Source organism: Ochrobactrum soli, assembly GCF_003664555.1.
In the GTDB taxonomy this organism is placed as follows: Bacteria; Pseudomonadota; Alphaproteobacteria; order Rhizobiales; family Rhizobiaceae; genus Brucella; species Brucella teleogrylli.
Genome location: NZ_RCHH01000010.1, coordinates 57,672 through 115,342, shown reverse-complemented (window position 1 = coordinate 115,342; position 57,671 = coordinate 57,672). Strand labels below are relative to the sequence as shown.

Below are 57,671 nucleotides of genomic sequence, written 5' to 3'. Positions count from 1 at the left end.
CGCCCGGGAGAAGCTCGACGTTGACGCAAGCGCGATGAAGTCTTCCAGCCATTTCAGTTCCATAGGCGCTCCTTAGGGGAGTAGGGGAATAAGGGAGTAAGGGAATAGGGCAGTAAGGCAGTATGTTTGCGTCTCGGACAGGCGATAACAACAGCTATCCACCTATTCCCTTACTCCCTTATTCCCCTACTCTCTTCCCCTTATGCAATTTCTGCATAGTGATTGCAAAACATAGCATTGGCCAGCCAAATTCTTTTTTCCTACCGTCCTTTCAATCGAGAAATGCAGATGCCGAGGACGTATTTTGGCCAGAGTAATTTATGTGAACGGAGCCTTCGTCGACGAAAGCGACGCAAAGGTTTCGGTTTTTGATCGCGGCTTTCTGTTTGGCGACGGAATCTACGAAGTGAGCGCTGTGATCGATGGACGTCTGGTCGATAATGATCTTCATCTCGCCCGGCTGGAACGCTCGGTCAAAGAAATCGACATCGCCCTGCCCGTCTCGCTTGACGATATTCGCAAGGCGCAGATTGAACTCATCCGCCGCAACACGCTGCGCGAAGGCGTGGTCTATATGCAGGTGACGCGTGGCGAAGCTGATCGCGATTTTGTCTATGCAGACGATATCAAGCCCAATCTGGTGATGTTCACGCAGGCCAAAAATCTGGCCAATGCACCGTCGGTGCTGCATGGGGTTCGTGTCGATGTCACACCGGATACGCGCTGGGCACGCCGCGATATCAAGACCGTCATGCTGCTGGCGCAGGTGATGGCCAAGAAACAGGCCAAGAGCAAAGGCTTTCATGAAGTCTGGCTGGTTGAAGACGGCTTTGTCACCGAAGGCGCTTCATCGACCGCCTTCATCATTTCGCATGACAATGTGCTGGTGACCCGTCCCAATTCGCATTCCATCCTGCCCGGCTGCACGCGCCGGGCCGTTCTGAAAATCGCCGAAGAACAGAACCTCACCATCGAGGAGCGGCTGTTCACGGTCGATGAAGCCAAGGCCGCCAAAGAGGCCTTTCTCACGAGCGCATCGAGCTTCGTGACGCCGATTATCGGCATTCAGGACCACACCATCGGCGATGGCAAGCCGGGTCCGCATACGCGTCGTCTGCAGGAAATCTACATGGATCTGGCCCGCACGGGTGCAGAAGCCGTTCTCTAACCCAAAAGAAAGCAAGAGGGGAATATGACAATAAAAAACCTATTTAAGTCAGCAGCTTATGGCGCATTGTTCGCAAGCGTCGCCACAGCGGCAGGAGTAAGCAGTGCGTCTGCCGCCACCGAAGGTTACGGCGATTGCCCGCTGATCGGAGATAAGGGATCGGCATCGATCACCCCGGCTGTGCCCGGTCAGTTCACCGTCATCATCAACCTGCCTGCCATCGGCCAGTTCAATGGCGATACGCCGGACACGATCAAGGACGGCTATGAATTCTGCATGGCCGTTAATATTGCGCATCGCCTTGGCCTTGAGAAAGTAAAGCTGGTCAACGCCTCGTTTGACTCCATCGTTGCAGGCCAGAACAAGGATTATGACATCGCGCTGGCGCTGATCTCCGTCACCGAACCGCGCAAGAAGGTCGTTGATTTCTCCACGCCTTACATGAACTCCGATTATGGTGTAGCGGCCCGCGCCGACAAGCCGGTGACGGAAGCTGAAATGAAGACGGTGAAGGTCGGCACGCAGGCTGGCACGACGCTGGTTCCTTTCGCGCAGGAAACGCTGAAAGTTGCAAGCCTCGATGTCTTCGACGACACCGCGTCGATGTTCACCGCGCTTGCCGCTGGCAAGGTCAATGCCGTGATGACCGATCTGTCGATCATTCTCGGTCAGGTGAAGAATTCCAACGGCAAGCTGGCAGTGGTCGGCAAGTATGAATCCAGCGGCGAAACCGCCGGTATTTATCCGAAGGGCACGGAAAACAAGAAAGTCATCGATCAGCTGATCGCCGACATGGGAAAAGACGGAAGCCTGAAGAAGCTGGAAGCAGCCTATTTGCTGCCGTCATGGGGCATGTCTCCGTCCGACGTTCCACTTTGGAAGCCTTGATCTGACGGTTGGCCGGGCCGCGCCTGCGATGGCAGCCGCGGCCCGGTCTTCCGATTTTGACACCGTGGCAGCACGTTTCCAAAACGGCGCGCGACCACCTTGCCTCAGCGAGAATATCTATGTCCCATCCGGCACCGGAAGCCAGCGCAGAGCGCGCGCGGCAATGGCGCAGCCGAAACAAAGTCCGCACCCATAGCGGTCGGTCCTTGTTGGCTTTCGCCTTTTCGTTCATCACCCTTCTGGCTTCGGCGCAGACCGTCCACAGTGTGACCAGCTATACGATCTCGCAGGGCTGGCCTGCGACGCCCGTTCTGACCATCGGCTGGTTGCTGCTTTTGGCTCCGCTCGCCGTATTGTGGTTCGCCTGGCGGGCTGTACAGCTTTCAATGCAGGCCGGGAAAAGCGCCGATATCTACGCGGGCCGGGAACTGGGTGCACGTGCTTCGGATATGTCCTGGCAGGTCATCTCCTATGCCGTTGCCGTGCTGATCCTCTGCGCTGGCGCATGGTTCATGATCGTCAATGATGCTGCGGTCAGCCGCACTTTCTTCGATGTCAGCCTGATTGCCAAGTCGGCGGGTACCGTACTCAAGGCCTTCGGCACCAACATCGTCATCTTCTTCGTTTCAGCCATTCTGATCCTGGTCTGGGCGCTGGTCATTGCGATTGCCCGCACGCTTCCCGGAATGGCTGGCAGGCCGATCCGCCTGCTCGCCACCTTCTACAGCGATCTGTTTCGCGGCCTGCCCGCCATCATCACGATCTATCTCATCGGTTTCGGGCTGCCCCTGACGGGCCTGCCGATCCTGAAAGACCTGTCGTCCAATGCCTATGCGATCATCGCGCTGACGCTGACCTATGGTGCCTACACGTCCGAAGTCTATCGCGCCGGCATTGAAAGCGTGCATCCAAGCCAGATTGCAGCAGCGCGCTCGCTCGGTCTCTCTTATGTCCGCACCATGCGCTATGTCGTGGTTCCGCTGGCCGTGCGCGGCATCATTCCGCCGCTGATGAACAACTGCATCAGCTTGCAGAAAGATACGGCGCTGGTCGCGATCATCGGCACCATCGACGCCTTCAACCAGTCGAAAATCATCGCCAGCAATTATTTCAACCTGTCGGCTGTCACCACCGTCGCCATTCTGTTCATCCTGATCACCATTCCGCAGGCCCGTTTTGTCGATCGTCTGATCGAACGGGATCGCCGGAAAATGCGTTCGAGTATGTGAGGAATACGGATATGGCACTCGTTGAAATCGACAAGGCAATCAAGCGTTATGGATCGCTGGAGGTTCTGTCCGGCATCAGCCTCGACATCGAAGAGCATCAGGTCGTTTGTCTGATCGGCCCTTCGGGCTGCGGCAAGTCCACGCTTCTGCGCTGCATCAACCGGCTCGAGACCATTGATGAAGGCGAAATCCGCCTGCATGGTGACCGTGTGACCGGACCGGGCGTTGACCTCGATGTCCTGCGCCGCGAAATCGGCATCGTGTTTCAGGGCTATAACCTGTTTCCGCATATGACCGTGATGGAAAACGTCACGCTCGGCCCGACAAAGGTGCTGGGCATGCCGGTCAAACAGGCGCAGGAAAAAGGGCTTGCCCTCCTTGCCCGTATCGGCCTTGACCACAAGGCGAAGGAATATCCGGACCGGCTTTCCGGCGGACAACAGCAGCGCGTCGCCATCGTTCGGGCGCTGATGATGGACCCGACATTGCTGCTTCTGGATGAGATCACCTCGGCGCTCGATCCAGAACTGGTATCGGAAGTGCTTGATATCGTGCGCGATCTGGCGACCAAGGGCATGACCATGGTGCTGGCCACCCATGAAATGGGTTTTGCACGTGAGGTTGCAGACAAGGTCTGTTTCCTGCAAAACGGTAAGGTCTATGAAGAAGGTCCGCCGTCGCAAATCTTCGGCAATCCGCAGGGCGAGCGCACACAAGCCTTTCTCAAGCGTATTATCGAAGCCGGGCGTCTCTGACCCACAGGTCTTTTAAAAACGGAACTATGACATGACTGCAACCGCACGTGACTTCGGCATCATCTGTGGCACCATGCCAACCGGCGCAAAAAATGCCATCACTGATGTGCCGGGTGTGCGGGTCGGCCACCACACTCTGCGCTATGGCGATATCAATACCGGCGTGACGGCCATTTTGCCTCATGATGGCAATCTGTATCGGCGTAAGGTTCTGGCTGCCTGCGATATCATCAACGGGTTCGGCAAGAGTACGGGGCTGGTTCAGATTGAGGAACTCGGCACGCTGGAAACGCCGATCCTGCTGACCAACACTTTTGGCGTCGGCACCTGCGCCAACGCCCTTATCCGCGACGCAATTGCCGCCAATCCCGATATCGGACGCACCACCGCCACCGTCAATCCGGTGGTTTTGGAATGCAATGACGGTCCGCTCAGCGACATTCAGGCCATGGCCGTAACCGAGGAACACGCGCGCCTTGCCTTGCAAGCAGCAAGCGACGACGTGGCCCAGGGTAATGTCGGAGCTGGAACCGGCATGAGCTGCTTTGGCTTTAAAGGCGGTATTGGTTCATCGTCCCGGCAATTCGTGCTGGATGGCTCGACCCATCATCTTGGTATTCTAGCGCTAACCAATTTCGGACGCGCTGGGGACCTCGTGCTTCCCGATGGACGCCGCCCCTCGCCCAAGGCCGAAGCGCAACCAGAAAAAGGCTCGGTCATTCTCGTGCTCGCAACCGATGTGCCCATGGAACACCGACAGCTGAAACGCGTCACGCGTCGTTGTGGTGCGGGTCTGGCGCGGCTCGGCGCATTCTGGGGCCACGGCAGTGGTGATATTGCTGTCGGCTTTTCAACCGCCGTGACTTTCGATCACGACGAGCCGAGTGACTTCACCCGGATATCGGTCCTCAATGAAAACCGGATCGACACGCTGTTTCGCGCCGCGGCGGAGGCAACGCAGGAAGCGGTGTTGAATTCCATGTGCGCGGCGGAAGCCATGCGCGGACGTGCCGCAAACCGCCGTTCATTGGCCGACTGGCTTGCCGCAAACGCCGCATAGGCCACTGCCCCCCAATATTTCAGTCCCCGTTCCGGCAACTGAACGGGGGCACATAGTTGGCGTTATAACCACAACGCGAATATCATATTCCTCGCGCATCCGTCACTGTAATCGGAAGTCTGATCGCAGCTCTTTCAAGCATTATAAATAGTATAGCCAATTTTATTGCTAGCAATTTAAAAATATGTTGCCTCGATGTACATACTCTCCAATCCATATTAAAAACAATGCGAATTTTTTATTGATTACTTTGAGGAAATATCAAAATTTCGAAAGTCCCCCTTTGCGCGATTTTGTTGTTTTTTCCGTTCAGCGCGGGCTGTGTTGCAGTTGGGCCGGATTATCGCGCCCCTGTCATCAATACGCCCCCCGCGTGGAACAGTAAGGCCAGCACCGTTGCTCCCAATCTCGCAGACTGGTGGAAAAACCTGCGCGATCCAATTCTGGACCAGCTCATTGCTGACGGCATTGAGGGCAGTCCTAACGTTGCGATAGCAAAAGCAAAAGTACGCCAGGCGCGCGCCAGCTACGCGTCGGCGGGTGGCACACTTTATCCGTCCGTGGATGGAAAAGGCAGTTTCACGCGTTCTGGTGGTGGTGGCAGCGCCGCCACTAGCACGTCGAGTTTCGGGTTAGATCCTGCATGGGATATCGATTTGTTCGGCGCGAACCGGCGCGGTGTCGAAGCGGCGTATTACGCAAAAGAGTCGGCGAGCGAACAGTTGCGTGCGGCGCTCGTCAGTCTGATCGGTGATATCGCAACCAATTATGTCCAGTTGCGCGGCGCGCAGGCGCAGATCGCAATCGCCGGGCGCAATGCTGCTTCACAGCGCCGAACTGTTGCCCTCACCCGCACGCAACTGGAAGCCGGCAACATATCACAGGTTGATCTGCTGAGCGCACAAACGCAGGCCGATACCACAGAGGCCGAAATTCCTTCACTGCGCATCAGCTATGCCAGTTCTCTGAACAAGCTATCCACGCTGACGGGGCGTTCGTCGCTTGCGCTGGCCGCGATATTGGACAAGCCCCGGCCCTTGCCTTCCGCACCGCGCAGAATAGCTGCCGGATTACCTGCAAATCTCTTACTAAGCCGCCCCGACATCCGCGCTGCAGAACGAGATTATGCTGCCGCAACAGCCAAGATTGGCCAGAGTCAGGCGACACTTTATCCAAGCGTCTCCCTTATTGGCAAAATCGATACCGGCGGTGCAAACTTTGGCGATCTTGCCCGTTTGTCGACCATAGGCTGGTCATTCGGTCCCAACCTCACGATACCTGTTTTCCAGGGCGGCAAGCTGCTTGCTGATGTTGATGCGGCCCGGGCAACGCGGGACGAGGCTTTCATCAAATACCGCCAAACTATTCTGGACAGTTTGAGCGAAGTGGAAAACGCCAGTGTCCAATTCAACCAGAACCGTCTGCGCATCGCTCAGCTCGAGAAGATTGTGGGTAACAACCGTAAGATCACTGCGTTGACGCTCGACCAGTTCAAGGCCGGATCCAAAAATTTCCTCGACGTCCTCAACGCCCAACGCAGTTTGCTCGATCAGGAAAACGCGTTGGCGCAAGCACGCGTGGAGATCATCACCAACTACGTCGCTTTGCAGAAGGCACTCGGCGGAGGTTGGAACGGTCGGATCGACATCGACAGATCTGAAGTCGTGGACGGCTATACTGGTCCGCATCTCATGAAACCTCCCATGGCGACCGCGCCTGATCATCCTGCGAGGCCGCAATGAATTCCGCCAACTCTGTATCGAAGCGACGTTTTCGCAAACGTTGGGGCGCGGCCCTCCTTGTCTTGATGCTGGCCGCTGGTCTGTCGTTCGAACAGTGGTCCGCTCACGAGCCGCTGCCCGAGATGACAACCGTAGAACGCGGTGACCTTGAAAGCTCTGTGGTTGCGTCGGGCACATTGCGCCCTAAAAATCTGGTTGCCATTGGCACTCAGGCCACGGGGCGGATACTTTCGCTCAAAGTGAAAACCGGACAGCATGTGAAACAGGGCGAAGTCGTCGCGCTCATCGATGCCGCGAGCCAGCAGAACGATCTGGACAAAGCCCAGGCAACACTGCGTCAGAACGAGGCCACTCGTCAGCAGAACCTCGCCGATCTGGAACTGGCGAAGCTGGATCTTGCCCGCAATCAGGCGATGATCGGAAAAAATGCTGTCGCGCGATCTGAATATGACAAAGCAGTAGCCGGATTGAAAAAGCAAAAAGCGGCCTTGGCCAATACGGAAGCCTTGATCGCGGCGTCGAAGGTTGAAGTCCGTATCGCGGAAACCAAGCTTGCCTACACTCGGATCACGGCTCCCATTGATGGCACCATACTTTCAACGGTGGCGCAGGAGGGCCAGAACGTCAACGCGCAGCAAACCGTCCCGACAATCGCGATCCTCGGTCAGCTCGACACGATGACGGTGGAAGCCGATATTTCGGAAGCGGATATTACGCAGGTGCACGATGGCCTGCCGATCTACTTCACCATTTCCGGAAGAAATTCAAAACGTTACGATGCAAAGCTCGAAACAATCGAGCCTGCGCCGGATTCCGTTGTGAGCGACAAGAGCTTCGGCACCAGCAACGGCCTGTCGGCTTCAAGCGGCGTGACGGCCTCTGCCGTTTATTACAAAGGCAAGTTCAGCATTCCCAACACCGATGGTCTGCTTCGCACCTATATGACGGCGGAGATCCATATCGTTCTGGCGAAGGTCAAAAATGTCCTGCTCGCTCCTGTGTCGGCGCTGAAACCGCTCGGTAATGACGACCCGGATAGTCCGGGTAAAGCAACCGTCCGCGTGCTGAATGCCTATGGAACGCTGGAGGAGCGCACCGTGGAAACCGGAATCACCGACAAGATCAACACGGAAATCCGCTCAGGCTTGCAGGAAGGTGACAAGATCGTCACCGACAATCAGGAAACCACTGTAACGACTGACGGTGCCTGACATGAGCGATATGCCGTTGATTTTGTTGAAGGCTGTTTCGCGCCATTACCCATCCGGCGACGGTTTCACCACGGTCCTGCGCGATATCGACCTCACCATCCAGTGCGGCGAGATGGTGGCGATTGTCGGTGCGTCCGGTTCTGGAAAATCCACGCTGATGAATATTCTGGGCTGTCTGGATCGTCCCTCGGAAGGGCAATATCTGATTTCAGGACGTTCAACGGCGAAACTGGAGCCGGATGAACTGGCTCAGCTGCGGCGGGAGCATTTTGGTTTTATCTTTCAGCGCTATCACCTGCTGAATGAGCTGGACGCAGTCGGCAATGTCGAAATACCCGCGATTTATGCGGGACAGGCGCGTGAAGCGCGGCGCGAACGCGCCCATGAAATCCTGCGGCGGCTTGGCATGAGCGGTCGGACGCACCACCGGCCCAACCAGCTTTCCGGCGGCCAGCAACAGCGTGTGTCGATAGCCCGCGCGCTCATCAACAACGCTGATGTCATACTCGCAGACGAACCGACCGGCGCGCTCGATAGCCGGAGCGGCGAAGAAGTACTCGGCATTCTTCAGGAACTGAACCGTGAAGGCCGCACGATCATCATTGTCACGCATGACAGGGCTGTCGCGGCGCGCGCAAACCGCATCATCGAAATCCACGACGGAGAAATCACAGCCGATACGCTGAAGGCTGTCGATTGCCGCAGCATTCGGACCAATGATCCCCTTGCTGCATCGGAGTCGGAAAAACATAATCTTTTCAGCGGTATGCGTGATCGCTTTAAAGAAGCCTTTGCGATGGCCTTGCGCTCCATGAACGCGCACCGCATGCGAACATTCCTCACCATGCTGGGGATCATTATCGGAACGGCCTCCGTCGTCTGCGTCACGGCACTAGGGCAAGGTTCACAACAGCGCATCCTCGAACAGATCAGCAGCCTCGGCACCAACACGCTCTATATCGGCCCCGGAACCGGCTATGGCGATCTGAAAGCGGCGCTTGTCACCACATTGAACGTTGACGACGCAAACGAACTGGCCAAGCTGCCCTATGTCGTCGCGGCAACACCTGAAAGTTCCACGATGGGAACGGTCCGCGTTGGCAACAAGGAAGTCAGCATCACGGTCAATGGTGTCAGCGAACGTTATTTTGCGACCCGTAAAAGCAAGCTGGTTGAGGGGCGTTTCTTCGACAAAAGAAGTCTCGATAATCTCGCGCAGGACGCGGTGATCGACACGAACACCAAAAAGGAATTGTTCCCCAACGAGCAGGGCACCGTGGTCGGCAGGGTCGTTTTTCTGAAACAGATTCCTGTACGGATCGTCGGAGTTACCAAAGCCGATGAACAAGGCATGTCCGGATCGAGCAAGTTGGAATTGTTTCTGCCCTATACAACTGTTCAGACGCGCATGACCGGCTCGCGCGCTTTGCAGTCGATAGCCGTTCGCATTCGCGACACTATGGACCCGGCGATCGCCGAAAAGATGGTGACGGCGTTTCTGCAAAGGCGTCATGGCAAAAAGGACTTTTTCATCTTCAACAGCGACACATTGCAGAAAACCATTCAGGCCACGACGGCAATGCTGGCCCTCCTTGTGGCGAGCATCGCGGGCATTTCGCTCTTTGTTGGGGGAATCGGCGTGATGAACATCATGCTGGTCGCAGTTTCGGAAAGAATCAACGAGATCGGCGTGCGCATGGCAGTTGGGGCGCGGCAAAGCGATATCCTGCAACAATTCCTCATCGAATCTATCTTGGTCTGTCTGATCGGCGGCATTGTCGGGGTGCTTGTCGCTGGCGGTTTCGGTCTGCTGTTCGCGCAGTTCAGCACAATGTTCAAACTGATCTACTCGCCGACATCCATTGTAGCGGCGCTGCTGTGTTCCAGCCTTATCGGAATCGGATTCGGTTTCATGCCCGCCCGCAATGCCTCCCGACTCGATCCCGTCGTAGCGCTTGCCCGTGACTGAGCCGCGCACCGGCAGCGTTTCGGGTAACGCGCTTTAAGGGAGTAATTTATATTCACAACCCATGCGGGTTTTCATATTTCTAATAAAATTCATTAACTTATAATACTTACTATTTGTTTTTGTTGACTATTCTTGTTCTTTGGAATGAATTTCCCCACAGAAAACCAGCTGTCAACCGCGGCGACCCTGTCAGAATTTTCTGGGCGACGGCGAATTTATGAAGGGGGTTGTTAACCTTCATTTTTTATTACTTGGGCTCATTCAGGCGACAGTATCTATGGTTCAGGTATCATGCGTAATTTGAGAGAAAATTTCCCCCATTCGAATGGAAATCATACAGAGAACGCCTCGGACCCGAAGCCCCAGCGTGGCCAGACGGAGGCGCGTAATCCGACAGATGACGGCGCCTGGAAAATCCATTTTTCTCTGGGCGAGAATGTCCGTTTCACCCGCACGCCGGAAGTGGAACTGATGCGTCGTCGCGGCGAGGACCTGCCGGATGTCAACGCTCGCCCGCAGGTTCAGCCTGTTGCGGAAGCGCAGGAAGCCGTTGTTGAAAAAGCAGCCGAAGTCCAACCAATGGCGGTCGCCGCATTGCAGCAGAGCGTTTCGCTCGGCATGGTGCAACCGCCCGTCGTACCCGTTCCGCCTGCCCTGCCGGTCATGCCAGCTGCCGTCGCGGCACCTGTCGTTCAGGCGATACCAGAACCTGTGGTAGCGCAGGCTCCTATCGCGCCCGCAACTGACATCACAACGTCTGCCTTCGCCTATATTTCCGACTTCGCCTTCTGGGAAGGATGCGATGTTGAGGCAAGCCTTGCGCCGACCGTGCCGCTTGTTGCTGCGGTACCCGCCGCTCCCAAAAAGCCAGCGCCGACTGTTGAATCCATTCTGGCACAGTTCCGCATTCGTGAATGGAACAGCCAGCCGGAAGAAACGCCGGTTGCGGCAGTTGTTGCTGAACCACAACCAGTAACAGAAGTTCCGACTCCTGAACCCATTGTAGCGTCAGAACCTGTCGCCGTGGCTCCAGTCATTGCTCTGGTTGCAAAGGCAAAGGCAATCGCTCCGAAGAAGGTCGAAGCTGCACCGCAGATTGCGGAAGTTGCCGAGGTTTCAGGTGAAGCGACCGAAGACGATGTGGTGCTTGCCGTCGCAGAAGCCGAAGAGCACAGCGTTGAAGAAATCGAAGCGCCTGCACCAGTCGCAGCTACGCCTGCTCCGGCAAAGGCTGCGCCGTCGATTGCCCTCTATCAGCCGCAACCCCTCCCCCGCGCGGAAGCCCCGGTCATTCACGGCGAGTACGAATTCCCGCCACGCGAGTTGCTGCAAATGCCGCCCGCACTGGATGGCAATGTCATCACGCAGGAAATGCTGGAACGCAGCGCAGGTCTGCTGGAAAGCGTGCTGGAAGATTTCGGCGTGCGCGGCGAGATCATCCATGTCCGTCCCGGTCCGGTGGTCACGCTCTATGAATTCGAGCCTGCTCCGGGTGTGAAGTCCTCGCGTGTCATCGGCCTCGCTGACGATATCGCCCGCTCCATGTCGGCGCTCTCCGCCCGCGTGGCTGTGGTTCCGGGTCGCAACGTCATCGGCATCGAATTGCCGAATGCCAATCGCGAAACCGTCTATCTGCGCGAGATGATCGACTCCCGCACCTTCGAAGCATCGAATTACCGCCTGCCGCTTTGCCTTGGCAAAGGCATTGGTGGCGAGCCGATCATTGCTGAACTCGCCAAGATGCCTCACCTGCTGGTCGCCGGCACCACGGGCTCGGGCAAGTCGGTTGCTATCAACACCATGATCCTGTCGTTGCTCTATCGGTTCAAGCCGGAAGAATGCCGCCTGATCATGGTCGATCCGAAGATGCTGGAACTGTCGATCTATGATGGCATTCCGCACCTGCTCACCCCCGTCGTGACCGACCCGAAAAAGGCCGTTGTTGCCCTGAAATGGGCCGTGCGCGAGATGGAAGAGCGCTATCGCAAGATGGCCCGCCTCGGCGTCCGCAATATCGAGGGTTTCAACGCCCGTGCGGCTTCGGCCAAGGGCAAGGGCGAAACCGTCATGTGCACCGTGCAGGCTGGTTTCGACAAGGAAACCGGCGAGCCGACCTATATTCAGGAAGAACTCGACCTGACGCCCATGCCGTATATCGTGGTCATCATCGATGAAATGGCCGACCTGATGATGGTTGCGGGCAAGGATATCGAAGGCGCGGTGCAGCGTCTGGCGCAGATGGCCCGTGCCGCTGGTATTCACCTGATCATGGCGACCCAGCGTCCAAGCGTTGATGTCATCACTGGCACGATCAAGGCCAACTTCCCGACCCGTATTTCCTTCCAGGTTACGTCGAAAATCGACAGCCGCACCATTCTCGGTGAAATGGGCGCCGAACAGCTTCTCGGCCAGGGCGACATGCTGCATATGGCCGGTGGCGGTCGTATCGTCCGCGTCCATGGACCGTTCGTTTCGGACGAGGAAGTGGAACAGGTCGTCAATCATCTGAAGGAACAGGGTCGCCCGGATTATCTGGCAACCGTGACGGAAGATGAGGACGCCGAAGAAGAAACCGCCGATGCGGCTGTCTTCGACGCGACGTCGATGGGGTCCGAAGACGGCGACGACGTCTATGATCAGGCGGTCAAAGTGGTGCTGCGCGACAAGAAGTGCTCAACCTCCTACATCCAGCGCCGTCTCGGCATTGGCTACAACCGTGCAGCCTCGCTCGTCGAGCGCATGGAAAAGGAAGGTCTGGTCGGACCTGCGAACCATGTCGGCAAGCGCGAGATTCTCACGGGCAATCGCGACTGATTTAATCGATATAATCACTTTAAAAGGCCGGTTTGCGAAAGCGAATCGGCCTTTTCTCATCCAATCTCAAGCGCTTGCGCGATGTTGCAAGAATGCCCTTGTCAATATGTAAATTATGATTAATACTTTGGATATTCGTACATTCTTGATGACCGGCCGGGGTAGCCCGGATGCTACTCTGTGCCCAAAAAAACAGGGAGAATGGTTGATGAAAAGCATAATCATTGGGCCTACCGACAAGGATCGTACAGTTACGCAGCAGATACTGCATCGCATTCATGAGCAGATGCCAAAGCCGTCTGAAGACAAGACGCAGGTTTGCAATGTTTTGCGCCGTTCGAAGGGCGGTTATTCGCACCGGCGGCACAAGGTTCACAAGCTTGCCTGATTTTGCCCCATGAATTGAATATTATGTCGGTTCGTTATCAGCGCCACATGCCATTCTCGGCCTGCTGGCGCTGTTATTTTATCCGCTCCAAACTATCTAAATCCGCATGGCTGGTTTATGAGGGAGCATTGCTCCAGTTTCAGTAAATTCAGGAATGTGCGATGACGACCGAAGCCGATGGAAACGACGTGAAAAAGAAATCCGGTTTCTTTCTCGGTTTTATGGCCGTTTTGGCTGGCCTGTTTTTCCTGCTTTTTATGGGTCTTGGCGTCTGGCAGATCGAACGTTTGCAATGGAAACTCGATCTGATCTCGCGCGTGGATGCTCGCGTCCACGCCGAGCCCGTTGCTGCGCCGGGCAAAGATGACTGGGCCAATGTCAATCAGAAGGACGATGAATATCGTCATGTCACCATCACCGGCACTTATCTGAACGATAAGGAAGTGCTTGTGCGTGCGTTGACCGAACGCGGCGCCGGCTATTGGATACTCACGCCGTTGCGCACTGCTGATGGATCACTGACCTATATCAATCGCGGCTTTGTGCCGGGCGACAAGCGTGATCTGTCAACCCGCCCGGAAACGCAGATTGCCGGTGAAACGACCGTGACCGGACTTCTGCGCATGCCGGAGCCGGATGGGTTCTTCCTGCGGCCCAACGATCCAGAGAAGAACAGCTGGAACTCTCGCGATGTTGCGGCTTTCGCCGCGAAAGAGAAACTTGGCACCGTCGCACCCTATTTCATCGATGTGGACGCCAAGTCCAATCCGGGCAACCAGCCGATCGGCGGGTTGACGGTTGTATCCTTCCGAAACAGCCATCTGTCCTATGCAATCACCTGGTTTGCGCTCGCAGCCATGGTCGCCGGGGCTGCGGTGTTCGTCTGGCGTTACGAGCGCAAATCCAGAGCTTAAACATGCAATGCGTGGCCAAGCGCCTTCATGCTGGCCTCGGCAAAGCCTTCGCCCAAGGTCGGATGTGCATGGATTGTCCCAGCAATATCTTCAAGGCGCGCGCCCATTTCAACGGCTTGCGCAAAGGCAGACGACAGTTCAGAAATACCGACACCGACCGCCTGAATCCCCAGAATGACGTGATTGTCTGCCCGCGCCACCACGCGGATAAAACCGTCTTCCCTCTCAACCGTCATGGCGCGGCCATTTGCCTGAAACGGAAAAATACCGATCTGCGTATTGTGGCCTGCCTTGCGCGCCTCATCGGGCAGCAGTCCCACCGTTACGATTTCCGGGTCGGTGAAGCAGACGGCGGGGATGCAGCGCTTGTCCCAGGCCTGCTTGCCGCCCGCGATGATCTCGGCAACCATTTCGCCCTGCGCCATGGCGCGATGCGCCAGCATCGGCTCTCCCGTGACATCGCCAATTGCGTAAACGCCGCGCATCGACGTGCGGCAGCGATCATCAATGCGGATGAAACGCCCATCCATATCGAGCCGGATTTCGCTCAGACCCCAGCCGTCAGTCTGCGGCTTGCGCCCGACCGTCACCAGCACCTTGTCGGCCTCGATGCGTTTCGCTGAACCGTCAGCCGCCAACACTTCCAGCGCCTTGCCGTCGGCGGTCAGTCCCTTGGCCGATGTGCTGGTCAACACCTCCACGCCAAGCGCTTTCAATCGTGCCATGACGGGACGCGTCAGTTCGGCATCATATTGCGGCAGGATGCGGTCGGTGGCTTCCACCACGGTGACTTTGGAACCCAGCTTGGCGTAAGCCGTGCCGATTTCGAGCCCGATATAACCACCGCCCACAACAGCTAACTTCTCCGGTATCGCTCCCAGAGACAGGGCTTCCGTGGACGAAATGATATTGCCACCGAAGGGCAGCGCCTCGATTTCAACCGGCACGGAGCCGGTGGCAATCACGATATTTTCCGCATGAATGGTCTGGCGGCCCGTATCGGTGTCAACCAGCACGGTCTTGCCGTCCATGAACCGCGCCTGCCCCTGAAACATGCGCACGCGCGACCGTTTCAACAGCCCTGCGACGCCGCTATTCAGCCGATTGACGATGCCGTCCTTCCATTCAAGCGTTTTGCCAAAATCGATAGCCGGATTTTGCGCGGTAATACCGAGTGCGCCTTTCGATGCGAAATGCGTCACGCGGTGGAATTCATCCGCCGCATGGATCAGCGCTTTCGACGGAATACAGCCGACATTGAGGCAGGTGCCGCCGAGGCGCTTTCGCTCGACCAGCACGGTGTCGATGCCGAGTTGCCCTGCCCGGATGCCACAGACATAGCCGCCGGGACCGCCACCGATGATCAGAAGTTTGCAGTTAATCTCACTCATAAGTTCAGCCTTCCACAAAGATCATCGCAGGCGTTTCGATGAGGCTTTTCAGCTTCTGCACAAAGACAGCCGCATCCCATCCATCGATCACCCGATGATCGAAGCTGCATGAAAGGTTCATCATCTTGCGCGGCACGAACTGGGTTCCGTCCCACATTGGACGCACGGCAATCTTGTTGACGCCGACAATCGCGACTTCCGGTCGATTGATGATCGGTGTCGTGGCAATCGCCCCGAGCGGTCCAAGCGACGTGATGGTGATGGTGGAGCCGCTCAGTTCTTCCCGCTTTGCCGTGCCGTTGCGGGCGGCGTCGGTCACACGCGATAGCTCGGAAGCTGCTGCGAAAACGGTCATGCTCTCGGCATGACGCACCACGGGGACGATCAGGCCATTTGGTGTCTGTGTGGCAATGCCCACATGCACACCGCCAAACTGGCGGATAATATCGGCTTCATCATCGAAATGCGCATTGAGACCCGGCTGTTCTTTCGCCGCCTTGACGATGGCGCGGATGACGAATGGCAACAACGTCAGGCGCGGACGCCCTTCCTTCTTCTCATTGTTGAGACTGGTGCGTAGCTCTTCAAGCTGCGTGACATCGACTTCCTCAACAATGGTAATATGGGGAATATGGCGTTTTGCATCCGCCATTCGTTCGGCGATCTTGCGCCGAAGCCCGATCACTTTGATTTCGTTAACGGATGTATCGGCGGCATAGCCGGACAAGGCCGTTGCAGCCCCGCTTTCGGCCTCAAAAAACGCGTCCAGATCTTCATGCGTGATGCGGCCCGCAGGGCCGGTTCCGCGAACACGTCGTAGATCGACACCCGCGTCGCGCGCGCGCAACCGGACCGATGGCGTGGCCAGAGGCTTTTCGCCTTCTGCCCGGACAGGGCCAGCGCCCGCAAAAGTGCGGCTCGGGGTTTCACGCTTTGGTGCTGCCGGCTTTGGCGGAACGGGCGTCTGCAACAAGACCGGCACTTCCGGATTCTGCGGCTTTGGCGTTTCAGCCTCTATCGGACTATGCGCTGGCTCTTCCGCCTTCGGTTCCGCGCTTGCACCGGAAGCACCTTCGATTTCAAGCCGCACCAGTTCAGAACCGACGGCGATCTTTTCCCCCACTTCGCCATTGATCGCGATGACTTTGCCAGCGCGTGATGACGGGATTTCCACCGTCGCCTTGTCAGTCATGACAGCGGCCAGAAGATCATCCTCACGAATGATATCGCCAACCTTCACATGCCATTCGACAAGTTCTGCCTCGGCAACGCCTTCGCCAACATCGGGGAGTTTGATTGTAAAATGAGCCATGGTCTCTCCCCTCACGCTTCCATGATAGACACAAGTGCGCGACCGACACGATCAGGACCGGGGAAATATGCCCATTCCTGCGCATGCGGATAAGGCGTGTCCCAACCGGTCACGCGAATGACAGGCGCTTCGAGGTGATAGAAGCAATCGCGTTGCACGAGTGCCGCGAGTTCGGCGCCATAGCCACAGGTCAGCGTTGCTTCATGCACGATGACGCAACGGCCCGTCTTGCGCACCGATGCCATGATCGTCTCCGTATCGAGCGGCAGAAGCGTGCGCAGATCGATGATTTCGGCATCGACGCCGGTTTCCTCGGCGGCGGCCAGCGCCACATGCACCATGGTGCCATAGGCCAGCACCGTAACCGCGCTGCCCTCGCGGCGAATGGCGGCCTTGCCGAGTGGAACCGTATAATAACCTTCCGGCACTTCGCCCAGATCGTGCTTCTTCCACGACGTCACCGGCTTGTCGTGATGGCCGTCGAAGGGGCCGTTATAAAGCCGTTTCGGCTCGAACATGATCACCGGATCGGGATCTTCAATGGCTGCAAGCAGCAGGCCTTTGGCGTCGGCTGGTGTGGACGGCATGACCGTCTTCAAGCCCGACACATGGGTGAAAAGCGCTTCCGGGCTTTGGCTGTGGGTTTGCCCGCCATAAATACCGCCACCGGATGGCATGCGGATCACGATGGGGCATGTGAACTCGCCCGCCGAGCGATAGCGCAGACGGGCGGCTTCGGAAACAATCTGGTCATAGGCCGGATAGACATAATCCGCGAACTGCACCTCGATGCATGGGCGCAAGCCGTAAGCCGCCATGCCAATTGCCGTGCCGACAATACCAAGCTCGCTGATCGGCGCATCGAAACAGCGCTCCTTGCCGTATTTCTTCTGCAAACCGGCGGTGCAGCGAAACACGCCGCCGAAATAGCCGACATCCTCACCGAACACGACCACGTTCTTGTCGCGCTCCATGGCAATGTCGTGGGCATTTTGGATCGCCTCGATCATTGTCATTCTGGGCATAGTCATCTTGGTCATTGATCAGAACCCCGCTTCCTGACGCTGGCGAACAAGATGCGGCGGCGTTTCTGCGTAAACATCCTCGAACATGTCGCGCATGGACGGTTTGCGCCCGTCATGCAGGGTGCCAATGGCTTCCGCCTCGCGCTGCGCGCTGACGACAAGGTCCATCACTTCCGCTTCCGCCTGCTTGTGGCGGTCTTCCGACCAGACGCCGCGCAAGATCAGATAGTTCTTCAGTCGCAAGATCGGATCGCCAAGCGGCCATGCATCGCTTTCCGCCTTGGGGCGATAAGCGGACGGGTCGTCCGAAGTGGAATGGCCGCCAGCGCGATAGGTCACATATTCAATGATCGTTGGGCCAAGATTGCGCCGCGCGCGCTCGACCGCCCATTTGGCAACAGCGTGAACGGCCAGATAGTCATTGCCGTCAACGCGCAGCGCCGGAATGCCGAAACCATGCCCGCGCGCCGCGAAAGTACCGGAGCCACCGCGTGCAATCCCCTGAAATGTCGAAATCGCCCACTGGTTGTTGACGATGTTCATCACCACAGGCGCCTTGTAGGTCGAGGCGAACACAAGGGCTGCGTGAAAGTCGCTTTCAGCCGTCGAGCCGTCGCCGATCCATGCGGCGGCAATTTTGGTGTCGTGGCTGATTGCCGAGGCCATCGCCCAGCCGACAGCCTGCGTATATTGCGTCGCGAGATTGCCGGAAATGGTGAAGAAGCCGTGTTCCTTGGAGGAATACATCACCGGAAGCTGGCGGCCCTTCAGCGGGTCCTGCTCGTTGGAGAAAATCTGGTTCATCATGGTGACGAGCGGATAATCATCAGCAATCAGAAGTCCGGCCTGCCGATAGGTGGGGAAATTCATGTCGCCCTTGCGCAGCGCCTTGCGAAAGGCGCAGCTGACTGCCTCCTCGCCCAGATGCTGCATGTAGAACGACGTCTTGCCCTGACGTTGCGCCATCATCATACGCGCATCATAGGCACGCAGGATCATCATGTGGCGCAGACCGTCTTTCAGCTCGTCATCGGTGAGCGTCCCGGCCCACGGACCAACCGCCTCGCCTTCGCGATTGAGCACGCGAATGATGCTGAAAGCCAGATCGCGCATCGCTTCCGGCTTTTCGTCTATTTCCGGTCTTCTGACACTGCCAGCACGAGGAATTTTGACATGGGAGAAATCCGGCGCATCGCCGGGCCGCCATTCCGGTTCGGGAACATGCAGGGATAGTACGACATCGTCGCTCATGCGGGCATACCTCGCAATGGGCCAAGAACTGGCCTCGCAAAACTGGCACTGAATGTCGAACGGGTGGAATTCTGTTTGGGTCCGGCGAACAGGCTTCTTCAAAACCCGGTTTCCGGGTGGCCTTTCAAACACAGATTGACCGCATTCCTCCCATGCGACGTGAAGCCGGTTTTCCTCCTCCGATTTCACTGTCATTCAGGGTGATACGGGTTACAAAATAAAGCAAGATTATTTTCATGGCCTCGAGAGGTGATCCTGAAGTTTAGTTCTCCTACCTGAAAATGCATCGCTTCATGAGGTCAATGAAATAAGTGTATTTCCATGTTTTATATAGGATTTGATATGGAATGTTTCGGCGGTCATGCGCGCAATTTTCTTACGCAGCATTGACGAATGCGTCAGTACCATCTGGTACTCTATCGAGCGATATCCGCTTCATCCGATAGTGCCTGAGGCACTTTGTCCACCGCGTCGCGATGATAAAACTCACAGAAAATGCGATCCGGGAACCTGATTCTCGCGGGCACAAAAAACCGCGCTTGAAACAAGCGCGGTTCAATTTCATCGAATGTCGAATGGTTTAGCGGACAGCCTTGCCGTCATCGTCAAAGCGATGCGTCTTGTCCGCTTCCGGCGATACGAAGATGATGTCATCTTCCGTATAATGGTGTTCACCAAACAGGCGAACGGTGATGAGTCCCGCCGCTTCGGTTTCCACATAAAGAATGGTATCCGCACCAAGATGTTCGGCGTGAATGACCTTGCCCTTCCATTTGCCGCTTTCGCGGCTGACGCCGAGATGTTCCGGACGGATGCCGATGGTCTTCGCGCCCGTTTCACCGATACGGCCCGCTTCGACGAAATTCATCTGCGGCGACCCGATGAAGCCTGCCACGAACAGATTGTCAGGCTTGTTATAAAGCTCCATCGGCGAGCCGATCTGTTCAATCCGACCCGCATTCAGCACCACGATGCGGTCAGCAAGCGTCATCGCCTCGACCTGATCGTGGGTGACATAGATCATCGTCGCCTTCAACTCACGATGCAGCTTGGCAATTTCGAGACGCGTTTGCACGCGCAACGCGGCATCGAGATTGGATAAAGGCTCGTCAAACAGGAACAGTTCCGGGTCACGCACGAGCGCGCGACCGATAGCGACGCGCTGGCGCTGGCCGCCCGACAGTTCCGCCGGACGTCGTGCCAGATAGGGATCAAGCGACAGCATGGATGAAGCGCGCGTAACGCGGCTTTCAATCTGCTCCTTCGGCGCGCCGGACTGTTTCAGGCCAAGGCCCATATTGTCCTTCACCGTCAGATGCGGATAAAGCGCATAAGACTGGAACACCATCGCGATGCCGCGCTTGGAAGGCGGGATGACGGTCACGTCCTTGTCGTTGATCAGCACCTGACCCGACGAAACATCTTCAAGGCCGGCAATCGAGCGCAAAAGCGTCGATTTTCCGCAGCCGGAAGGACCGACGAAAATGATGAACTCGCCGTCGCGCACTTCCAGATTGATATCTTTCAGAACAGCCTGCGCACCGTAGCTCTTATGTACCGATTTGAGGAGAAGCGATCCCACGAAGCAATTCCTTATAGTTTGACAGGCTGGCCGAGACGCACGCTTTCGTCAGCGGCGAGACAGATGCGCAGCGATTGCAGCGCGTCATCCATATGGCGGTTGAGATCGATATCCTCGCGAATGGCCTTCAGCATGTAAGCCTGCTCGCGTTCGCACAATTCCTGATGGCCCGGCTCGTCGGACATGGAAAGATCCGTATCGGGTTTGAGGAATTTGCCGTCCGCCCCGCGTTCGGCACGATGGATGCGGATGGTCGAGGTTTTTGTGTGTGCATCCACATCGTCGGACTTGGTGACGGCCTCGTTCATGACGATGGAGACGCAGCCATTCGGCGATATGACATCCTTCACGAAGAAGGCCGTTTCCGACATCATCGGCCCCCAGCCCGCCTCGTACCAGCCAATCGTGCCGTCATCGAACAACACCTGAAGATGACCGTAATTATACATGTCCGGCTTGATTTCATCGGAAAGGCGCAGGCCCATGCCGCGCACTTCCACCGGCTTGGCATCGGTGATCTGGCACATGACATCCACATAATGCACACCGCAATCGACAATCGGCGATGTGGTGTTCATCAGGTTCTTGTGCGTTTCCCAGGTCGCGCCGCTCGACTGCTGGTTGAGGTTCATACGGAAGACATAAGGACCGCCAAGCTGGCGTGCTTCGGAGATCAGCCGCATCCAGGACGGATGATGGCGCAGAATATAACCGATGACGAGCTTGCGTCCGTTGGCCCGCGCGCAGTCGATGACGCGGCGTGCATCTTCCACCGTCGTCGCCAGCGGCTTTTCGACAAAGACATGCGCGCCCTGCTCCATCGCGGCCACAGCGTAATCCGCATGGCTTTCCGAATAGGTGGCAATGCAGGCCATGTCCGGCTTCAACTCGGCCAATGCCTCGTGAAACGACGGATGAATTTCATAACCGGCAAGTTCATCCGGAACCGCAACTTTGGTGCGATTCACAAGACCGACGATCTCGAAGCCCGGATTGCGGTGATAGGCCAGCGCATGGCTGCGGCCCATATTGCCGAGACCGGCGGACAGGACGCGGACCGGGGCCTGTTGGGTTGATGAACTCATTTAACAGCTCCGGCAGTAATGCCGCGGATCAATTGCCGCGAGAAGAGGACGTAGAGGACGAGGATCGGGAACATTGCCAGCGACAGCGCCGCCAGAACCGCGTTCCAGTTGGTGACGAACTGGCCGATGAAAAGCTGCGAGCCGAGCGTGACCGTCTTGGTGGCTTCGCCGGGCGCAAGGATCAGCGGGAACCAGAGGTCGTTCCAGATCGGAATCATGGTGAAGACGGCGACCGTCGCCATGGCAGGCCGGATCAGCGGCAGCACCAGCTTGAAGAAGATCGCATATTCCGACATGCCGTCTATTCGCCCGGCATTTTTCAGATCGTCGGACACAGTTCGCATGAATTCGGACAGGATGAAGATGGCAAGCGGCAAGCCTTGAGCCGTATAGACGAGGATCAGCGAGGTCAGGCTGTTGACAAGCCCCACCGCGACCATGCCCTGCAACAATGCAACCGTACCGAGCCGGATCGGGATCATGATGCCGATGGCCAGATAAAGCCCCATTAGCGTGTTGCCCTTGAACCGATATTCCGACAGGGCAAAGGCAGCCATGGCGCCAAACAGGATGACGAAGAAGATGCTCGCCACCGTGACAATGGTGCTGTTCTGGAAATAGGTCAGGAACGAGCCCTGTTTCAGAACCGTTTCATAGCCGATCAGGCTAAAGCTTTCCGGTGTCGGAAACTGCAGCGGCGTGCGAAAAATCGCGTTGCGGTCCTTGAAGGAATTGATCAACGTCAGCGCCACCGGAAAGACGGCGACAAGCATATAGATGATCAATGCCGCATGAACGAACGTTGTGCGAAGGGGCGAAGTGCGTGCTTTCGACATGATTTCTCGCTCCTCAGAATTGATAGCGGCGCATGCGACGCTGGATGCCGAACAGATAGAGCGACACACCGGCGAGGATGATGAGGAACATCACGGCGGCGATGGTGGCGCCCATGGACGGATTGCCAAGCTGCAACTGGAAGCCGAAGAAGGTGCGGTACAGGAAGGTGCCCAGAATGTCGGTCGCCTTGTCCGGCCCCGCGAGTGCGCCCTGCATCGAATAGACCAGGTCGAACGCGTTGAAATTCGCAACAAAAGTCATGACCGAGATCAGGCCAATCGATGGCAGAATGAGCGGCAGCTTGATCTTCCAGAACTGGCTCCAGCCGGTAATGCCATCGCATTCGGCAGCTTCGATGATTTCATCGGGAATATTGAGCAACGCCGCGTAGATCAACATCATTGGAATACCGACGAACTGCCAGACGGAAACAAGCGACACCGTGACCAGTGCTGTTTCGGCCTTGCCGAGCCATGGCCCAAAGGCCCATTTCATGCCCACCAGATCCATCATCCATGGCGCAACGCCCCAGATCGGCGACAGGATAAGCTTCCAGATAAAGCCGACAATCACGAAGGAGAGTAGCGTCGGCAGAAAGATCGCCGTGCGATAGAAGGCGGCAAAACGCAATCTCGGCAGCGACAGCATGGCTGCCAGCAAAATGCCGATCGGGTTTTGAACCAGCATATGAATACAGAAGAATATGACGTTGTTTTTCAACGCATTCCAGAAATCACGCGACCAGTTTGCATCGCCGAAAAGCGTCTGGAAATTGGCAAAGCCGACAAAGACGCGCTGCCCGTCCACGACATTGAAGAACGCTTGCCGCAATGTCTCGATCAGTGGCAGCACCATGACGAGCGTATAAACCAGCACGCAAGGCAACAGGAACACAAGAATGTGCCATCGCCTCGGGCGTTTTTGCTCAATGATTGGCAGGTCGGCAGACTGGCTCATCAACACTCGCTGTTCTTCGGCTTATGCGGTTCTTGCGAACATTCTTTTGCCGTGAGACTGACATGGATCGCGCAATGCGCGAAAGAAAAACTGCCTGTTAGGCGCCTTGCAAGTCTGTTCGGCATCGAAAATGCACACGGGCGGCCTGCCCTCAAGCAAAGCCGCCCGTGAATGATCATATTACTTCGCAGCCTTGTACCAGCTGTCGAGGCCTTCCTGCAGCTTCTTGGCGGCATCTTCCGGCGTTACAGTGCCGTTGATGACGTTAGCTGACTGAACCCAGGTTTCGTTTTCCAGGTTCGGCGTGCCGCGCGACAGGATCTGGTAGGTCGAACGGATCGTCGGCTTGCACTTTTCGCGCCAGGACACGAATTCCTGTGCCAGCGGATCGGACATCTTCACAGCCGTCGAATTCAGGCTGAAGAAGCCCGGCAGCGCGTTTGCGTAGATTTCCGCGAATTCCGGCGAAGCCACCCAGTTCAGGAACACTTTGGCCTGTTCGGCATTCTTGCTCGAAGCATTCAGGCCGAGACCGATATCGTTGTGATCCGAGATGTAGCAGCTGTCGCCTGCATTCTTAACCGGCGGCGGGAATGCGCCCATCTTGAACTGCGCCTGCGTGTTGAACAGGCCAATTTCCCACGAACCTGCCGGATAAATCGCGGCGCGACCGAGCGTGAAGAGATTCTGGCTGTCCGGATAGGTCTGTGCTTCAAAACCGTCGCCCAGATAATCCTTCCACTTGGCAAGAACCTTGAACGGCTCAACCCATGGCTCGTCGGTCAGCTTCTGCTCGCCAGCGATCAACGCCTTGCGGCCTTCCTCACCCTTCCAGTAGGTCGGACCGATATTCTGGTAGCCCATGGTCGCGGCTTCCCACATATCCTTCGTGCCCATGGCCATCGGGATATAAGTGCCGTCCGCCTTGATCTTCTCAAGCACGTCGAAGAACTCGGCTTCGGTCGCCGGAGCCTTCAGGCCGAGCTTGTCAAAGGCTTCCTGATTATAGATGAAGCCGTGAATGACCGAAGCCATCGGCACGCAGAAAGCTTTCTTGCCATCGTCGGTGGTCCATGCGGACTTGGCGACGTCGGAAAAATTCTTCATGCCTTCCAGATCGGTGAGATCGGCAAGCTTGCCTTTGTTGAACAGCTCCAACGAAGTGTCGAACGGACGGCATGAAATCAGATCGCCGCCCGAGCCAGCATCCAGCTTGGCATTGAGAGCGGCGTTATATTCTGTCGGCGCGCTTGGCGCGAAATTGATTTTGATGCCCGGATTCTTTGCTTCAAAGGCCGGAATGATCTTTTCCTGCCAGATTTGCAGATCGTCGTTACGCCAGCTTTCAACCGTCAGCGTGACGTCCTGAGCCAATGCGGCAGAACCCGACGCCAGCAGCGTCGAACCCAGCAGCATGAATTTCAAGGTATTGCGAACCATTTGACCTTCTCCCGTTTTTTTGAACGCAGACGCACAAAAGAGGCGAGATACGCCTGTCCATTGCGATACACCACGTTAATAACGATGGCCCATCACGGTACGGGATAAGTGCCGGCTCCGCCGGTCTTCGCTCCATCCCATTTCCGCGCGACCCTCGCCTGTTAACAACCTTTGGCGACCCCTGGCGGCATTGCGCTCCCCTTTGATTGAATTTAATGCCAAAAACGTACCAATTGTCCAGCGAAGTTTACGAAATTCTCGCATAAAAATTGGAGGCAAGATAATTTACCTCACTTTATCAACGCATTAATCAAATTTGCTCGTCTCCGATAAATCTGCTTGGTTAATGGTATTTTTTTGGTATCTTCAAGTTGGAGGTATCTCATGGCAGAGTTTTTCATTGGCGTGGACGGGGGCGGCACCGGATGCCGCGCTGTGGTGGCAGATGGCAACGGTGCGATTCTCGGAACGGGACGCAGCGGATCGGCCAATATTGTCACTGATCCGCAGACTTCGCTCGTCAATGTACGTGCAGCCATAGACAATGCCTTCGCCGATGCGGGGCTGGACCAAAGCCACTATGACGAAAGCCATGCGGTGCTCGGACTTGCTGGCGGCAATGTCCAAGGCGCGGGCCTGCCTATTGAACGCGGCCTCCCCTTTGCTCACGCCAATGTCGAGTTCGACGGTCTTATCGCATTGCAGGGTGCGCTTGGCGATCAGGACGGGATCGTGGCCATTTTAGGCACCGGAACGGCCTATATCGTCCGGCAGCACGAACGAATTCATTCGGTCGGTGGCTGGGGGTTTCCGCTCAGCGATCTTGGCAGCGGCGCGCGGCTTGGACAAAGCTTGTTGCAAGAATGCCTGCTGGTGCATGACGGCATTCATCCCCGCAGCCGCCTGACAACAGACGTGCTCAATGAGTTCGGCAATAATCCCGACAATCTGGTTGAATTCGCCTGGACGGCAAAGCCGGGCGATTTCGGCAAATATGCTCCGCGTATTTTCCAATATGCTGCTAATGGCGATGAGACCGCGCGCATGCTTCTGCAACGCTCGGCAGGCTATGTCAGCGAAACGCTGGACATGTTGATTGCTCAGGGCGCGGAACGGATCAGTTTGTTGGGCGGGATGGCGCCGCTTTATGTGGAGTGGCTCCCCGCAAGCCAGCAGAAGCTCATTGTTCAACCGGCAGCGGACGCTTTGACCGGAGCTTTGCAGCTCGCGCTCAAGCGCTACGGCCACAAGGATGAGGCGCGTGCATGAGCGGCAATTTCAGCGCCTTTCTCCCCAAAAACCTTCAGGGCACTGCGCCAACTTCTGGCGCGGGACCGCTTTACATGCAGCTGCGCCAGTCGCTGGAGGCAGCGATTCGTGCCGGACATCTTGCCGATGGCGAGGCGCTGCCGCCCGAACGTGACATTGCGGAATATGCTAATATCAGCCGCGTAACTGTGCGCAAGGCGGTGGACGATCTCGTCAAATCGGGACTTCTGGTGCGTCGTCACGGCTCCGGCACTTTTGTTGTGCGCCCGAGCGAGCGGGTGCAGCAGTCGCTTTCCATGCTCACATCTTTTACCGAAGACATGGCGCGGCGCGGCATCGCCACCCAATCCAAATGGCTGGAACGCGGCCTCTATTATCCGTCGCCCGAAGAAATGATGAAGCTTGGCGTTTCATCCGAAACCCGGGTTGCGCGACTTGGCCGTTTGCGCATGGCAAGCGATCTTCCGCTGGCTATCGAGCGCGCCAGCTTGTCGAGCGAAGTTTTGCCCGATCCCGATGCAGTCAAGGGATCGCTCTATGCCGAACTCGGACGTACCGGCTTTCGTCCGGTACGCGCCGTGCAGCGCATCTCCGCCTGCAACATCAAGGACCCCGATGCCCGGATACTCGGCGTCAAGACCGGCGATGCCGGTTTGTCCATCGAGCGTATTTCCTATCTCGCATCAGGCCGCGCGGTCGAGTTCACCAAATCGCTCTATCGTGGTGATGCCTATGATTTCGTAGCGGAACTCTCGATACCATCGGCCTAAGACCAATATCAGCCCATAAAGAAAACGGCCCGTTTCCGGGCCGCTCCGTTTGTTAGTGATGCTTCGTACCTTGGTGTGCCAGATCTGCAGTCGGATCGGCTGCAAGACGCTTGCGTGCCCGGTCGTCCATCAGTTCATACCACATGGCATTGAGCACAGCGAAAGCTGCGGCGAGCGGCAAGCCCAGAAGCCAGGAAAAATACCACATATTGCTTTCCTTTCTTAGATTGAAAGGCGCGGGCGGCTAAGCCGCCCGCTGCCCGATCAATAAGCGTGGTTGCTCTCGTCTTCGATCATATCCTTGTCCACCTTGCCCCACAGCACCCGGTAAACCCAGGACGTGTAGGCAACGATGATCGGCAGGAAGATGAGCGTTACGACCAGCATAATGAACAAGGTCATGTGGCTGGAAGACGAATCCCAAACCGTCAGGCTTGCCCGGGGATCGAGCGAAGACGGCAGAATGAACGGGAACATAGACACACCGACCGACGAGATGATGCCGAAGATCGTGAGCTTGCCCAGCAGAAGCGGAGCAACTTCACGTCCGCCACGCAGTGTCAGAAACACCGCAATCGCGCCCAGAATGCCAAGCGCCGGAGCAATCAGCAGGATCGGATAATTCGCATAGTTGGCAAACCATGCGCTGTGATCCAGCTCCACCGTCTTGCGCAGCGGATTGGAAGGTCCATCGGTAACGACGGCGCTTGTGATCCGGTAGCCCGACACCCAGAACCAGCTGGCAACACCGGCCAGAGCATAAAGAACGAGCGTGAGAAGTGCGGCGATGCTGCCATAACGCCGCGCTCGTTGCTGAATTTCTCCGGTAGTTTTGAGGACCAGCCACGAGGCGCCATGCATCGACAGCATGGTGACCGACAACACGCCGCACACAAGTGCAAACGGGTTGAGCAGACCGAAGAACGAACCCTCATAGAATATCTGGAGATCATCGTTGAGACGGAACGGTACGCCCTGCAACACATTGCCGACTGCGACGCCGAAGATCAGAGCCGGTACAAACCCGCCGATGAACAGGGCAATGTCCCAGCCGCGACGCCATGCCTTGCCCTCACGCTTCGAGCGGTATTTGAAACCAACCGGGCGCAGGATGAGGGCAAACAGGATAACGAACATCGCCAGATAGAAGCCCGAGAAGGACACCGCATAGAGCGGTGGCCAGGCGGCGAAGATTGCGCCGCCGCCGAGGATCAGCCAGACCTGATTGCCTTCCCAGACTGGGCCGATCGTGTTGATGATGACGCGACGCTCGACATCCGTTTTGCCGACGAGCGGCATCAGAATATCCACGCCCAAATCAAACCCGTCCATCGCGGCAAAGCCGATCAGCAGCACGCCGAGCAGTACCCACCAGATGATGCGAAGGGTTTCATAGTCCAACAATTCGCTGAGTATCATGGTCCTTACTCCGCTGGCGCAATGCTGGCAGGTGCAAGCATGGCTTCAGGTTTGCTGTCGGGTTCCGGCCCGGCTTTGATAGCGCGGATCATCAGGCCCATTTCGATGATGAACAGGACTGTGTAGATCGCGACAAAGCCGATGATGGTGAGCAGAACCGTCGACGCGCCGAGATTGGAGACGGCAACTGCTGTCGGCAGAATGCCTTCGATAATCCATGGCTGACGTCCGAATTCGGCGACGATCCAGCCCATTTCGGCAGCGATCCACGGCAGCGGAATTGCAAAGACCGCCACTTTCAAAAGGAAGCGATGCTGATCAAGCTTGCGCCGCGCCGACAGCACAAAGAACGTGCCAGTCAGCAAGATCAAGGCGAAACCGATGGCAACCATGATGCGGAATGCCCAGAACAGCGGCAGAACACCCGGAACCGTGTCGTTTGCGGCCTTGGTGATCTGTTCGTCGGTAGCCGTGCGCGGATCGTCCACATAACGCTTCAGAAGAAGCGCATAGCCCAGCCATTGGCTGTTGTCGGCGAAAACGTCCTTCACATCCTGTGGCACCGCACTGGTGTCGCCAGCGGCACGGATTTTCTGCAACGCATCATAGGCGACGATACCGTTGCGGATATGGTTCTCCGCATTCTGAACCAGTTCGTTGATGCCCTGGATCGGCGTAGTTAGCGAACGCGTGCCGATCAACCCCATGACCCACGGAATTTGCACTGCGAAATGGGTTTCGCGCGCCTGCTGGTCCGGGATGCCGAAAGCGGTAAACGGCGCGGGTGCCGGTTCCGTTTCCCACATAGCTTCGATGGCGGCGATCTTCATCTTCTGGTGTTCGTTGGCCAGATAACCGCTTTCATCGCCCAGAACGACGACGGAAAGCGAAGCGGCCAGACCGAACGATGCGGCAACCGTCATCGAACGCTTGGCGAGCTCAACCGAGCGTCCTTTCAGGAGATACCAGGCGGAAACCCCCAGAACGAACACCGATGCAGTCGCATAACCGGCTGAAACCGTATGTACGAATTTGGCCTGCGCCACCGGGTTCATCAGAACCGCGAAGAAATCGGTGATTTCCATGCGCATGGTTTCGGGATTGAAGGCCGATCCGACCGGGTTCTGCATCCAGCCATTGGCGATGAGAATCCACAAGGCGGAGAAATTCGATCCCGCCGCGACGGCATAGGTCGCGATCAGATGGCCCACCTTGGAAAGACGGTCCCAACCAAAGAAGAACAGACCCACAAAGGTCGCTTCGAGGAAGAAGGCCATCAGGCCTTCAATGGCCAGCGGGGCGCCGAAAATATCGCCCACATAATGGCTGTAATAGCTCCAGTTCATGCCGAACTGGAATTCCATCACAATGCCCGTCGCGACACCGATCGCGAAGTTGATGCCAAACAGAGTACCCCAGAATTTCGTCATCTGTCGCCAGATGAGTCGCCCCGTCATCACATAAACGGTTTCCATGATGGCCAGCAGCACGGAAAGACCCAACGTCAGAGGTACGAAGAGGAAGTGATAAAGTGCCGTGATTGCAAACTGCAATCGCGACAGGGAGACAATATCGAGTTCCATCTTTTTCAGCCGGTAATCCCCGGCCCTCCTAGAGCATTTGCGGCCGGAAAAATCCCCGGCATCGCAGAATGCGACCAAAACGAGTTCATTTTGCACGTCGCATTAATTGGCAGACGCGACGCGCTTTCGCGTAACGGGCGTGGTCATGACATTGCCCGTTTGAAACGAAGATCGGATAAAGACCGCCCGCCGTTTCCATTCTCATGTGTTGGCAAAGCCCCTGATAGATGGACCTTCGCCCGCCCGGCTTACCTCATGGTATTGAGTATCTCACCGAAACGCTGGTCACTCATGCGCACAGACTCAACTAGAGCGCCTTGATTCAAAACAATGATCCGGTCGCAAATCCGCGCTTCGCGCTGGATATGTGTGGCGACAAGCAAGGTTTGTCCGCCCGACTGCGCCCGCAACCGCGCCAGCACATCTTCGGCCGTCGCCCCGTCGAGCCCCTCGGTCGGTTCGTCGAGAAGCCATAAGGACGATTCGCTTAATAACAGGCGCGCCAGAGCAAGACGCCGCGCCTGCCCGCCGGATAATCCCAGACCGCCCTCGCCCAGCATCGTGTCGAGACCGCTCGGCAGGGTTTCGACGAATTCTCCGAGACCAGCGGTCTGCAAAGCCTGCATCAGCGCCGCATCATCGGCGTCCGGTTTGGCGAGCCGCAGATTATCGCGAAGGCTATCCTGAAAAAGCTCTGTGCGCTGGGTCAGCAAACAACTGGCCAGCACTCTAGCGCTGCCGTCCTTCACCGCGATTTCACCTGCGAGCACGTTGAACAGCGTCGATTTCCCTGCACCGCTGGTGCCAACGATGGCGACGCGCTCGCCCTCTTCGACGGTAAGATTGATGGATTTCAGGGCATCGACGGCTGCATCGTCATGGCGAACAGACAGGTTTTGAAGCTGTATTGCCAAACCATCCGGCGGCGTAGGTAGACCGGCAACCACCTTCTCATCACGCAATTGCGGGCCAACGCGCCGGGCAGCCAGAATGGTGCGGCCAAGTTCCATCGCGCCGCGCCGTAGCGCCGCGAAAGGCTCCATTGCGCCAAGAATAACCAGCATCGCCAAAGCTGCAACCGGAGCGCCGATTGTCCCCGCCTGCACCAGCCAGCCAGCGCCAATAAGGCCGCCAGCCAAAAGTGCGGCATGGGCCACCCCAAGCCCCGCGCCGGTTCTGATCTCGACGCGGTTCAGTGTGCGGTCAGACGCCGCCACATAACTGTCAGCCCGGATAAGCGCTTCATTTTGTCCCTGCATCCGCCCGGCCATCAGCAGTTCCGTCTGGCCCGCAACAAGATCGACCGTGCGGGCGCGCAATGCTTCCGTGCCCTTGGCGCGCCTGCGCATCGGCTTTTCCGAACGTCGTGCAGCCAATAACGGCAGGCTCAATCCGACGAGAAGAAGGAGAAGTGCAACAGCAAGTCCGAACAGCGGGTGCATCAGTGCAAGCGCTATGCCAGCCACAAGCGCGGTTGCGAGCGCGGCGCCAATCGGCACGACGACACGCAGATAAAGCGAATCCAGCGCATCGATATCCGCAGTCAAGCGGAACAGAAGCCGTGCCGGGCGCTTCAACAGCGCATTGGCCGCTGCCGGTTTTGCCCAGCTGCGAAACAGCGTTTCGCGCAGCGCCGCCAGAATGGCGAGTGTGGCGTCGTGGGTGACAAGGCGTTCGAGGTAACGCGCGCCTGTGCGCACGATCGCGAGAAACCTTATACCGGCAGCTGGTGCGAAAACGTCGAACACGATGGCGGTTGCAAGGCTGAGGCCCGCAATGGCGGTTGCCGTAATGAACCAACCGGAAAGACCGAGCAGCGCGATGCCAGCCAACACCGTGACCGTAGCCGCGGCAATGCCTGCATAAAGGGCGGAACCTTTGGTTCTGAAAAACAGGCGCAGGATCGGGCGGAGTGCTTGCAGACCGTTCATTCGGCTGCCCTCCTCTGCCACAACGGATCACTATCTTGATTGTCAGCCAAGCGTATGATGCGGTCCATTTTGCGCGCCAGTCCCTCATCATGGGTAGCGACAATCAGGGTCTTGCCCTTGGCCAATCGCAACAGGCTGTCCGCAATATGCTTGGCCGTCTCTTGGTCGAGATGGGCCGTCGGCTCGTCGGCAAGGATAATATCGGCCTTAGGATCGACCGCGATGCGCGCCAGTGCAAGCCGCAACGCCTCGCCGCCAGAAAGCCCGGCACCGTTCTCGCCGATAACACCATTGCCGGTGATGCCCACAACATGCGCCAGCGCCATATCTTCGATGATCGAGGCGGTGGGGCTGACAGTGGTTTCGCGTCCGAGCGTGATATTGTGGCGCGCGGAGCCCGCGAATATATGCGGCTTTTGGCCGATCCAGCTCATGCGTTGGCGCAGGGACATTGCATTTTCAGGAGCCATGGCGATTCCGCCAATTCTTATCGCGCCGGTCTCCGGCGCAGCCAGTCCGGCAATCAACGCCAGAATGGTAGACTTGCCGTAACCACTTGGCGCAAGCAGAGCGACGTGTTCGCCCGCTTCGATTGCCAGGTTGAAGCCTGTTAAAACCGCAGGCCCTGCCGGATATTGAAAACCGACATCGTGTAGTTGAACGGTCGGGTCTGTTTCCGTCAGTTCGTTCGCCGCGACACCGCTGCCGCCAACAACCGGCATGGCATGACGGCTCAGATTCTCCAATGCATCGATTGCAGCTTCACCTGACGCACGGTCGTGCCAGACGGCGGAAAGGTCGCGCAAAGGTTCGAAGAAAGCAGGAGAAAGCAACAGGATGAACAGGCCTTCGCCCAGCGTCAGCTTCTGTCCCCATGCGCCGAACTGCAAGGTGCCAAGTAGGTGAAACCCGATATAGACGGCGACCATGGCAACGCCAAGCGCTGCAAAAAGCTCCAGCACTGCGGACGACAGGAAAGCAATCCGGAGAACCTTCATTGTCTTTGTACGCAGGGTCTCGGCATTATCACGCAGCCGCGTGGCTGTCGCATCCACGGCATGAAAACTGCGGATGGTCGTCAGACCGCGCAGCCGGTCCAGCAGAAAACCATTCATGCCGCCAAGCGCCACCAGCTGCTTTTCGCTGGCAGCTTTTGCCCGCCAGCCAATGAGCGCCATGAAGATCGGAATCAGCGGTGCTGCAATCAGGAGAACAAGCGCCGCCGCCCACGAAAACCAGAAGACGGCCAGCAGGATCGCCAGCGGCACCAGCATGACCCGAATGCGCACCGGCACAAAACGCGACAGATAAGGCACGACCATTTCCGCCTGTTCGGCGAGAATACTTGCAGCTTCACCCGACGATGGCCGGGCGGTGTCGAGCGGCGACCGGCTGGAAAGCGCTGCAAAAGCGCGCTCGCGCAAGGCTGTCAGTTCAGCACGGGCAGCGTCAAACGCCTTGGCCGCACCAGCACCGTCAATCAGACTGCGCAGGCAACCCAGCACGAATATGCCAAGTGCCGCATAGTAAATCCGATTGTCGAAACCGGTATCGGCGAGCCGCCCGCTGGCATAGGCTATCAGCCCGGCCTGCGGCAGCCACAAAAGCGCTGCCAGTGCCTGAAGATTTGCCCCCCGCCGAAGCATGGCCGGAACCGTCCGGCGCTGAGAACGACGCTTGGAAGACCGTGGGCGGCCTTTGCCGCTTTGCGCCTTTCCGTCGTCTGGCGTCAGATTTTCCGCCAGTTGCTCCGTTTGGGGGACATCAGATGTCAATCTCGCTTTGGCTCCTTCTTGGCCGATGTTCGTCCGCGCCCCAAAGCCACAATCCTGTCGGTGGTTTCGAGGAAGCGGGTCACCTTCGCGCCCAGCGCCAGAAGGCTTGTAAGACGGTCGGTATCGAGCTTCTTCACGTCGTCGTACCAATTGGTCAGCCGCTCGATCAGGCTGTACATGTCTTTCATGCGCTCCTGAGCGTAGCGGTCGCTGTCATCCTGCGGCGCTTCCATCAGCACTTCGCGCAGAACCGACAGTGTCGGATCGATCTCGCGCTTCTTGCGCTCTTCGGCAAGCGTACGCAGAATCTGCCAGACGTCATCCGGCGTCGTGAAGAAATCGCGACGGTCGCCGGGAATGTGCTTCAGCAGCACAAGATTCCAGCCTTGCAGTTCGCGTATGCCCATGGAGACATTCGAGCGTGACACGCCGAGTGCGTCGACGATCTCGTCGGCGCACATCGGCTGGGGCGACAGGTAGAGCAGCGCGTAAATCTGCCCCACCGTGCGATTGATGCCCCAACGGCTGCCCATCTCTCCAAAGTGGAGCACGAACGACTGAACGATTGGCGACAATTCCAAAATTCTCTCTCCCGTACTTTCTGAATTTTCAGAAATTACTGAAATCCAGATAATCTAAATGATGAAAACCTTCAATCCGTCTGACCATCGATGCGCCGCATCCGGACAATTGGCCGCAGCCAGTAAGCACTCCTCCAAATGCCACCAGCCGCTCCTTCCGAACCCAACAGGCCGCAGGCAATATGCTTCAGATTCGGGAAAGAGCGAATATCGTGACCGAACAAGAGGATATGAGTCTTTAAGCGAACCCGAAAAAGCTCAATCCGTCCGTCCGAAAAACGATGGCGGCCCTTCTGGAAAGAAGCCGCTGAATTTCCCCGTTCTGCACTGCGGAAAAGCCGAAAACGCCCTTTCCGCACCCTCAAGCATGATGTCTGCCGGCCTCAATCGGGGTCGGAAGATGAAGGCAGCTCCTTGCTGTCCTGCGTCGTGTCGCGATGGATCACGGCGCGGCTGAGCAGCATGAGCGTCACCGGCGTTGTGATGACCACAAAGACGGTAATCAACACTTCATGCAGAATCGGCTTCGATTGCAAGATGGAGAAAAATATGATTGAAGCAATCAAGATTCCCCCAGCCCCAAAAGACGAGCCGATGGTCGGCGCGTGGATGCGTTCATAAAAGGTCTTGAAACGCACAAGGCCAATGCATCCGACAAGCGTCAGGAAAGCACCGGCGACGAGAAAAAACGAAATGAGGATGGCGGCCCAGAGCGGGATTTCGGCTGCATGGATCATTCGATCACCTCCCCGCGCATCAGGAATTTGGCGAGCGCGACAGTGGCGACGAAGCCGAGCAACGCGATAATCAGTGCTGCTTCGAAATAAAGAACACTGCCGGTGCGAATGCCGAAAGTAATCAGCAGCAGCAGTGCATTGAGATAAAGCGCATCGGTGGCAAGCACGCGGTCCTGCGCGCGGGGTCCGATAAGCAGACGGTAGACCGCGCAGCCAATAGCGCCGATCAACATCAATTGTGCAGCGAGCAGAGCCCAGAAGATGATAACGGCGCTCATGCGGATTTCTCCTTCTCGACGATGTCTGCTGCGCCGAAAATCGCGATCAGCGGCTTTTCGTATTTTTGCTTGATCAGATCACGCCAAACCTGCGCTTCCTCAAGGTCGAGCACGTGAATGGTCAGTTCGCGGCGCGCGCTATGATGATCCACCCACGCTGTGCCGGGGGTGGCTGTTACCACGCAGGCGAGAACCGCCAGCGCTGTACGGTTTTCCAGCTCCAGTGGGATAACCACGAAGCCGGGACGCCGCTTGCGGTTGGACAGGATAATGCGCGTGACGGTAATATTCGATTGCAGAATATCGAGGCTGAACGTGACGAAAAGCCGGAACATCGTCGGGATAGAGCGCAGATGGTTTTTCTGCGGCTGAAGCGCCGTCATGATCTGGCAGGCGAACAGCGCGATAATCGCGCCAAGGATAAGCTGCGCGCGGGTGAAACCGTTCAGCAGCAGCCAGAACAGGACAAGCGCCGCGAACATCAGCGGATATGGCAGGATCTTTTTCATTCTACCCCCGCCGCTTGCGCGTCCGTTGCCTTGGACGGCTCATATTCGACCTTGGGTGCTTTCAGGACACTGTTGATATAATCGGACGGATTGTGTAGCGAACGCGCCGTTTCATCCATGTAGCGCATGGCTGGACCGGCTGCGATTGTCAGCGCAAGGCAGAGCCCCAGAAGTCCTGCAATCGGCACGACTTCTCGCACCAGAACACGTGGCACATTGCCTTCGAGCGAGGCCCAGAAGGTGCGGATGCCGGTACGCGTCATGGCGATGAGCGCCGAAAGGCCGGACAGGAGAATCAGCGCAATCAGCGCCCAGCTTGCCGGACTGACCGGCATGGCGAGTTGCGGCGCCGCCCCGTCACCGTTGAAGACTGCAGCAAGGATGAGGAACTTGGCGATGAAACCCGAGAATGGCGGCAGGCCGATCAGCAAAATGGCGCAGATCGCGAAGAACGTGCCAAGGATGGCAAGGGTCGCGGGCAAGACCGCGCCGACCTCTTCTTCCTCTTCTTCTTCCTCGTCATCGCCATAGGCTTCCATCGTCACCGCAAGAACGTTGGCTGCGGCGTCCTGTCCGCGTTCGACCAGTTCGATCAGCAGGAAGAATGCGGCAATCGTCAGCGTGGAACTGACCATGTAAAACAGCGCCGCCCCGGCCATGGCGGTGTTGCCACTGCCGATGGCAGCCAGAAGAGTGCCCGACGAAACAAGAATGCTGTAGCTTGCGAGCCTGCCCATGGCCTGCGACGCGACCACGCCGATCAGGCCGAAGGCCAGCGTGACCATGCCGCCGAAATAGAGCCAGTCATTGCCGAAACCGTAAGACGAGCCGGCATCCAGCCCGAACATCAGCGGCGACAGGCGCAGCAGCACATAAATGCCGACCTTGCTCATGATCGCGAAGATCGCGGCAACCGGCGCTGCGGCTGCCGTATAGGTCGGCGCCAACCAGAAATTAAGCGGCCACATGCCAGCCTTGATCAGGAAAGCGACGCCCAGCACCGCCGCACCGGCTTCCAGCAGCATACGGTCCTCGGGCGCAACCTGCGTGATCCGCTGCGCAAGGTCCGCCATATTGAGCGTTCCGGTAACACCGTAGATGAGGCTCACGCCAATCAGGAACAGCGACGACGCCACCAGATTGACCGCGATATAATGCAACCCCGCCTTGACGCGGGCCGGGCCTGAGCCATGCAGCGCCAGACCGTAGGAAGCGGCCAGCATAACTTCGAAGAAAACGAACAGGTTGAACAGATCGCCGGTGAGGAACGCGCCGTTCAGCCCCATCAGCAAAAGCTGGAAAATCGTATGGAAATGTGGGCTTGCCTTGTGCCAATGCGCCAGCGCGAAGCTGAGCGCGGCCATTCCGAGCAGACTTGCCAGCAACAGCATCAACGCCGCCAGCCTGTCGAGCACCAGCACGATGCCGAACGGTGCGGGCCAATTGCCGATCAGATAGACGATGGCTTCCGGTGCTTTTTCGCTGGCCATGCCGACCAGCATGCAGGCAATGCCGATCAGGCCGAGCGTCGAGAGCGAGTTGATCGCCATCTTCAGCTTGCGGCTGCGCTCGTCGATCAACAGCAGCACAGCCGCCGTTACCAGCGGCAGAAGGATCGGAGCAACGATGAGGTGTGATTTCCAATCCATCATCAGTTCTCCTTGCCGTCGACATGGTCGGTGCGTGTCAGGCCGCGCGAGGCGAGCAACACGACAAGGAAGAGCGCCGTCATGGCGAAGCCGATAACGATTGCCGTCAGCACAAGCGCCTGCGGCACCGGATCGGTATATTGGGCCGCCTGTACGTCCACTCCGGAGTCCAGCACCGGCGCAGCGTTGGAACGCAGCCGCCCCATCGAGAAGATGAACAAATTGACCGCATAGGAGATCAGCGACAGGCCAATCGCCACCTGAAACGTGCGCGGACGCAGCACCAGCCAGACGCCGGAAGCCATCAGCACCCCGATTGCGAGAGCAAGAACCAGCTCCATCAGTTCTCCTCCTTCGCAGTCGCTGCGGCGAGTTTCTCGACGCGATGTTTACGGATCGATTGGTGCGCCAGCGCGATCAAGACAATAACCGTCGCGCCCACAACAAGCGCGAAAACGCCGAAATCGAACAGCAACGCGCTTGCCACCGGCAATTTTCCAACCTGGGGTATGTCCACATACTGGAAGAACGAGGTCAGGAACGGATAGCCGAACAGCCATGCACCCGAACCGGTTGCCGCAGCGCTGAGCAGACCCACACCGATCCAGCGCAAAGGCAGAATGCGCAGCCGGTCTTCAACCCAGCGCGTTCCAGCAGCCAGATATTGCAGGATGAAGGCAATCGCCAGCGCAACACCGGCCGCAAAACCGCCGCCCGGCAGATCATGCCCACGCAGGAACAGATGCACGGCCAAAACGATGATGACCGGAAACAGCCATTGCATGATGACCGACGGCACGGCCAGATAATCGTTCAGCGTCTCGCCCGCTTTGCGGTCGGGCATGGCCTCGTCATAGGCGTCCTGAATCTTCTGCTGCGCGGTCGAGCCGGTAGAATCCGGCGCGGGACGGAAACGACGCAGCAACGCAAAGACCGTCAGGCCGACAATGCCGAGGACGGCGATCTCACCGAATGTATCGAAAGCGCGGAAATCGACCAGAATGACATTGACGACATTCTTGCCGCCGCCACCCGAATAGGCGTTTTGCAGGAAATAATCGCCGATGCTGTTAGGCGACGGGCGCGTCATCATCGCATAGGCAATGATCGAAACGCCGACCCCACTAGCAACAGCCAGCACAAGATCGCGATAGCGACGGATACGTGGGCCGATCTTCACCGGAACCGGATCGGGATCTTCCCAACGCTTCGGCAGCCAGCGCAGACCGAGCAAAAGCAGAACCGTCGTGACGATTTCCACCAGAAGCTGCGTGACGGCAAGATCGGGCGCGGAAAGCCAGACAAAGGTGATGCAGGTCATGAGCCCCGCCCCGCCAAGCAGGATCAAGGCGGCGAGACGATGGAATTTAGCCTGATAGGCAGCGCCCACGGCGCAGGCACAGCCAAGAAGCCAGAGGCCGGCGAAAATCGGATCAACCGGCTGCGGCCCCAATAGACCCGAGCGCAGACCATCCTCAATCAGCGGCCATGCAGCAACCACAACGGCCACCGCCACGATGATGCGCAATTGCGGCTGCAAGCGGCGCGTGCTGAGGAAATTTTCAGCCTTACGCGCCCAGTTCCATGACAACGTCACCAGTACGCGCTCGAAAATGCGCTGACCTTGCAGGTGCCGGAACAGCGGCGGTCCATCCTCGCTGGTTGTCAGATAGTTTTTCAAGCACCAGTGCAGAAGTACGCCACCGATCATCGCGGCGATACTCATCATCAGGGGCAGATTGAAACCATGCCAGACTGCGAGACTATATTCCGGCGTCGCATCGCCAAGCACCGAGCGCACCGCCGAATGCAAGAATGGACCAATGGACAGGCCAGGAACGATGCCGATCAGAAGGCAGAGCAGAACGAGAAGTTCTATAGGGCGGCGCATCCAGTGCGGCGGTTCATGCGGCTCTCGCGGCAGATCATGCGGCGGCGGGCCGAAGAAGGTCGAGTAAATGAAGCGGATCGAATAGGCCACTGTGAAGATGCTGGCGAGCGTCGCCACGTAAGGGGTGATCGTGTCGAGCCAGGACGCAAGATGCGTTTCAACCGCCTCGGCAAAGAACATTTCCTTGGAAATGAAACCGTTCAGCAGCGGAACGCCAGCCATAGCAGCGCTCGCCACCATGGCGAGTGTCGCCGTATAGGGCATTAATCGGAACAATCCGCTCAGGCGACGCATATCGCGCGTTCCGGTTTCATGGTCGATGATGCCTGCCGCCATGAAGAGCGACGCCTTGAAAATGGCATGGTTGACCATGTGGAAGATCGCGGCCACCGCAGCAAGCGGACTACCGAGGCTCAACAGCGCCGTAATCAGACCCAGATTGCTGATCGTAGAATAGGCGAGCAGCCCTTTGAGGTCCTGCTGGAACACAGCAAAGAAGCTAGCAAGCAAAAGCGTGATCAGGCCCGCAGAACCCAATATCCAGAACCATTCCTCGGTTCCGGCGAGCACCGGCCACAGGCGGGCCAGCAGGAACACGCCTGCCTTCACCATGGTCGCCGAATGGAGATAGGCCGAAACGGGCGTTGGCGCAGCCATGGCGTTCGGCAGCCAGAAATGGAACGGAAACTGCGCGCTTTTGGTGAAAGCCGCAAGCAAGATCAAGATGAGCGCGACGGTATATAGCGGATGGGTGCGAACCTCGTTGCCCGCTGCCAGCACGACATCGAGATCATAACTGCCGACGATATGACCGAGCAGCAGCATGCCCGCCAGCAGACAGAAGCCGCCAATGCCGGTGACCGTCAGCGCCATACGCGCGCCATCGCGCGCACTGGCATTATGATACCAGTAGCCGATGAGCAGGAACGAGAAGATACTCGTCAGTTCCCAAAAAACCGCAAGCAGGATGATATTGCCGGACAGAACGACGCCCAGCATGGATCCCATGAAGGAGAGCAGGAACGAGAAGAAACGCGGTACCGGATCGTCAGGTGACATGTAATAGCGCGCATAAATCACGACCAGAAGGCCGATGCCGGTGATCAGCATGGCAAACAGCCAAGCGAAACCGTCCATGCGCAATGTCACATTGAGACCGTAGGCGGGCAGCCAATCGACTGTGCCGCGCAAAACTTTCCCGTCCGAGACGATGGGATAAAGACTGGCTGTGACAATGAAGGCGACGAGAGCGATGGCTGCCGTGAACCAGGCGGAACCGCTTCGGTCCGCGCCCCTGAAAAGACCCGTGATGACGCTGCCAATAAAAGGAAGAAGGACAAGCAGGAAAAGCATTCTGCCGTCCATCGTCATGCGCCCAAGGCCTCCAATCCGCTCTTACTGTCTATAATCACACACATCTGGTCCGAAAGCTGTTCACACTTTTGGAGATGCGCTCCACTTTGTCGTAATTTCCGGGCGCAAAACCGTCAGGCACTTTTGCAGGAAACGCTTTACAACTGATCCGGCGCATGCGCGGCTCAGGCGAGCAGCAACTGAAATGCCCCGATCAGATGTTGTGAGGAATCATATATTCCGATGTCGTTATTATGACCGGCCAGCCAATATATTGGCAATAGCTTTCGATAGTTTATATGGGACAAATCAGAGGCTTATCGCAATTTTCTGACTTTTTGGCCGCCAATTCCACGCGAATCTCTTTCTTTCGCCGCATATCAGCCCCTGCAACCTTGCCTTGAAGGGCAACTTGCCACGAAAATCTTGTCGGTGAACGATCAGCAGCACGGCATCGCTGGTCGAAAGATTCGTTTCAGGCTTCCCCTTCAAACAAGGTCTCGACCAGCCTGGCCGCCTGAACGCGAATATCCGGAACGGCTGTCGATTCCCAGAAGACGCCCTTCGTCACCGGACCGATAGCAAAGAACGAGCCCGACGGTTCACCGCGCGCATTGATCAGCTGGAAATCCTTGGTGACATCCAGACCGAGATCAAGCGCATCGGGCTTTGCCAGCCCATGCTCCATAAGGCCAAGCAAGGCGAGATTGCGTGTCGTTGAAAACCTTGGGTTTCCGCCACGGCAATCGATGATCGTCGCGATTTTCAGCCGCTGGAACGAACCCGTATGACGCTCGCGATAGCGGATCGTCATATCCGTTTCGTTTTCCTGCACGGAAAGAAGCCGACCTGCTGCAATTTCAAGCTGCCCCGAGGCGCGCGCTGCGTCGATCCGATCAGCGACAGCGGGCGCCATACGATGACGGTGCGTGTCCCACCAGGGCCGCAGATGACGCAGAAAACTTTCACGTTGCGCCAGCGGCAACCGCGTCCAGATATGCTGCGTGTGCGGTCGCAGCGCATCCATGACAGCGCGCCAGTTCGAACCCGCAGTGTCGGCCTCCTGCATCAAAGCGCGAACGCGACGCAACAGACCGACAATACCGGACGCGACGAATAACGAATCGGTATCAACGTCAAACGGCTCCACCGCCGCATGGCGCGCAGGCACCAGTCCGCGCCGGGAGATCGCATGAATGGTTCCCTGATGCCCACGATCAAGCAGCGATAGCACGCTATCGACCATCGACAGTCCAGTCCCGAAAATCGCCACCGGCGCATCAGCCGGAATGTCGAAATAGCCGCTACTGGACCAGTATTCGGCAACATTCGCGCCAGAAACGGCAATCGCCGTTTCGTTGCCCGTCGCGACAATCACCGCATCTGCGGAAACAATCTCGCCTGTTTCAGTGACCACGGCAGGCTTGCCGCCGTCGAGTACGACATCGACAATCTCGCGCTGATCGACAACCAGTCTGGGTGCGTCGCCTGCACGGTATTGTTCGACAAGATCGTTCAGGTAATCGCGATAAAGCCTGCGAGGTGCGAATGACTGCGGTTGCCATTCATTGGCGATTTTAGCGCCTGCCGTCGTTTGCCGCGTGTGAAGCCAGTTCAGGAAATGATCGGGATTGCCGGGAAAAGCGCTCATATTGCTGGCGCGAACATTGAGAAGGTGGCCGGGATTTTCCGTCGAATAGGCGATTCCCCTGCCGATCTGGCCGGATCGCTCAAAAATGCGAACCATCGCATCACGCGAGCGCTCCAGCACTTGCGCCGCAAGAATGACGCCGCTCGCGCCGCCACCGATAATGACAAAAGACTTCAAACTATCGTGACCTATCCCATTTCGCGACGGTTTCACCCTCTGAACAGGTTCCGTCGTCCTTCCCATAATCCCACCAATTTAATAAGATTCCAACATCGTGCCCAAGATGTAAACCCCGGTTTGGCTGGGAATTTCCCCACAACGCACAGGCTCCGCCCCGTTATCGCTGATCAATATGGAAACAATGGCGGCTTCACTATCCCAATTTGTTGACAGTGTGTCTCTGAAAAGCGGGCTGGCGTTGAACGGTTTGACCCCAATATCTTGGGGCACGTCATGAATGTAACTTCTGGACATTCTGCATCGATAGATGTGTCGGGAAGTTCGCAATCTACTGCAACATCAGGATTAGAACGAATGAACAACAGCCATCTCGCATCCATCAAGAAGCGTCGCACCCAGTATGCTCTTGGCAAGAACCTCCCGCTCGCAAAGGAGCAGGTTGCGGAACTGATCCGCGAAGCCGTCAAGCACACGCCTTCATCGTTCAACTCGCAGAGCTCGCGTGCAGTCATCCTGTTTGGCGCTGAAAGCGACAAGCTGTGGAACATTGCCAAGGAAGAACTGCGCAAGATCGTTCCTGCCGATGCCTTTGCGCAGACGGAAGGCAAGCTCAACAGCTTCGCAGCCGGTGCTGGCACGGTTCTCTTCTTCGAAGACCAGAACGTCGTGAAGGGCCTGCAGGAGCAGTTCGCACTTTATGCCGACAACTTCCCGGTCTGGTCGGAACAGTCGGGCGGCATGGCGCAGCATTCGGTCTGGACTGCCCTCTCCGACGCCGGTATTGGCGCCAGCCTTCAGCACTACAACCCGCTGATCGACGCGGAAGTCGCCAAGACCTGGGATATTCCGTCGTCGTGGAAGCTGCGCGCCCAGATGCCGTTTGGTTCCAATGAACAGCCTTTCGGCGAAAAGACCTTCATGGATGACGGCGAGCGCTTCAAGGTATTCGGCTGATCCCGAATTTAAAAATACGAGACAGGGCCGGAGATTTTCTCTGGCCTTTTCTTTTTGCGGGCACAATATTGCCTTATCAACGCACTCTATATTGTGAACCTTCCCAAAATAGGAATCTAATGGCGACGCGCCAAAGCGAGTCGTGAACCGCCGCTTGCTCAAAAAATGAGGCGCATTTTCTATGCATGGTCCGGCCCAAACATTCGTCGTGACCGAAGGGGAAGTTGCATGACCACCGGAATCCTGTCCTTCAATCATCGTCGCCCGCGCGATACAGCCTCCAGAACGAGCCTCCAGTCTGGCTTTGTGCGACGCCTGTTGCGCAGCACAATTCCCGCCGCACTGGCTTTTGGCCTGCTGCTTTCAGCGGCACCAAAGGCTGTGCAGGCGGCCACGCCAGCCGATACGCTGGTCATCGCCATGGGAATTGATGACGTCATCTCGCTCGATCCTGCGGAAATCTTCGAAATCACCACCTCGGAAGTGCTCACCAGCACTTATGAGCGTCTGGTGACGACCGATACTAAAGACCCGACCAAGATCATCCCGCAGATCGCCGAAAGCTGGACGTTCTCGGAGGATGGGCGCTCGATCACCTTCAAGATTCGCAAAGGCCTGAAATTCGCCTCCGGCAATCCGTTGACGGCACAGGACGCTGCCTATTCGCTGCAACGCGCGATCAAAATGGACATGAGCCCGGCGTTCATCTTGAGCCAGTTTGGCCTGACGCGCGATAATGCCGATCAGAATATCGTGGCGACCGATGACGAAACGCTGGTTTTCACCACCGGAAAGGCGTTTGCGCCAAGCTTCGTTCTGAACTGCCTCACCTCCAGCGTTGCATCCATCGTGGACAGCAAACTGGTCAAGGAACACGAGCAGAAGACTGAAAAGACTGACGCTCACCCTTATGAAACCGACTTTGGCTATGAATGGCTGAAGGGCAATTATGCCGGTTCTGGTCCGTTCGCATTGAAACAATGGCGCGCCAATGAAGTGCTGCTTCTCGAACGCAATGAGAATTATGCCGATGCCAAGCCTGCGATGAAGCGCGTCATCTATCGTCATGTGAAGGAAGGCAGCTCGCAGCGTCTGCTTTTGCAGGCGGGCGATATCGACATTGCGCGCAATCTGGAACCGGGTGACCTTGAAACGCTGAGCAAGGACGACAAGTATCACGTTCTCGCCGCCCCCAAGGGACGCGTCTATTATCTGGTTGCAAACCAGAATGTCCCTGAACTTGCAAAGCCGGAAGTGCGCCAGGCAATCAAATATCTCATTGATTACAACACCATTGAATCCCAGCTGATCAAGGGTATCGGTCGCACCCATCAGTCCTTCCTGCCGCTTGGCATGTTTGGCGCGGTGGATGACAAGCCTTTCACTTACGACGTGGACAAGGCCAAGGAACTGCTTACTAAAGCCGGTTTGAAAGACGGCTTCAAGGTGACGCTCGATGTCCGCAATACGCAGCCAGGCGTCGGCATTGCCGAAAACATCCAGCAGACCATGCGCAATGCCGGTATCGACGTGGAAATCCTGCAAGGCGACGGCAAGCTGACGACGACCAAGGTGCGTGCGCGCAAGCATCAGCTGGCTCTCGGCATCTGGGGGCCGGATTATTGGGATCCGCACACCAATGCGGTGACCTTCACCAACAATCCTAACAATGGCGAGGATGTATCCATGCGCACCAATGCCTGGCAGGCGCATTGGGATATTCCAGACCTGACTGCTGAAACCATGGCTGCCGCCGAAGAGCGCGATACTGCCAAGCGTGAAGCGATGTATCATGATCTTCAGAAGAAGTTTCAGGAAACGAGCCCGTTCGCGATCCTTTACCAGCAGATCGAAACGGCTGTGACCGGTGCCAACGTGCACGGTTTCAACATGGTCGCCGACGCGAACTACATTCAGACCGTGACGAAAGACTAACGAAAAAAGACCGGGCATCCTCTGATGCCCGGTCTTTTTTAGACAACTGAATTTTCCTATTTAGTCTTCAAAACAGAATGGCGGCAACTGTACGAGCGCCGATTTCAGCGCTTCGGACCAGCTTTCGGATACCGTCTGGTAATAAGGGTCCGTTGCCTCGAAGCGCCGTTGCACGCCGGTCTTGAGGCTATCAGTTTCGTAAATCTGCATATCCAGCGGAAGGCCGACAGAGAGATTGGCTTTCAGCGTGGAATCGAACGAGACGAGCAGCAGCTTCACTGCATCCTCGAAGCTCATATCCGGCTGATAAGCGCGCACCAGAATGGGCTTGCCATATTTGTTCTCGCCGATCTGGAAAAACGGAGTATCGACCGAGCTTTCGATGAAATTGCCTTCGGGATAAATATAGAACAGTCGCGGTTGGCCGCCTTTGATCTGCCCGCCCAGAATGAACGAAGCGCCGAACGCATCCGCTGCCTTCTGGCCGCCGGTAGCAGAACTCTGAATCACTTCCTTGACCGTATCACCAACCAGCCGTGCAACCTGAAACATGGACGGCGCGTCGAACACCGACGGGTGACGGTCAGCGGGCGCCTTCATCCGTTCTTCCAGCAAACTGGCGACTGATTGCGTCGTGGCAAGATTGCCAGCCGAGAGCAGGACGATGACGCGGTCACCGGGCTTCGACCAGCTCCGCATCTTAGAAAATTTCGAAATATTGTCGAGCCCCGCATTCGTCCGGGTGTCGGACATGAACACAAGGCCACGATCGATTTTCATTCCAACGCAATAGGTCATCGGCAGTATCCGGCAGGCGATATCATCGTTCTCGTCCGATCACTGCCCTACATTGATGTGAACCGCAAGGCTTTCGACCGTTCCACCAAGCCGAACGCCTGAAATTGGAGCCGCATCGCGATAATCGAGCCCGGTCGCCAGACGCACATAGCGATCATTCGGGCAAATATTATTCGCCGCATCGAAACCAACCCAACCCAATCCGTCGATATGCGCTTCCGCCCAGGCGTGACTTGCAGTCTGGTCTTCCACGCCCTCCATCATGAGATAGCCGGAGACATACCGCGCCGGAATGCCGAGCAGCCGCGCGACAGACAGGAAGATGTGGCTATGGTCCTGACAGACGCCCTTGCCCGCGCCGAGCGCCGTTTCCGCATCGGTGAAAACGCTGGTTGTGCCGGGCATATAGGCGACAGAACCATGGACGCGGTTCATCAACTCGTGAAGCAGGGCAAGCCGCTCCTGCCCGGTTGAAACTTCGCCCGCGAGCGCGCGAATGCCCTCGCCCGGCAGAGTCAGTTCGGTTTCGCGTTCGAACAGCCATAAGGGCGCATAGCCATAGACCGGACCGAGTACGCCGACACCGTCTTCCACATCGACAGTGCCGCTGGCGGTGATGATAATCTCGCTGGTATTGCGCTGGTGCTGCACCAGGTCGGTCTTGTTTCCGAAACCGTCGATATAGGAGACTTCCGGTTCGCCGCCTTCGATTGTCAGCTCCCAGTGCTTCACCATCTGTCCCGGCACGGTCGGCGGGCGCAAACGCAAACGCTGCACCGCATAGGGCACCGGATGTTCATAAACATAATGCGAAACGTGCCGGATATTGAGCTGCAAGCGAGGACCTCAATTGAAATTATAGGTTTCAGCGATCTCGTTGCCGAGCCGGTTGTTGCATTTGATGAAGTCCGTCAGGAATTCATGCAGACCAACATCGAAGATTGCACTTATGTCCTGATTTTGCAGTGTCGAAAAGATTTTCTCCCCTGTTTCATGACAGGTAGCATGGCTGTCATAGTCCTTGGACAGAAAATCCAGATGCTCGTTGATGCTGCGATAGCAATAATTAAGCGAGCGTGGCATGCGTCCGTTCAGGATCAGATAATCCGCGACATGCGCCGGACGATAATCCCCGTCATAGACCCAGCGATAGGAGCGATGCGCCGAGACCGAGCGCAGGATCGACTCCCACTGATAATTATCGAGCGTTGTCCCGACATAGGAAATGGCCGGCAGCAGCACATAATATTTCACGTCCAGGATGCGCGCGGTGTTGTCGGCGCGTTCAATGAATGTGCCCAGGCCCGCAAAATCGAAAATCTCGTTGCGCAGCATGGTCCCGTGAAAGGCTCCGCGGATCAGTGCCGTTTCGCGCTTGATCTGGTCGAGAAGCGGCGGCAGGTCGCTTTCCTTGAGCGGCTTGCTCAGCGACTTCTTCAAAAGCATCCACGCTTCATTGACGCTTTCCCACGCCTCGCGCGTCAAAGCGGTGCGCACCATGCGCGCATTGGAACGCGCCGTCTCAAAACAAGACATCACGCTTGACGGATTGCTGGTATCACGCAGCAGGAAATCGGCTACATTCGCCGCATTATACGCATCGTATCTTGCGGAAAAGGCCTGACTGGCGCCCGCCGACACCACCACGGAAGACCATTCTTCCGGCGCGTCGGACGTCTTGGTCAGAGCCATACGCAATCCGGCATCCACCAGGCGAGCCATATTTTCCGCCCGCTCAATGTAGCGGAACATCCAGAAAAGCCCGTTTGCCGTGCGGCCTAAAAGCATGAATTCATTCCCCTTATCGAGCCTTTAAGGCTCCATCTTCACGCGCCGGTCTTAATGCCGGATTTTGCGTACAAATTCGTTTCTGCTTCAGTTCTAGTCGTCCAGAACCCAGGTGTCCTTGGTGCCACCGCCCTGACTGGAATTCACCACCAGCGATCCTTCCTTCAGCGCCACGCGGGTCAAACCGCCGGGCGTGATGCGGATACGGTCGGAAACCAGCACGAACGGGCGCAGATCGACATGGCGCGGCGCGAGACCCTTTTCGGTAAAGATCGGGGTGGTGGAAAGCGCCAGTGTCGGCTGCGCGATATAATTGCGCGGACGCGCCTTCAGCTTTTTCGCAAAGGCTTCGCGTTCAGCCTTGGTGGATGCAGGCCCCACCAGCATGCCGTAACCGCCGGAACCGTGCACTTCCTTGACGACAAGATCGGCCAGATTGTCGAGCACATAGGCCAGACTGTCCGGTTCCGAGCAGCGCCATGTCGGCACGTTTTCGAGGATCGCCTTGCGGCCCGTATAGAACTCTACGATTTCCGGCATATAGGAATAGATCGCCTTGTCGTCGGCAATGCCGGTGCCCGGTGCATTGGCAATGGTGATATTGCCCGCGCGGTAGACATCCATGATACCTGCGACGCCAAGTGTCGAATCCGGACGGAACGTCAGAGGATCGAGATAGGCGTCGTCCACGCGACGGTAAAGCACGTCGATGGCGCGATAGCCCTGCGTGGTTCGCATGGCGACGCGCCCATCAACCACCCGCAGATCGCTGCCCTCCACCAGTTCGACGCCCATCTGGTCGGCCAGAAACGCGTGTTCGAAATAGGCGGAATTATAAATGCCGGGCGTCAGAACCGCGACGGTCGGCACGCCCTGCGTACCGGGAGGCGCGACGCTCGCCAGCGACTGGCGCAGCAATTGCGGATAGTTCTCAACCGGGCGAACCTTGACGTTCTGGAACAGCTCCGGGAACAGCTGCATCATCGTTTCGCGGTTTTCCAGCATATAGGAAACACCGGACGGCGTGCGGGCATTGTCTTCCAGCACGTAGAACTGGTTCTCTGCGGTGCGCACGATATCGACGCCGATAATATGCGTATAGACGTTGCCGGGCGGACGAAAGCCGATCATCTCGGGCAGAAATGCCTCGTTCCTGGTGATCAGTTCTTTCGGGATGCGCCCTGCCCTGACAATTTCCTGCCGATGATAAATATCGTCGAGAAACGCGTTAAGCGCCATGACGCGCTGTTCGATGCCTTGCGAAAGACGCCGCCATTCCTGACCGGAAATGATGCGCGGGATGATATCGAAAGGGATAAGCCGTTCGGCTGCTTCCTGATCCCCGTAAACCGCGAAAGTAATGCCCGTCTTGCGAAAGACGCTTTCTGCGTCCTGAGATTTCTGCAGAAGCTTGCCAGAATCCTGGCCGTCGAGCCATTGTTTGAGAAATTCGTAAGGTGGCCGGACATTCCCGCCATGGTTGAGCATTTCATCAAATGGCTTCACTGAGTACCCCTTTTTCCGCTATTATTCAGCGCGACTTTGGGGAAATGCAAGCATTGAAATCATATAAAAGTGCAAAGCAGGGTTGCGCAATTCGTCGTGATGACAACGGACGAATTGGAATGTAGACTCCCGGCCAAACTGGGAATCGCTTGGCCCGTTTCTATCCCGGACGATGTGCCTTGACGACCGCCGGGTCGGTTTCGATACGGCCAGCACCGATCAAATCAAGACAATATGGGATAGCCGGAAAGACCGCCTGCAAGGTCATTGCGATGGATGCAGGCTTGCCCGGCAGGTTGAGAATAAAGCTCTTGCCGCGGCTGCCCGCCGTCTGGCGCGAGAGAATAGCTGTCGGCGTTTGTTCGAGGCTGACGCGGCGCATCAACTCGCCAAAACCCGGCAATTCCTTGTGCAGAACGGCATGCATGGCTTCTGTTGTCTCGTCGCGCGGGCTTGGCCCCGTGCCGCCCGTCGTCAGGATCAGATCGCAAGCCTCATCATCGCAAAGCGCGATCAGCGTATCGCGTACCGACGCCATCCCGTCGGGAATGACGCGCTTCACCGTTTCGTAAGGCGTGACGATGGCGTTCTTCAGCCATGCTTCGATGGCCGGGCCGCTCAAATCCTCATATTCGCCACGGCTTGCGCGGTCGGAAACGGTAACAACGCCGATTTTCAAAACTGCATCCCCAAATCCTCTGAACGACGGCACTCATATCGTCCACCCGCGACAATGTGAAGACACCGTGTTCCGTTCCATGCTTGACGCGGGTGCAAAACCGCTATCAACGTCAATCGTAGCCCGCGCGTCGAAGGATGCGCAATATCACCGCCAAAAGCTTCTTCCGGTCATCATGATCATCAAGCGCAACGATCTCATTTTTGCGGTACGGACCACCGCCGCATCGCTGATCGCGCTTTATATTGCCTTCCTGATGAATATGGATGACCCGAAATGGGCCGCCATGACGGTCTGGATTGTCGCTCAAAGCAGCCGTGCAATGAGCGTTTCCAAGAGCATCTATCGCCTCATGGGCACGGCAATCGGCGTCGTGGTCGCGGTGTTGCTCACGGCAATCTTCATCCAGACACCCACTCTGTTTCTGCTGGTGCTCGCAGGCTGGATCGGCCTTTGTACTGCGCTTTCGACGGGCCTGCGCAACTTCCGCTCCTATGGCGCGGTGCTTGCCGGCTATACGGCTGCCATCGTCGCCATCGACTCTTTGTCCGACCCGGAAAATGTGTTTGAAATCGCTGTATCGCGGTTGATCTACATTGCATTGGGCATCGTGACCGAAGCCATCATCACCTGGCTGTTCAGCACCGATAATCCCTTTGAGGAAGCACGTGCGCAGCTTGGAAAATTCATGCGGCAGACGGCCAAGCTCTGCGCAGAAATGCTGGGCGGTGAAGCCGGAACCGGCGCGCTGCAAACCGCCTATCGCAATGCCATCGCCTTCGATACGGCCATTGAGTACAAGGCCGCGAGTTCCGTCACGGTCAGGCGCAGCGTTGGCTATCTCAGGCAGGCGATGGTGGTCACGCTGCAACAGGCATCGGCTGTGCGCGCCATATTGGAAATGCCATCACAAACCACGAGCGGCGATCCATTGTTGCTGGAAGCCAAAAACGCCATGGCGCAGATCGCCGATGGCGACGAAACCGTTGATCTCGAAGCTCTGCGCGAAAAGATCATGCGCACGGCGGAAGAAGAAACGAGCGGCAATACCGATCTCACTTCCGGGCGGCTGATGTTTTTGTATCGCCTAAGAAGCATGCTCGGTTTTCAGGAACAGGCACTCGCCATCGAAGCCGAACTCGACACCGCGCATCCGAAAGCGAACCGTGTACGGCTTTCCTACCATGTCGATCACACGGCAGCGTTTATCAACGGTATTCGCGCATTTGTGGCGCTGGCCGCAGCATCCGCGATCTGGATCTTCACCGCATGGCCATCCGGTCCAGGTTTCGTCATCGTGGTTGGTGTGGTCAACGCGCTTTTCGCAACCCGGCCAAACCCGGTTGCCAGCGGAACGGAATTTTTGAAAGGCTCGGCGATTGCCGCAATCGTGGCGGCCATCATGAATTTTGGCGTTTTGCCCGTCATTTGGGGGTTCCTCCCCTTCACCATCGTCATAGCGCCCGTTCTGATCTGCGCCGGGCTTGCCATGCGCAATCCGTCTACCATCGCCAAAGGATCGGCATTCGCCATTTTTTTCTGGGATTTGATTGGCCCTGACAATTTCACGCGACCCGACGCCACGTCCTTTCTGAATGGCGTGCTTGCGCTGCTTCTCGGCATCGGTATTGGCACGCTTGTCTTCTCGCTGCTTTTTCCACCGAACGACTATGCCGCGCAGCGCCGCATGAAGCGCGCCATGCGCGACAGCCTGAAGAAGATCGGTGCGGCGCCACGTTCCATCTCCATCGAGGCGTGGATCAGCCAAAGTGCTGACCGTATCTCGCGTCTGCTCATAACCGAGACCTCTGCCGCATCACCTGAGGCGCATCAGGATTTGCGCGGTATGCTGGCCGTCCTGAACCTCGGCTCTGCGGCACTGGAACTGGCACAATTTACCGACCATCCCCAGCCGGATGTCCGCCTAGCAGTCCGCAACATGCTGCGGACATTGGCGGTTTTCGAGCCTGTAATGCTGATTGAAACCACCACGGCTGGCGCAGGCCAGATTCTGGCCGCATCGGAAGCTGCCAGAGCTGCGGAAAAAGACCGGTTGTTGCACGCGGCTGCACTCATGCAAGCCATGGCCATGACGACGGAAGCGAATGCTGCATTCCTGCGTTGACGTCTATTCCATAAAAGCAGGCATCAGTAAGAGATGCATTATTGATTAAAACAATACTTATTTATGCAACAATTATTCCAAAAAAATTCAAATATTTTAGAAGACGTAAACGATTGCCGGTTACTATCTATGGTCATATGCTATAGTGAGCTTTAGCAAACTGGAAAGTTTTCGAACACAGACTTGCGGTGGCAAGCCCCCACCGGTCACATTGCGGAATGCATGGAAATGCCATTTTCGAGGGATTATTACTTCGGACGTTTCAAGGCCGACGAACTGGCAAGGTTGCAACAGGCCTATATTCAGTCCTGCGCAGCCATCGGTTGCTGCCCGATCACCTCGCCTTTGAAGGACGAGCTGGTCCGCGAAATCATCCAGATTTATGAGTGCGGCGTTTCCCAGCCTGAGAAGATCGCCGAACTCATGAAGCAGATCGAAAGCGTCAAACACCGTGCCGATCAGGCCCAGACGCTCGACCAATTTGCCGTTATACACTCCAAGACTGCATAAGCCCTGTTAGAGATCCGGGACTTATTCCGCAGCATCCGCCAGATAGCCGAATTGCAGCACATTTTGGGGCGCTTTTACGCCCGGCAACAGACGCTCATCGTCAATCGGTTCGCCCAGATGTGTCGTCACCGGAATGATGCCCGCCCAGATCGGTAGCGCATAATCCGGCTCGTCATCCTTGGGTGGACCGGAGCGGACTTTCGCTGACGCTTCATTCAGTTCCAGTTCCAGCAGCATGGTCGCCTTCAGTTCCTTGGCCATCATCGGGCGTAGCCCTTCCCAGCGATCAGGAAAAAGCCCATTCACGAAGTTGCGCAAATGTCGCTCCTTCGCCACAACATCGGTAATTTTCTTCGCCGTACCGAAAGCCATCACGGAACGATAATTGCAGGAATGGTGAAAGGCAGAACGCGCCAGCACCAACCCGTCCAATGTTGCGAAGCTGACGCAGACTTCCGCTTCCTCACAAGCTTCCAACATGCGGCTTGCCGAGGATCCGTGCCAGTAAATGAAATTGCCTTCCCGCCATACGAGCGTCGGCGACACATAGGGCGCGCCGTTGAAAACATAGGCTACATGGGCGAGCGGCTGAGCATCAATGATCGCGTGAACACTGTCCGCATCATAGCGGCCGCGATCATGCAGGCGCTTCACTCTGGTTCTTTCTGTTGGGGCATTCGTCATGCTGGTCGGTCCTGTTTGCATTTGCACTTTCGATGCATGCAAAATGCCGTCATAGTGGTATGTTGAAAATAACCACTTATAAGATACTGAACCATGCCACTTATCGCATCGATACCGGAATTCGGGATTGACCGTACGAGCGCTACGCCTCTCGCCGTTCAGCTTGCAGAACAGATAAGGCAGGCCGTTCTGACCGGAAGGCTGAAGCCTGAAAGTCGCCTTCCCTCGACCCGCGCTTTTGCGGAAGAACTGGGCGTCTCGCGCGCCACAGCGCTTGCGGCTTATGACCAGCTGATCGCGGAAGGTTATCTGGAAGGCAGGCACGGTTCAGGGACGCGCATTGCCGCTCAATTGCCGGATGTAACGTTGAAAACCGGGCCAACGGGCAGCGCCCCGACAGCGAAGACGACCACCAAGGCAACACTTACACCGCAGCCCTTTCAGCAAGGTGTATTCGACAGCGATCACTTTCCACATGCGGAATGGGGCAAATTGCTTGGGCGCATCTGGCGCAAGCCTGACACCAACCTGCTGAACGGCAACGATCCATTCGGCTATTTTCCGCTGCGTGTCGCGCTTGCCCGCCATCTGCATGAATGGCGCGGCATGGCGGTGGATGCAGGGCAAATTCTGATTACCGGCGGCAGTACCGACGCATTTTCGCTTCTCCGGGCAGCCATCTTCGAACCAGGCGACAAAATCTGGATGGAGGAGCCCGGCTATTCGCCTGCCCGTAACATTCTCGGCGGTCAGGGAATCGATGTTGTTTCCGTGCCGGTCGATGACAACGGTCTTGATGTGGCCGCCGGGCGACAAAGCGCGATGCAGGCACGTGCGGCTTTTGTAACACCGGCCCGCCATCATCCGACGGGTGTAACCATGCCGCTGGCGCGACGGCTCGATCTCATTGCCTGGGCGCGCGAAAGCGACGCATTCATCATCGAAGACGACTATGACAGCGAGCATCGCTATATCGGTCAGCCGCTTCCGGCCCTTATGTCGCTCGACCGCGACCGCATTCTTTATATCGGCAGTTTCTCGAAGGTATTTTCACCCGTCTTGCGGCTCGGCTTCCTGATCGTGCCTCTGCATTTGACGGAAAAGTATCGCACACTCCGGCGCGAACTTTTGCCGCCGCCGTCGATGCTTGCGCAACCGGCACTGGCACAATTCATCGAAACTGGCGCTTTTGCCCAGCACATCAGGCGAATGCGCCGTCTCTACGCGGCGCGTCGTAACAAGCTTATTGCGGCACTATCCCCCGGTGAACCGTCGCTTTTCAGCATTGAAGCGCCCCCCGCCGGGCTGACGCTTTTGCTGGCGCTTTCAGACGAGCAAAACGATGTGATGCTTGCAAATAAACTCGCCGACAGCGGTATAAAGGTTCAGCCTCTGTCGCCACTCTATGGCATTTTCCAACCAAGACAGGGACTTATCCTCGGTTTCTCAGGCTTTGAAGAAGCTTCTCTGGAGAAATCTGCAACAGCGCTGATAAAAATCCTCGAAAGCTCAATTTGAACATCGTGCGTTAGCACTTTCGTAAACTTTGGATTCAGTTTTTGCAGGTAATCTTACCTGAGCAATGACTCGGGAGAGCGTTGCAGCCCATTTGTTCTGAGTACGGGTGCCCATGCGTTCTTCGCCTTCGCGTTCTTTGGTCGTGTCTGCCATTGCGCTCGCTTGCGCCGCCCTGTCGGGCTGCACATCGAGTTCCGGCATCGACAGCATCATGCTCCAGCCGAAACCCTCGGCGGAGATGACCAGTTCTGTTGTGAGGCCGGTTCCGCCCGCAGCCGTAACCGAAACAGCAAGCGCGCCACGCGCGCAGCCACTCCCCCCGCAAGAAGAGGTGCTTGCCTGGGCCGGACCTGTTCCAGACGGCGGACAGTTCAAGGTGCAGCCGCCTGCGCCGGTTGCGCCGCAACCGCGCGGGCCATTGCAGGAGCGCCCCGTCGCGCAGATACCTACACCCGTGCCGCAAACCGAAGCACCGCGCATGCCTGCACCGCAGGTGGCGGCCTATCCGGCAGTGCGTCTGGAACCGCAAGCGCGCACGGCACAAGATCGCTCCAGAATCTACAGCCATCGCTTCCGCGATGCGAAGCCGATCAATTTTGGCCGTGCATCGCCGCGCAAACTCGCCGTGCATGGCGTAGACGTGTCGCGCTGGCAGGGGGATATCGACTGGCCGAAGCTGCGCACGCAAGGCGCGAACTTCGCCTATATCAAGGCCACAGACGGCGGTGATCATCTCGACCCGATGTTCCGCAAGAACTGGCGCGAGGCCAAGGCCGCCGGTATCAAGCGCGGCGCTTATCACTTCTTCTATTGGTGCCGTGTCGCCAGCGAACAGGCTGACTGGTTCATCCGCAACGTGCCGAAAGACCCCGACGCACTGCCGCCGGTGATCGACGTGGAATGGAATGGCGATTCCGCCTGCCGCCGCCGCCCGTCGCCGCAACAGGTGCGTGAAAAGATGCAGGTCTTCATGGACAAGCTGGAGCGCCATTACGGCAAGCGCCCGGTCATCTATACCGCTCCGGATTTCTACGATGACAATCTGAAAGGTGCGTTCACCAACTATCCGTTCTGGTTGCGCGCTGTGGCACAACACCCATCGAAGGTCTATCCGGGCCGTCCATGGCTGTTCTGGCAATATTCTGGATCGGGCCTGTCTCAGGGCGTGAGCAACAAGATCGATCTCAATGTTTTCCATGGCTCCGAAGCAGAATGGCATCGCTGGCTGGAACGGGTCGGCAGCTGATAGTGCTTCATCCCAAACAAAACCCCGGAATTTCCATTCCGGGGTTTTGTTTATTCAGCGGCAGTCACTTCTTGCCGATATTTTCCAGATCGTACGGCGTCGACTGGTAAATTTCATTGATCCAGTTGCCGAACAGCAGATGCGCGTGGCCACGCCAGCGGTTTTGCGGCGGGCGGGTCGCGTCGTCGTCCGGGAAATAATTTGCGGGCACCTTGGTTTCAGGCTCAGCCTGAATATCGCGGAAATATTCGTCGGCCAACGACGTCGTGTCATATTCGACGTGGTTGAACATGTGCAGCGCCCGATGGCGTGGGTCTTCCAGCAGACAAAGGCCGGATTCAGCGCTATCGACGAGAACATTCAGGCCGCTATCCTGCGGAATGTCTTCCTTGCGCACTTCCGTCCAGCGCGAAACCGGAATGGTGAAATCGTCCGAAAATCCGCGCAGATAGGGCGAGGCCGGGGCAAGGTTCTGCTGGCTGTAGACACCGGAGGCCTTGGCCGGAAGTTCATACTTGCCCATACCATGGAAATGATGGACGGCGGCCTGCGCCGACCAGCAGATGTTCAAAGAACGATGCACATGGGTCTGCGTCCAGTCGAAAACGCGCTGCAATTCATCCCAATAGGTCACTTCTTCGAAGTTCAACCGTTCCACTGGCGCACCGGTGATTACGAAGCCATCGAAGCGTTCGTCACGCACATCTTCCCATGGGCGATAGAAGGAGAGCATGTGATCGGCGGAGGTGTGGCGCGCGACGTGATTGGTAATGCGCACGAGCGTCAGTTCCACCTGAAGCGGTGTCGCGCCTAAAAGGCGGGCGATCTGCGTTTCCGTGGTCGCCTTGTTGGGCATGAGATTGAGCAGGCCGATGCGCAAGGGCCGAATGTCCTGACGCACGGCATCCGCCTCGCGCATGACCATAACGCCCTCGGCCTGGAGAACACTGGTTGCTGGCAGATCGTCAGGAATTTTTATCGGCATGATCGCGTCGGTCCCTAGTTCTGTCAGGTCGACGCGAGTGGCTTTATCCGCATAGTTGCCGGTTTGGCCACATCCTCCTTTTTCAGGGAGTACCACCTTGCCCGGAGCGGCAGGTTGGCGTTGGGCGTCTCCCCAACTCTTGATGTATTCGCACTTCTACTCAAACGCAGGCATAATGGCAATAGCTTTACGCAACGACAGCCGTGGCTGGAACAAATGTCCGCTTTCCACGTTGTTCGAAGTGCCCGCATACTGTCTCAGGCTCTTGTTTCGGTTTGAGGGCAACAGGGAGGGAGAAAATGAGCAACATCATATTTTGGACCGGAATTCTGATTCTGCCGATACTGGT

49 protein-coding genes and 1 riboswitch (1 of these 50 only partly in view) are annotated in these 57,671 nt (G+C 57.1%); of the genes, 19 read left to right on the top strand and 30 right to left on the bottom strand.

The window, feature by feature from the left end; translation table 11 throughout:
• Positions 1–63, bottom strand: the 5' end (the start) of a protein-coding gene (locus D8666_RS17025) for a LysR family transcriptional regulator (protein ID WP_109367391.1). The gene continues 867 nt to the left of window position 1, outside the view; the window shows 63 of its 930 coding nt (coding positions 1–63); the start codon lies at positions 61–63; the stop codon falls past the left edge of the window.
• Positions 64–304: 241 nt separating this feature from the next.
• On the opposite strand from D8666_RS17025, the gene D8666_RS17020 reads away from it, so the two are divergent.
• The 11 genes from D8666_RS17020 to D8666_RS16970 all read left to right on the top strand — a co-directional run bounded on the left by D8666_RS17020 (position 305) and on the right by D8666_RS16970 (position 14,138).
• Complete coding sequence (locus tag D8666_RS17020; protein ID WP_109367392.1) at positions 305–1,168, top strand: D-amino-acid transaminase; 864 nt, start codon at positions 305–307, stop codon at positions 1,166–1,168.
• Positions 1,169–1,192: 24 nt separating this feature from the next.
• Positions 1,193–2,056, top strand: a complete 864-nt coding sequence (locus D8666_RS17015) for an ABC transporter substrate-binding protein (RefSeq protein ID WP_121538839.1) — start codon at positions 1,193–1,195, stop codon at positions 2,054–2,056.
• Between the two features lie 119 nt (positions 2,057–2,175).
• A complete protein-coding gene (locus D8666_RS17010) occupies positions 2,176–3,285 on the top strand; it encodes an amino acid ABC transporter permease (RefSeq protein ID WP_109367394.1) in 1,110 nt (369 codons plus the stop codon).
• An 11-nt stretch (positions 3,286–3,296) separates the two neighbouring features.
• Positions 3,297–4,040: an amino acid ABC transporter ATP-binding protein gene (locus D8666_RS17005; RefSeq protein WP_109367395.1), complete on the top strand. Its 744-nt coding sequence runs from the start codon at positions 3,297–3,299 to the stop codon at positions 4,038–4,040.
• Positions 4,041–4,071: 31 nt separating this feature from the next.
• Entirely contained in the window at positions 4,072–5,100 is a 1,029-nt protein-coding gene (locus D8666_RS17000) for a DmpA family aminopeptidase (protein WP_109367396.1), read from the top strand.
• A gap of 296 nt (positions 5,101–5,396) precedes the next feature.
• Positions 5,397–6,842, top strand: coding sequence for an efflux transporter outer membrane subunit (locus D8666_RS16995; protein ID WP_235858991.1), 1,446 nt, complete (start codon positions 5,397–5,399; stop codon positions 6,840–6,842).
• Entirely contained in the window at positions 6,839–8,053 is a 1,215-nt protein-coding gene (locus tag D8666_RS16990) for an efflux RND transporter periplasmic adaptor subunit (RefSeq protein WP_109367398.1), read from the top strand. The genes D8666_RS16995 and D8666_RS16990 overlap by 4 nt, the downstream gene beginning before the upstream one ends.
• A gap of 1 nt (position 8,054) precedes the next feature.
• Complete coding sequence (locus D8666_RS16985; RefSeq protein ID WP_109367399.1) at positions 8,055–10,022, top strand: MacB family efflux pump subunit; 1,968 nt, start codon at positions 8,055–8,057, stop codon at positions 10,020–10,022.
• Positions 10,023–10,313: 291 nt separating this feature from the next.
• Positions 10,314–12,836 (top strand): DNA translocase FtsK, encoded by a 2,523-nt coding sequence (locus D8666_RS16980; RefSeq protein WP_121538838.1) that lies wholly within the window; start codon positions 10,314–10,316, stop codon positions 12,834–12,836.
• A 208-nt stretch (positions 12,837–13,044) separates the two neighbouring features.
• Positions 13,045–13,224 (top strand): hypothetical protein, encoded by a 180-nt coding sequence (locus tag D8666_RS16975; RefSeq protein ID WP_109367401.1) that lies wholly within the window; start codon positions 13,045–13,047, stop codon positions 13,222–13,224.
• Between the two features lie 221 nt (positions 13,225–13,445).
• On the top strand, positions 13,446–14,138 hold the full coding sequence (locus tag D8666_RS16970; protein ID WP_109367988.1) for an SURF1 family protein: 693 nt from the start codon (positions 13,446–13,448) through the stop codon (positions 14,136–14,138).
• Here the strand turns inward: D8666_RS16970 and lpdA are convergent.
• The 9 genes from lpdA to D8666_RS16925 form a co-directional block, all read right to left on the bottom strand.
• Positions 14,135–15,529, bottom strand: a complete 1,395-nt coding sequence (lpdA, locus tag D8666_RS16965) for a dihydrolipoyl dehydrogenase (protein WP_109367402.1) — start codon at positions 15,527–15,529, stop codon at positions 14,135–14,137. The two genes, D8666_RS16970 and lpdA, sit on opposite strands and share 4 nt — an antisense overlap.
• 4 nt (positions 15,530–15,533) lie before the next feature.
• Positions 15,534–16,841, bottom strand: coding sequence for a dihydrolipoamide acetyltransferase family protein (locus tag D8666_RS16960; protein ID WP_109367403.1), 1,308 nt, complete (start codon positions 16,839–16,841; stop codon positions 15,534–15,536).
• An 11-nt stretch (positions 16,842–16,852) separates the two neighbouring features.
• Entirely contained in the window at positions 16,853–17,866 is a 1,014-nt protein-coding gene (locus tag D8666_RS16955) for an alpha-ketoacid dehydrogenase subunit beta (RefSeq protein WP_109367989.1), read from the bottom strand.
• Positions 17,867–17,884: 18 nt separating this feature from the next.
• A complete protein-coding gene (locus tag D8666_RS16950; RefSeq protein ID WP_109367404.1) occupies positions 17,885–19,117 on the bottom strand; it encodes a 3-methyl-2-oxobutanoate dehydrogenase (2-methylpropanoyl-transferring) subunit alpha in 1,233 nt (410 codons plus the stop codon).
• A 580-nt stretch (positions 19,118–19,697) separates the two neighbouring features.
• The gene (locus D8666_RS16945) at positions 19,698–20,699 is read right to left on the bottom strand and encodes an ABC transporter ATP-binding protein (protein WP_109367405.1); all 1,002 of its coding nucleotides are present in this window, start codon (positions 20,697–20,699) and stop codon (positions 19,698–19,700) included.
• A gap of 11 nt (positions 20,700–20,710) precedes the next feature.
• Positions 20,711–21,784, bottom strand: a complete 1,074-nt coding sequence (locus tag D8666_RS16940; protein ID WP_109367406.1) for a Gfo/Idh/MocA family protein — start codon at positions 21,782–21,784, stop codon at positions 20,711–20,713.
• Entirely contained in the window at positions 21,781–22,620 is an 840-nt protein-coding gene (locus tag D8666_RS16935) for a carbohydrate ABC transporter permease (RefSeq protein WP_109367407.1), read from the bottom strand. The genes D8666_RS16940 and D8666_RS16935 overlap by 4 nt, the downstream gene beginning before the upstream one ends.
• A 13-nt stretch (positions 22,621–22,633) precedes the next feature.
• A complete protein-coding gene (locus D8666_RS16930) occupies positions 22,634–23,578 on the bottom strand; it encodes a carbohydrate ABC transporter permease (protein WP_109367408.1) in 945 nt (314 codons plus the stop codon).
• A gap of 180 nt (positions 23,579–23,758) precedes the next feature.
• A complete protein-coding gene (locus tag D8666_RS16925; protein WP_121538836.1) occupies positions 23,759–25,018 on the bottom strand; it encodes an ABC transporter substrate-binding protein in 1,260 nt (419 codons plus the stop codon).
• A gap of 384 nt (positions 25,019–25,402) precedes the next feature.
• Between D8666_RS16925 and D8666_RS16920 the strand changes: the two genes are divergently transcribed.
• Both D8666_RS16920 and D8666_RS16915 read left to right on the top strand, forming a co-directional pair.
• A complete protein-coding gene (locus D8666_RS16920; protein ID WP_109367410.1) occupies positions 25,403–26,287 on the top strand; it encodes a glucosamine kinase nucleotide-binding domain-containing protein in 885 nt (294 codons plus the stop codon).
• Positions 26,284–27,057, top strand: coding sequence for a GntR family transcriptional regulator (locus D8666_RS16915; protein WP_109367411.1), 774 nt, complete (start codon positions 26,284–26,286; stop codon positions 27,055–27,057). Before D8666_RS16920 ends, D8666_RS16915 begins: the two co-directional genes overlap by 4 nt.
• 52 nt (positions 27,058–27,109) lie before the next feature.
• Here D8666_RS16915 and cydX read toward each other — a convergent pair whose 3' ends face one another.
• The 13 genes from cydX to D8666_RS16850 form a co-directional block, all read right to left on the bottom strand.
• Positions 27,110–27,265: a cytochrome bd-I oxidase subunit CydX gene (cydX, locus tag D8666_RS16910; protein WP_109367412.1), complete on the bottom strand. Its 156-nt coding sequence runs from the start codon at positions 27,263–27,265 to the stop codon at positions 27,110–27,112.
• A 56-nt stretch (positions 27,266–27,321) separates the two neighbouring features.
• Positions 27,322–28,476, bottom strand: a complete 1,155-nt coding sequence (gene cydB / locus D8666_RS16905) for a cytochrome d ubiquinol oxidase subunit II (RefSeq protein ID WP_109367413.1) — start codon at positions 28,474–28,476, stop codon at positions 27,322–27,324.
• Positions 28,477–28,481: 5 nt separating this feature from the next.
• A complete protein-coding gene (locus D8666_RS16900; protein WP_109367414.1) occupies positions 28,482–30,059 on the bottom strand; it encodes a cytochrome ubiquinol oxidase subunit I in 1,578 nt (525 codons plus the stop codon).
• A 248-nt stretch (positions 30,060–30,307) separates the two neighbouring features.
• Positions 30,308–31,990 carry a thiol reductant ABC exporter subunit CydC gene (cydC, locus tag D8666_RS16895; RefSeq protein ID WP_121538834.1) on the bottom strand — a complete coding sequence of 561 codons (1,683 nt, stop codon included), beginning with the start codon at positions 31,988–31,990 and terminating at the stop codon, positions 30,308–30,310.
• A complete protein-coding gene (cydD, locus tag D8666_RS16890; RefSeq protein WP_121538832.1) occupies positions 31,987–33,765 on the bottom strand; it encodes a thiol reductant ABC exporter subunit CydD in 1,779 nt (592 codons plus the stop codon). Before cydD ends, cydC begins: the two co-directional genes overlap by 4 nt.
• Positions 33,762–34,346: a GbsR/MarR family transcriptional regulator gene (locus D8666_RS16885; RefSeq protein ID WP_171317289.1), complete on the bottom strand. Its 585-nt coding sequence runs from the start codon at positions 34,344–34,346 to the stop codon at positions 33,762–33,764. The genes cydD and D8666_RS16885 overlap by 4 nt, the downstream gene beginning before the upstream one ends.
• 383 nt (positions 34,347–34,729) lie before the next feature.
• The gene (mnhG, locus tag D8666_RS16880) at positions 34,730–35,083 is read right to left on the bottom strand and encodes a monovalent cation/H(+) antiporter subunit G (RefSeq protein ID WP_078337010.1); all 354 of its coding nucleotides are present in this window, start codon (positions 35,081–35,083) and stop codon (positions 34,730–34,732) included.
• Positions 35,080–35,361, bottom strand: a complete 282-nt coding sequence (locus tag D8666_RS16875; RefSeq protein WP_109367418.1) for a K+/H+ antiporter subunit F — start codon at positions 35,359–35,361, stop codon at positions 35,080–35,082. Before D8666_RS16875 ends, mnhG begins: the two co-directional genes overlap by 4 nt.
• On the bottom strand, positions 35,358–35,870 hold the full coding sequence (locus D8666_RS16870) for a Na+/H+ antiporter subunit E (protein ID WP_109367419.1): 513 nt from the start codon (positions 35,868–35,870) through the stop codon (positions 35,358–35,360). The genes D8666_RS16875 and D8666_RS16870 overlap by 4 nt, the downstream gene beginning before the upstream one ends.
• Positions 35,867–37,519, bottom strand: a complete 1,653-nt coding sequence (locus D8666_RS16865) for a monovalent cation/H+ antiporter subunit D (protein ID WP_109367420.1) — start codon at positions 37,517–37,519, stop codon at positions 35,867–35,869. The genes D8666_RS16870 and D8666_RS16865 overlap by 4 nt, the downstream gene beginning before the upstream one ends.
• Positions 37,520–37,521: 2 nt before the next feature.
• Positions 37,522–37,860: a Na+/H+ antiporter subunit C gene (locus D8666_RS16860; protein ID WP_121538830.1), complete on the bottom strand. Its 339-nt coding sequence runs from the start codon at positions 37,858–37,860 to the stop codon at positions 37,522–37,524.
• On the bottom strand, positions 37,860–40,781 hold the full coding sequence (locus D8666_RS16855; RefSeq protein WP_121538828.1) for a monovalent cation/H+ antiporter subunit A: 2,922 nt from the start codon (positions 40,779–40,781) through the stop codon (positions 37,860–37,862). The genes D8666_RS16860 and D8666_RS16855 overlap by 1 nt, the downstream gene beginning before the upstream one ends.
• Before the next feature lie 457 nt (positions 40,782–41,238).
• Entirely contained in the window at positions 41,239–42,591 is a 1,353-nt protein-coding gene (locus tag D8666_RS16850; RefSeq protein WP_121538826.1) for an FAD/NAD(P)-binding protein, read from the bottom strand.
• Between the two features lie 357 nt (positions 42,592–42,948).
• Here D8666_RS16850 and D8666_RS16845 point away from each other — a divergent pair, with 357 nt between their 5' ends.
• Positions 42,949–43,548 (top strand): nitroreductase family protein, encoded by a 600-nt coding sequence (locus D8666_RS16845; RefSeq protein ID WP_109367424.1) that lies wholly within the window; start codon positions 42,949–42,951, stop codon positions 43,546–43,548.
• Positions 43,549–43,776: 228 nt separating this feature from the next.
• On the top strand, positions 43,777–45,483 hold the full coding sequence (locus tag D8666_RS16840; protein WP_235858990.1) for an ABC transporter substrate-binding protein: 1,707 nt from the start codon (positions 43,777–43,779) through the stop codon (positions 45,481–45,483).
• Positions 45,484–45,543: 60 nt separating this feature from the next.
• On the opposite strand, the gene D8666_RS16835 is transcribed toward D8666_RS16840, so the two are convergent.
• From D8666_RS16835 to mog, 5 genes are all read right to left on the bottom strand, one after another.
• Positions 45,544–46,281, bottom strand: coding sequence for a proteasome-type protease (locus D8666_RS16835; RefSeq protein ID WP_121538824.1), 738 nt, complete (start codon positions 46,279–46,281; stop codon positions 45,544–45,546).
• A 39-nt stretch (positions 46,282–46,320) separates the two neighbouring features.
• On the bottom strand, positions 46,321–47,118 hold the full coding sequence (locus D8666_RS16830) for a transglutaminase family protein (protein ID WP_121538823.1): 798 nt from the start codon (positions 47,116–47,118) through the stop codon (positions 46,321–46,323).
• A gap of 9 nt (positions 47,119–47,127) precedes the next feature.
• Positions 47,128–48,069 carry an alpha-E domain-containing protein gene (locus D8666_RS16825; RefSeq protein ID WP_109367427.1) on the bottom strand — a complete coding sequence of 314 codons (942 nt, stop codon included), beginning with the start codon at positions 48,067–48,069 and terminating at the stop codon, positions 47,128–47,130.
• Between the two features lie 93 nt (positions 48,070–48,162).
• Positions 48,163–49,575, bottom strand: coding sequence for a circularly permuted type 2 ATP-grasp protein (locus tag D8666_RS16820; RefSeq protein ID WP_109367428.1), 1,413 nt, complete (start codon positions 49,573–49,575; stop codon positions 48,163–48,165).
• Positions 49,576–49,735: 160 nt separating this feature from the next.
• A complete protein-coding gene (mog, locus tag D8666_RS16815) occupies positions 49,736–50,254 on the bottom strand; it encodes a molybdopterin adenylyltransferase (RefSeq protein ID WP_109367991.1) in 519 nt (172 codons plus the stop codon).
• A 67-nt stretch (positions 50,255–50,321) separates the two neighbouring features.
• Between mog and D8666_RS16810 the strand changes: the two genes are divergently transcribed.
• Together D8666_RS16810 and D8666_RS16805 are read left to right on the top strand one after the other, a co-directional pair.
• Entirely contained in the window at positions 50,322–52,379 is a 2,058-nt protein-coding gene (locus tag D8666_RS16810) for an FUSC family protein (protein ID WP_167836103.1), read from the top strand.
• A 228-nt stretch (positions 52,380–52,607) separates the two neighbouring features.
• A complete protein-coding gene (locus D8666_RS16805) occupies positions 52,608–52,889 on the top strand; it encodes a hypothetical protein (protein ID WP_109367992.1) in 282 nt (93 codons plus the stop codon).
• 21 nt (positions 52,890–52,910) lie between these two features.
• Here D8666_RS16805 and D8666_RS16800 read toward each other — a convergent pair whose 3' ends face one another.
• Entirely contained in the window at positions 52,911–53,573 is a 663-nt protein-coding gene (locus D8666_RS16800) for a pyridoxamine 5'-phosphate oxidase family protein (protein WP_109367993.1), read from the bottom strand.
• A 93-nt stretch (positions 53,574–53,666) separates the two neighbouring features.
• On the opposite strand from D8666_RS16800, the gene pdxR reads away from it, so the two are divergent.
• Positions 53,667–55,091 carry a MocR-like pyridoxine biosynthesis transcription factor PdxR gene (gene pdxR / locus D8666_RS16795; RefSeq protein ID WP_109367430.1) on the top strand — a complete coding sequence of 475 codons (1,425 nt, stop codon included), beginning with the start codon at positions 53,667–53,669 and terminating at the stop codon, positions 55,089–55,091.
• Between the two features lie 112 nt (positions 55,092–55,203).
• Positions 55,204–56,337: a glycoside hydrolase family 25 protein gene (locus D8666_RS16790; protein WP_109367431.1), complete on the top strand. Its 1,134-nt coding sequence runs from the start codon at positions 55,204–55,206 to the stop codon at positions 56,335–56,337.
• A gap of 64 nt (positions 56,338–56,401) precedes the next feature.
• Here the strand turns inward: D8666_RS16790 and metA are convergent, their stop codons facing one another.
• Complete coding sequence (gene metA, locus D8666_RS16785; protein ID WP_109367994.1) at positions 56,402–57,322, bottom strand: homoserine O-acetyltransferase MetA; 921 nt, start codon at positions 57,320–57,322, stop codon at positions 56,402–56,404.
• Positions 57,323–57,363: 41 nt separating this feature from the next.
• A riboswitch (SAM-I-IV-variant riboswitch) is annotated at positions 57,364–57,473 on the bottom strand.
• Between the last annotated feature and the right edge of the window lie 198 nt (positions 57,474–57,671).

Coding starts and splice junctions, on each gene's coding strand:
- mnhG (WP_078337010.1), bottom strand. CDS start 35,083: ATGATCCATGCAGCCGAAATCCCGCTCTGGGCCGCCATCCTCATTTCG.
- D8666_RS16925 (WP_121538836.1), bottom strand. CDS start 25,018: ATGGTTCGCAATACCTTGAAATTCATGCTGCTGGGTTCGACGCTGCTG.
- D8666_RS17005 (WP_109367395.1), top strand. CDS start 3,297: ATGGCACTCGTTGAAATCGACAAGGCAATCAAGCGTTATGGATCGCTG.
- D8666_RS17000 (WP_109367396.1), top strand. CDS start 4,072: ATGACTGCAACCGCACGTGACTTCGGCATCATCTGTGGCACCATGCCA.
- D8666_RS16940 (WP_109367406.1), bottom strand. CDS start 21,784: ATGAGTTCATCAACCCAACAGGCCCCGGTCCGCGTCCTGTCCGCCGGT.
- D8666_RS16985 (WP_109367399.1), top strand. CDS start 8,055: ATGAGCGATATGCCGTTGATTTTGTTGAAGGCTGTTTCGCGCCATTAC.
- D8666_RS16865 (WP_109367420.1), bottom strand. CDS start 37,519: ATGGATTGGAAATCACACCTCATCGTTGCTCCGATCCTTCTGCCGCTG.
- D8666_RS16870 (WP_109367419.1), bottom strand. CDS start 35,870: ATGAAAAAGATCCTGCCATATCCGCTGATGTTCGCGGCGCTTGTCCTG.
- D8666_RS17015 (WP_121538839.1), top strand. CDS start 1,193: ATGACAATAAAAAACCTATTTAAGTCAGCAGCTTATGGCGCATTGTTC.
- D8666_RS16790 (WP_109367431.1), top strand. CDS start 55,204: ATGCGTTCTTCGCCTTCGCGTTCTTTGGTCGTGTCTGCCATTGCGCTC.
- D8666_RS16935 (WP_109367407.1), bottom strand. CDS start 22,620: ATGTCGAAAGCACGCACTTCGCCCCTTCGCACAACGTTCGTTCATGCG.
- D8666_RS17010 (WP_109367394.1), top strand. CDS start 2,176: ATGTCCCATCCGGCACCGGAAGCCAGCGCAGAGCGCGCGCGGCAATGG.
- D8666_RS16930 (WP_109367408.1), bottom strand. CDS start 23,578: ATGAGCCAGTCTGCCGACCTGCCAATCATTGAGCAAAAACGCCCGAGG.
- D8666_RS16875 (WP_109367418.1), bottom strand. CDS start 35,361: ATGAGCGCCGTTATCATCTTCTGGGCTCTGCTCGCTGCACAATTGATG.
- D8666_RS16860 (WP_121538830.1), bottom strand. CDS start 37,860: ATGGAGCTGGTTCTTGCTCTCGCAATCGGGGTGCTGATGGCTTCCGGC.
- D8666_RS16920 (WP_109367410.1), top strand. CDS start 25,403: ATGGCAGAGTTTTTCATTGGCGTGGACGGGGGCGGCACCGGATGCCGC.
- cydC (WP_121538834.1), bottom strand. CDS start 31,990: ATGAACGGTCTGCAAGCACTCCGCCCGATCCTGCGCCTGTTTTTCAGA.
- cydX (WP_109367412.1), bottom strand. CDS start 27,265: ATGTGGTATTTTTCCTGGCTTCTGGGCTTGCCGCTCGCCGCAGCTTTC.
- D8666_RS16975 (WP_109367401.1), top strand. CDS start 13,045: ATGAAAAGCATAATCATTGGGCCTACCGACAAGGATCGTACAGTTACG.
- lpdA (WP_109367402.1), bottom strand. CDS start 15,529: ATGAGTGAGATTAACTGCAAACTTCTGATCATCGGTGGCGGTCCCGGC.
- D8666_RS16900 (WP_109367414.1), bottom strand. CDS start 30,059: ATGGAACTCGATATTGTCTCCCTGTCGCGATTGCAGTTTGCAATCACG.
- D8666_RS16915 (WP_109367411.1), top strand. CDS start 26,284: ATGAGCGGCAATTTCAGCGCCTTTCTCCCCAAAAACCTTCAGGGCACT.
- metA (WP_109367994.1), bottom strand. CDS start 57,322: ATGCCGATAAAAATTCCTGACGATCTGCCAGCAACCAGTGTTCTCCAG.
- D8666_RS16840 (WP_235858990.1), top strand. CDS start 43,777: ATGACCACCGGAATCCTGTCCTTCAATCATCGTCGCCCGCGCGATACA.
- D8666_RS16855 (WP_121538828.1), bottom strand. CDS start 40,781: ATGACGATGGACGGCAGAATGCTTTTCCTGCTTGTCCTTCTTCCTTTT.
- D8666_RS16825 (WP_109367427.1), bottom strand. CDS start 48,069: ATGCTTTTAGGCCGCACGGCAAACGGGCTTTTCTGGATGTTCCGCTAC.
- D8666_RS16970 (WP_109367988.1), top strand. CDS start 13,446: ATGGCCGTTTTGGCTGGCCTGTTTTTCCTGCTTTTTATGGGTCTTGGC.
- D8666_RS16950 (WP_109367404.1), bottom strand. CDS start 19,117: ATGAGCGACGATGTCGTACTATCCCTGCATGTTCCCGAACCGGAATGG.
- D8666_RS16990 (WP_109367398.1), top strand. CDS start 6,839: ATGAATTCCGCCAACTCTGTATCGAAGCGACGTTTTCGCAAACGTTGG.
- D8666_RS16805 (WP_109367992.1), top strand. CDS start 52,608: ATGCCATTTTCGAGGGATTATTACTTCGGACGTTTCAAGGCCGACGAA.
- D8666_RS16845 (WP_109367424.1), top strand. CDS start 42,949: ATGAACAACAGCCATCTCGCATCCATCAAGAAGCGTCGCACCCAGTAT.
- pdxR (WP_109367430.1), top strand. CDS start 53,667: ATGCCACTTATCGCATCGATACCGGAATTCGGGATTGACCGTACGAGC.
- cydB (WP_109367413.1), bottom strand. CDS start 28,476: ATGATACTCAGCGAATTGTTGGACTATGAAACCCTTCGCATCATCTGG.
- D8666_RS16955 (WP_109367989.1), bottom strand. CDS start 17,866: ATGCCCAGAATGACAATGATCGAGGCGATCCAAAATGCCCACGACATT.
- D8666_RS16960 (WP_109367403.1), bottom strand. CDS start 16,841: ATGGCTCATTTTACAATCAAACTCCCCGATGTTGGCGAAGGCGTTGCC.
- D8666_RS16835 (WP_121538824.1), bottom strand. CDS start 46,281: ATGACCTATTGCGTTGGAATGAAAATCGATCGTGGCCTTGTGTTCATG.
- D8666_RS16800 (WP_109367993.1), bottom strand. CDS start 53,573: ATGACGAATGCCCCAACAGAAAGAACCAGAGTGAAGCGCCTGCATGAT.
- D8666_RS16980 (WP_121538838.1), top strand. CDS start 10,314: ATGCGTAATTTGAGAGAAAATTTCCCCCATTCGAATGGAAATCATACA.